The 50,625-nt window shown below is 71.4% G+C and carries 41 protein-coding genes and 1 pseudogene; 26 read left to right on the forward strand and 16 right to left on the reverse strand.

The features are described 5' to 3' along the window. Positions 1-350: 350 nt before the first annotated feature. Entirely contained in the window at positions 351-1,343 is a 993-nt protein-coding gene (locus tag KV557_RS33630) for a CAP domain-containing protein (protein WP_218205363.1), read from the reverse strand. Between the two features lie 190 nt (positions 1,344-1,533). Here KV557_RS33630 and KV557_RS33635 point away from each other — a divergent pair, with 190 nt between their 5' ends. Continuing rightward, positions 1,534-3,123 (forward strand): sigma-70 family RNA polymerase sigma factor, encoded by a 1,590-nt coding sequence (locus KV557_RS33635; RefSeq protein WP_218205364.1) that lies wholly within the window; start codon positions 1,534-1,536, stop codon positions 3,121-3,123. A gap of 118 nt (positions 3,124-3,241) precedes the next feature. Here the strand turns inward: KV557_RS33635 and KV557_RS33640 are convergent, their stop codons facing one another. From KV557_RS33640 to KV557_RS33650, 3 genes are all read right to left on the reverse strand, one after another. Further along, positions 3,242-3,625, reverse strand: coding sequence for a hypothetical protein (locus tag KV557_RS33640; protein ID WP_256178346.1), 384 nt, complete (start codon positions 3,623-3,625; stop codon positions 3,242-3,244). A 264-nt stretch (positions 3,626-3,889) separates the two neighbouring features. After that, a protein-coding gene (locus KV557_RS33645; RefSeq protein WP_256178347.1) for an IS3 family transposase occupies positions 3,890-5,130 on the reverse strand; the annotation gives its coding sequence in 2 pieces (ribosomal slippage) (positions 3,890-4,857 and positions 4,857-5,130; 1,242 coding nt in all). A 35-nt stretch (positions 5,131-5,165) separates the two neighbouring features. Continuing rightward, positions 5,166-6,188, reverse strand: coding sequence for a hypothetical protein (locus KV557_RS33650; protein WP_218205365.1), 1,023 nt, complete (start codon positions 6,186-6,188; stop codon positions 5,166-5,168). A 305-nt stretch (positions 6,189-6,493) separates the two neighbouring features. Here KV557_RS33650 and KV557_RS33655 point away from each other — a divergent pair, with 305 nt between their 5' ends. Next, positions 6,494-8,563, forward strand: coding sequence for a Shedu anti-phage system protein SduA domain-containing protein (locus KV557_RS33655; RefSeq protein WP_218205366.1), 2,070 nt, complete (start codon positions 6,494-6,496; stop codon positions 8,561-8,563). 377 nt (positions 8,564-8,940) lie between these two features. On the opposite strand, the gene KV557_RS33660 is transcribed toward KV557_RS33655, so the two are convergent. Next, entirely contained in the window at positions 8,941-9,750 is an 810-nt protein-coding gene (locus KV557_RS33660; protein WP_218205367.1) for an exodeoxyribonuclease III, read from the reverse strand. A 276-nt stretch (positions 9,751-10,026) separates the two neighbouring features. Between KV557_RS33660 and KV557_RS33665 the strand changes: the two genes are divergently transcribed. Continuing rightward, on the forward strand, positions 10,027-10,800 hold the full coding sequence (locus KV557_RS33665) for a GntR family transcriptional regulator (RefSeq protein ID WP_218205368.1): 774 nt from the start codon (positions 10,027-10,029) through the stop codon (positions 10,798-10,800). Positions 10,801-10,906: 106 nt separating this feature from the next. Here the strand turns inward: KV557_RS33665 and KV557_RS33670 are convergent, their stop codons facing one another. The 3 genes from KV557_RS33670 to KV557_RS33680 form a co-directional block, all read right to left on the reverse strand. Further along, a complete protein-coding gene (locus tag KV557_RS33670; RefSeq protein ID WP_218205369.1) occupies positions 10,907-12,070 on the reverse strand; it encodes an ROK family protein in 1,164 nt (387 codons plus the stop codon). 264 nt (positions 12,071-12,334) lie between these two features. Further along, a complete protein-coding gene (locus KV557_RS33675; RefSeq protein ID WP_308130199.1) occupies positions 12,335-12,661 on the reverse strand; it encodes a hypothetical protein in 327 nt (108 codons plus the stop codon). 21 nt (positions 12,662-12,682) lie between these two features. Next, a complete protein-coding gene (locus KV557_RS33680) occupies positions 12,683-14,236 on the reverse strand; it encodes a class I SAM-dependent methyltransferase (RefSeq protein ID WP_218205370.1) in 1,554 nt (517 codons plus the stop codon). A gap of 292 nt (positions 14,237-14,528) precedes the next feature. Between KV557_RS33680 and paaK the strand changes: the two genes are divergently transcribed. Beyond that, positions 14,529-15,878: a phenylacetate--CoA ligase PaaK gene (paaK, locus tag KV557_RS33685; protein ID WP_218205371.1), complete on the forward strand. Its 1,350-nt coding sequence runs from the start codon at positions 14,529-14,531 to the stop codon at positions 15,876-15,878. Positions 15,879-16,016: 138 nt separating this feature from the next. Here paaK and KV557_RS33690 read toward each other — a convergent pair whose 3' ends face one another. Continuing rightward, positions 16,017-16,805, reverse strand: a complete 789-nt coding sequence (locus KV557_RS33690) for a COG4705 family protein (protein ID WP_256178348.1) — start codon at positions 16,803-16,805, stop codon at positions 16,017-16,019. A gap of 1 nt (position 16,806) precedes the next feature. Next, positions 16,807-17,493, reverse strand: a complete 687-nt coding sequence (locus tag KV557_RS33695; protein WP_218205372.1) for a PepSY domain-containing protein — start codon at positions 17,491-17,493, stop codon at positions 16,807-16,809. A 136-nt stretch (positions 17,494-17,629) separates the two neighbouring features. Here KV557_RS33695 and KV557_RS33700 point away from each other — a divergent pair, with 136 nt between their 5' ends. The 7 genes from KV557_RS33700 (at position 17,630) to KV557_RS33730 (ending at position 25,500) form a co-directional block, all read left to right on the forward strand. Then, complete coding sequence (locus KV557_RS33700; protein ID WP_218205373.1) at positions 17,630-18,307, forward strand: response regulator transcription factor; 678 nt, start codon at positions 17,630-17,632, stop codon at positions 18,305-18,307. A gap of 1 nt (position 18,308) precedes the next feature. Further along, positions 18,309-19,724 carry a sensor histidine kinase gene (locus KV557_RS44235; protein WP_218205374.1) on the forward strand — a complete coding sequence of 472 codons (1,416 nt, stop codon included), beginning with the start codon at positions 18,309-18,311 and terminating at the stop codon, positions 19,722-19,724. A 108-nt stretch (positions 19,725-19,832) separates the two neighbouring features. Then, positions 19,833-20,945, forward strand: a complete 1,113-nt coding sequence (locus KV557_RS33710) for a sugar ABC transporter substrate-binding protein (RefSeq protein WP_218205375.1) — start codon at positions 19,833-19,835, stop codon at positions 20,943-20,945. 71 nt (positions 20,946-21,016) lie between these two features. Beyond that, positions 21,017-21,796, forward strand: coding sequence for an ATP-binding cassette domain-containing protein (locus KV557_RS33715; protein WP_374106707.1), 780 nt, complete (start codon positions 21,017-21,019; stop codon positions 21,794-21,796). Positions 21,797-21,867: 71 nt separating this feature from the next. Then, positions 21,868-23,136 carry a sugar ABC transporter permease gene (locus KV557_RS33720; RefSeq protein WP_218205396.1) on the forward strand — a complete coding sequence of 423 codons (1,269 nt, stop codon included), beginning with the start codon at positions 21,868-21,870 and terminating at the stop codon, positions 23,134-23,136. Positions 23,137-23,167: 31 nt separating this feature from the next. Beyond that, on the forward strand, positions 23,168-23,839 hold the full coding sequence (locus tag KV557_RS33725) for a class I SAM-dependent methyltransferase (RefSeq protein WP_218205377.1): 672 nt from the start codon (positions 23,168-23,170) through the stop codon (positions 23,837-23,839). Positions 23,840-24,087: 248 nt separating this feature from the next. After that, on the forward strand, positions 24,088-25,500 hold the full coding sequence (locus KV557_RS33730) for an aminotransferase class I/II-fold pyridoxal phosphate-dependent enzyme (RefSeq protein ID WP_218205378.1): 1,413 nt from the start codon (positions 24,088-24,090) through the stop codon (positions 25,498-25,500). Positions 25,501-25,629: 129 nt separating this feature from the next. On the opposite strand, the gene KV557_RS33735 is transcribed toward KV557_RS33730, so the two are convergent. Beyond that, complete coding sequence (locus tag KV557_RS33735; RefSeq protein ID WP_308130200.1) at positions 25,630-27,129, reverse strand: aminopeptidase P family protein; 1,500 nt, start codon at positions 27,127-27,129, stop codon at positions 25,630-25,632. Between the two features lie 106 nt (positions 27,130-27,235). On the opposite strand from KV557_RS33735, the gene KV557_RS33740 reads away from it, so the two are divergent. Further along, a complete protein-coding gene (locus KV557_RS33740) occupies positions 27,236-27,832 on the forward strand; it encodes a helix-turn-helix domain-containing protein (RefSeq protein ID WP_218205379.1) in 597 nt (198 codons plus the stop codon). Between the two features lie 101 nt (positions 27,833-27,933). Here the strand turns inward: KV557_RS33740 and KV557_RS33745 are convergent, their stop codons facing one another. Continuing rightward, positions 27,934-29,115 carry a YncE family protein gene (locus tag KV557_RS33745; RefSeq protein WP_218205380.1) on the reverse strand — a complete coding sequence of 394 codons (1,182 nt, stop codon included), beginning with the start codon at positions 29,113-29,115 and terminating at the stop codon, positions 27,934-27,936. Between the two features lie 297 nt (positions 29,116-29,412). Between KV557_RS33745 and KV557_RS44625 the strand changes: the two genes are divergently transcribed. The 6 genes from KV557_RS44625 to KV557_RS33775 all read left to right on the forward strand — a co-directional run bounded on the left by KV557_RS44625 (position 29,413) and on the right by KV557_RS33775 (position 34,859). Next, complete coding sequence (locus KV557_RS44625; RefSeq protein WP_218205381.1) at positions 29,413-30,411, forward strand: ArsR/SmtB family transcription factor; 999 nt, start codon at positions 29,413-29,415, stop codon at positions 30,409-30,411. Between the two features lie 42 nt (positions 30,412-30,453). Continuing rightward, positions 30,454-31,674 (forward strand): PD-(D/E)XK nuclease family protein, encoded by a 1,221-nt coding sequence (locus KV557_RS33755; protein WP_218205382.1) that lies wholly within the window; start codon positions 30,454-30,456, stop codon positions 31,672-31,674. After that, the gene (locus KV557_RS33760) at positions 31,671-32,111 is read left to right on the forward strand and encodes a contact-dependent growth inhibition system immunity protein (RefSeq protein ID WP_218205383.1); all 441 of its coding nucleotides are present in this window, start codon (positions 31,671-31,673) and stop codon (positions 32,109-32,111) included. The genes KV557_RS33755 and KV557_RS33760 overlap by 4 nt, the downstream gene beginning before the upstream one ends. A gap of 276 nt (positions 32,112-32,387) precedes the next feature. Continuing rightward, on the forward strand, positions 32,388-32,813 hold the full coding sequence (locus KV557_RS33765; protein ID WP_218205384.1) for a GntR family transcriptional regulator: 426 nt from the start codon (positions 32,388-32,390) through the stop codon (positions 32,811-32,813). Beyond that, positions 32,810-33,700: an ABC transporter ATP-binding protein gene (locus tag KV557_RS33770; RefSeq protein WP_218205385.1), complete on the forward strand. Its 891-nt coding sequence runs from the start codon at positions 32,810-32,812 to the stop codon at positions 33,698-33,700. Before KV557_RS33765 ends, KV557_RS33770 begins: the two co-directional genes overlap by 4 nt. A gap of 94 nt (positions 33,701-33,794) precedes the next feature. Next, positions 33,795-34,859 carry a hypothetical protein gene (locus KV557_RS33775; protein WP_218205386.1) on the forward strand — a complete coding sequence of 355 codons (1,065 nt, stop codon included), beginning with the start codon at positions 33,795-33,797 and terminating at the stop codon, positions 34,857-34,859. A gap of 85 nt (positions 34,860-34,944) precedes the next feature. On the opposite strand, the gene KV557_RS33780 is transcribed toward KV557_RS33775, so the two are convergent. Together KV557_RS33780 and KV557_RS33785 are read right to left on the reverse strand one after the other, a co-directional pair. Continuing rightward, on the reverse strand, positions 34,945-36,489 hold the full coding sequence (locus tag KV557_RS33780) for a glycosyltransferase family 39 protein (protein WP_308130201.1): 1,545 nt from the start codon (positions 36,487-36,489) through the stop codon (positions 34,945-34,947). Between the two features lie 454 nt (positions 36,490-36,943). Beyond that, positions 36,944-37,567 (reverse strand): LURP-one-related/scramblase family protein, encoded by a 624-nt coding sequence (locus KV557_RS33785; RefSeq protein WP_218205387.1) that lies wholly within the window; start codon positions 37,565-37,567, stop codon positions 36,944-36,946. Between the two features lie 419 nt (positions 37,568-37,986). On the opposite strand from KV557_RS33785, the gene KV557_RS33790 reads away from it, so the two are divergent. From KV557_RS33790 to KV557_RS33810, 5 genes and pseudogenes are all read left to right on the forward strand, one after another. Further along, positions 37,987-38,868 (forward strand): SIS domain-containing protein, encoded by an 882-nt coding sequence (locus tag KV557_RS33790; protein WP_218205388.1) that lies wholly within the window; start codon positions 37,987-37,989, stop codon positions 38,866-38,868. After that, positions 38,865-39,785 carry an ROK family protein gene (locus KV557_RS33795; protein WP_218205389.1) on the forward strand — a complete coding sequence of 307 codons (921 nt, stop codon included), beginning with the start codon at positions 38,865-38,867 and terminating at the stop codon, positions 39,783-39,785. Before KV557_RS33790 ends, KV557_RS33795 begins: the two co-directional genes overlap by 4 nt. Before the next feature lie 97 nt (positions 39,786-39,882). Further along, a pseudogene (locus KV557_RS33800) lies at positions 39,883-40,134 on the forward strand (PfkB family carbohydrate kinase); the annotation flags it as partial. 49 nt (positions 40,135-40,183) lie between these two features. Next, positions 40,184-41,026 (forward strand): class II fructose-bisphosphate aldolase, encoded by an 843-nt coding sequence (locus KV557_RS33805; RefSeq protein ID WP_218205390.1) that lies wholly within the window; start codon positions 40,184-40,186, stop codon positions 41,024-41,026. A 111-nt stretch (positions 41,027-41,137) separates the two neighbouring features. Beyond that, entirely contained in the window at positions 41,138-43,384 is a 2,247-nt protein-coding gene (locus KV557_RS33810; RefSeq protein ID WP_308130202.1) for an RICIN domain-containing protein, read from the forward strand. 162 nt (positions 43,385-43,546) lie between these two features. Here the strand turns inward: KV557_RS33810 and KV557_RS33815 are convergent, their stop codons facing one another. Then, complete coding sequence (locus KV557_RS33815; RefSeq protein ID WP_218205391.1) at positions 43,547-44,824, reverse strand: ROK family transcriptional regulator; 1,278 nt, start codon at positions 44,822-44,824, stop codon at positions 43,547-43,549. A gap of 120 nt (positions 44,825-44,944) precedes the next feature. Here KV557_RS33815 and KV557_RS33820 point away from each other — a divergent pair, with 120 nt between their 5' ends. The 3 genes from KV557_RS33820 (at position 44,945) to KV557_RS33830 (ending at position 48,200) form a co-directional block, all read left to right on the forward strand. Further along, complete coding sequence (locus KV557_RS33820; protein ID WP_308130203.1) at positions 44,945-46,264, forward strand: ABC transporter substrate-binding protein; 1,320 nt, start codon at positions 44,945-44,947, stop codon at positions 46,262-46,264. 95 nt (positions 46,265-46,359) lie between these two features. Next, complete coding sequence (locus tag KV557_RS33825; RefSeq protein ID WP_218205392.1) at positions 46,360-47,337, forward strand: carbohydrate ABC transporter permease; 978 nt, start codon at positions 46,360-46,362, stop codon at positions 47,335-47,337. After that, positions 47,334-48,200, forward strand: coding sequence for a carbohydrate ABC transporter permease (locus tag KV557_RS33830; protein ID WP_218205393.1), 867 nt, complete (start codon positions 47,334-47,336; stop codon positions 48,198-48,200). Before KV557_RS33825 ends, KV557_RS33830 begins: the two co-directional genes overlap by 4 nt. A gap of 2,009 nt (positions 48,201-50,209) precedes the next feature. On the opposite strand, the gene KV557_RS33835 is transcribed toward KV557_RS33830, so the two are convergent. Beyond that, on the reverse strand, positions 50,210-50,625 hold a 416-nt coding region (locus tag KV557_RS33835; RefSeq protein WP_218205394.1), incomplete at its 5' end, for an amidohydrolase family protein.

Genomic DNA, 50,625 nt, shown 5'->3' on the forward strand with positions numbered 1-50,625 from the left:
CGGCTCGATGAACTCCCACTCCGCATCAGTCAGTTGCGCTCGCGTCACGCGACATGGTCTACCCGATCAGGCCTCGCCATGAGGGCGAATCCCACAGATTGATCACGACCAAATACGCTCCCTAGTGATTAAAGCCATCGTGACCCTGAACCTGCAGCTCAGTGCAGGTGACAGGGTCGTCGGCACCCACAGGGGAGTAGCGAACTGCCGGGAGGTGCCGACGGGCAGGGGGAGGCCCGTCGGCACGGCGGAGAAGGAACGACGGTTGCCGATGACTCAGTGGCAGTCGCCGCCCTCCGGCGGCACGGGCCCCGTACGCTTCGTCGTCTGCCGCCCAGCGCGGGTGCTGGTCACGCGGGCGATGCGAAGACCTGCGTCCACCAGGGCCCGTTGGGGCCGAAGTTGACACCCACGCCGATGGCCGTGAAGTGGCAGTTGAGGATGTTCTCGCGGTGCGGCGGGCTGTGCATCCACTCGTCCACCACTGCGGCCGGGTCCGGCTGGCCGTAGGCGATGTTCTCGCCCCAGAGGCTCCACCGGTAGCCCGCGGCCTCCAGCCGGTAGTCGGCGTGGTGGCCCTCCGGGTCGGGGTGCTCGAAGTAGTGACGGGCGACCATGTCGTCGGAGTGCACCTGGGCGGCGCTCTGCGCTTGGGCGTTGACCGTGAGAGGACCGCAGCCGGCCTTGGCCCGCTCGATGTTGGTGAGGTCGGCGACCTGCTGGGCGAACTGCGCGCCGGTCCCGGTGGCCGGTGGCGTGCTGGTGACGGGTGCGGCGCCGCCGGACCGGCTGCCGGCGGGTGGCGTGGCGGCGGGTGGCGTGCTGGTGGCGGGTGCGGCGCCGCCGGACCGGCTGCCAGTGGTCGCCGTGGCAGCTGGTTTGGAGGCCCGGGCGGTTGAACTGTTCCGACCGGCGCTGACCGGGGCGGAAGGCGAGCCGCCGGCCGATCCCGTACTGCCGGCCGCAGCCGAGGCCGACGGGCCGGTGGACGCGGAGACGGAGGGGGAAGCGGGGGCGGAGGCAGCAGACGAGGTGTCGCCCGGGATGTTCGGAGTCAGTGGCAGATCACCGGTCACCGCCGCCGACCGGGCCGGGTCACCGCCGCCGGAGTGAGCGGAGGACATCATGCTGTGCCCGGCTATGCCGGCCACGACGAGCGCCGTGGCCGCCGAGATCACCGCAGCGCGGCGGCGGCTGGAGGTGGCTGCCCGCCGCCGGGTACGCCGGGTGCGCGTCCCGGCGGTGCCCGGTGCGGGAGCGAGTGTGTCCTCTTCGGGCGCAGGGCCGTGCCCCGGTCCCTCCCCCATGTACCGCGGGATGGGCTTCGTGAAGTCGTCGTTCATGGTGGTCTGCTTCCTGAGCGGATTCGCGCCGGTGGCTTTTCGTTCCGACACCGTGGGAGACCGCCCGGAAGAACCGGGACAACGAAAATAGTTCGGCCGATCTTCACGGCGGCATTTCTGTTGTCCGCCGCGCCGCGGCAGGTCTCCAGCGCATGGGGGTCCGTGCGATCGAGACGAGTGAGGACAACGGATGCACAGGGAAGGCGGCATAGACACGGAGGCGGTCGCGGCCGCGCGCGCCGGGGACGAACAGGCCCGGGAACGGCTAGTCGCCGGGTATCTGCCGCTGGTCTACAACGTCGTCGGCCGGGCGATGAACGGGCATCCGGACGTGGACGACGTGGTGCAGGAGACCATGATCCGCGTGGTGGGCGGCCTCGGCGGCCTGCGGAACCCGTCCTCGTTCCGGTCCTGGCTGGTGGCGGTCGCGATGAACGAAGTGCGCCGTTACTGGTCGACCCGCACCGCGCCCGCCTCGGCCCTCGATGCCATGGACCAGCTGGCAGACCCGGCCGGGGACTTCGTCGGGCTCACGGTCCTGCGCCTCGGCCTGTCCGGGCAGCGCCGCGAGGTCGCCGAGGCGACCCGCTGGTTGGACGAAGGAGACCGGGACCTGCTGTCGCTGTGGTGGCTGGAGGCGGCCGGCCGGCTCACCCGGGCGGAACTGACCGCCGCTCTGGAGCTGTCCTCGCGACACGCGGCGGTGCGGGTCCAGCGGATGAAGGAGCAGTTGGAGGTCGGCCGTACGGTGGTCCGGGCGCTCGCCGCCTCGCCGCGCTGCCCCGAACTGGCCGAGCTGACCACGGCCTGGGACGGGCGGCCGAGTGCGCTGTGGCGCAAACGGATCGCACGGCACATCCGGGCCTGCGACGGTTGCGCGGATCTCGGCCAGGACCTCGTTCCGGCCGAAGGACTGCTCGCCGGGCTCGCGCTGGTGGTCCCGCTGCACGACGCCACGGCCCACGGCCTCCTCACCGGCGGCCTGTCGCTGCACACCGGCCAGGCGGTGCCCGGCGCCACCGGAACCGTCCCCGCGACGGCTCAGCCGACAGCACCGGACACGCAGTCCCACGCGAACGTTGCGCACTCCTCGCACCGGACCGGAACCCACCCGCGCGGCACCCGACGCGGCGCGCGCCACCGCCTGCGGCACGGTGCCCAGTTGGCCGGTGCGCTCACCATCACCGTCGCCGCACTGGTCACCGTCCGAGCGCTTCCGGACCAGGACGACTCCCCGCGAGCCGCCCCCGCCTCCCTACCGACGCCCGAGATCACCACGGCCCCCGCCGCGGCCCCGACCACGGCCGGCGCCGCCGTACCGACCACCTCCGCCAGTTCAGCGTCCCCGGCCGCCTCAGCCGATCCGACGCCCACCCCGAGCGCGACCCCGCCGCCGCGCAGCCCCGAACAGCAACTCGTCGACCTGATCAACGCCGAGCGCGCCAAGAACGGCTGCCGTCCGCTGCACGTCGACCCCAGACTCCACACCGCAGCCCAACAGCACTCCCAGGACATGGCCGCCCACCACTACTTCGACCACCTCGATCCGGAAGGCAGCCGAGGGAACAGCCGGATCACCGCAGCCGGCTACCAGTGGAGCACGTGGGGCGAGAACCTCGACCGGAAGAGCAAGACACCCGCAGACGTGCTGACCGACTGGCTGGACGGAGCCATCCACCAACAGAACATCCTCGACTGCAAGTTCACCGACGCCGGCGTCGGCACCGCCCCCACCCCCGCTGGCCCACTCTGGACCCTCGACCTCGCCGCCCCCAACTGACTACCCCACCACCCAACCCACCCCTCGGCAGCCCCCGGCCGCCGGGACACCGCGCGGCCCCTGAAGGGTGTCAAAACTCCGATCAGGCTGCTGCCTCCGCCAGGAGGGCGGAGGACCATCACGTTGGAGCTGCCTCGGTCGGGGCCTTGCCCGACTCCACCAGAATCTGCGGCTTGCGGTCCGCGACGTAGCGCCGGACCTGCTGATAGGAGACCTCGGCGCCGTGCTCCTCCACCAAGCGGTGGAAGATCCGGGTGACCGTGTGCCGCTGCTTGCGCGGCGCATCCAGATCGGCCCGCAGGATCCCGTCGACCACCGCCTTGTACGGATCCAGCGCGGTCGCGCGCGGCGGGAGCTTCTTCCGCGGCTCCGGCCAAACCGAGTCCACGGCCTTCCTGATCGTCCGCCACGACGCGTTGTACTTGCGCGCGATCTCCAGCAGCTTCATGCCGTCCCGGTGGTCACGCCGGATCGACAGCTCGACCTTCGCCATCTGCGGCATGACCAGGGCCTTTCACCAGGAGCACTCCCGATGCTGACCTGGCAAGTACCCCGGTGACGTCGAAACTCGTGAACATCACCCATCCGTGGTTCGAGGTGACTCCCAAACTCGCGAACAACTGACGTCACGACTCGTGATTAAAGCCACTCCCGTGTCCTGGAGGGGGACGAGGTGGTTTCCGGGCTGGCTGAGCACGATGAGGACGCTGCCGGGTGGAAGGGGCAGCGAGCCGAGGACTGAACCGCTGCGGGTTCAGTAGAGACTCTAGGTTGTGGCTGTGACCTGCAGGTTTGGCTGCTGTTGGTTGTAGTACTTGGCTTCGTACTCGATGGGTGGGGTGTGGCCGAGTTCACTGTGGAGTCGGGTGGAGTTGAACCAGTCGACGTACTCGGCGGTGGCGATTTCGACGTCGGTGAGGGTCCGCCAGGGCCCTTGGCGCTTGATGAGTTCGGTCTTGTACAGGCCGATGGTCGATTCCATCAGGGCGTTGTCCAGGGCGTCTCCGACGGTGCCGATGGAGGCCGCGATCTGTTCGGCCGCCAGGTGGGTTGCCAGGCGGAACGACGTGTACTGCGATCCGGCATCGGAGTGGTGTATCAACTCCCTTGGTATGATGGGGAATCCGGAGCGGTCTCGCTGCCACAGGCCCATCTCCAGGGCGGACAGGATCAGCGGGGTCTGCTTGTTGGTGGCTGCCGACCAGCCGACGATCCGCCGGGAGAAGGTGTCGACGACGAAGGCGACGTAGACGGTGCCGGCCCAGGCCGCCACGTGCGTGAAGTCCGCGACCCAGACCCGATTGGGAGCGCTCCCGACGAAGTTGCGCTTCAGTAGGTCGGGTGCCCGGTCGACGCTCTTGTCCGAGACGGTGGTGACAACTTTCTTGCCGCGCACCGCTCCTGACAGTTCCTCTGCCTTCACGAGGCGTGAGACTGTGCACTGGGCGACGGTGTGTCCGCGCCGGTTGAGTTCTGCCCAGACCTTGCGGTAGCCGTAGACGCCGTAGTTGCTCTCGTGGATCTCCTTGATGAGTGGGATGAGCTCCGCGTCGCGGCGGGCGCGGGCGGAGGTGGTGCCGCTCTTGTGGGTGTAGTAGGTGCTGGGGTGGATACTGCAGGCGTTCGCGGTGAGCGTCCTGCAGATCGGCTCGACTCCGCCGAAGCGGTCCCGATGCTCGTCGATGAACGCTACGAGCGTGTGTGTGGCCGGTCGAGCTCGGCCGCGAAGAAAGACGCCGCGGCCTTGAGGATCTCGTTGGCCCGCTTCAGCTCGGCGTTCTCCCGCTTGAGCGCCTTCATCGCCGCGGATTCCTCGGTCGTCGTGCCCGGCCGGGTGCCGGCGTCGGTCTGGGCCTGGCGGACCCACTTGCGCAGGCTCTCCGGGCCCACGTCGAGCTTGGCGCCGATCGACCGGATGCACTGGTACTCGGTCTCGTACTGATCACGGGTCTCCAGCACCAGGCGCACCGCCCGCTCCCGGACCTCGCTGGGGTATGGCTTCCTCATAACGGGCTCGATCCTTCCAAGAGAAGAAGTCTCGGTCAAACCCGCAGCGGTTCAGTCTTCAGGTGATCTTCGAGATTCTCTCGGACTGCGAACACGTTCAGTGCGGAGTGGGGGAGCATGAGGCGCCCGCTTTCGGCTTGGACGAGCGGCCTGGTGCGCATCGGGTTCCTGCCGGTCATGAAGGCGTCGACGACCTCTGCTGGTGTGGCGCTGCCAAGATCAAGACGGAACCGCCCGACGACTGCTTCAACTCGTTCCCCGGAGATGCCAGTGTGCGCGGCGATGTCCTCGACTGTGACCGTCACCTCGTCGGCGCCGGGCTCGAACATCGACATGAGACTGGAGCCTGCGAGGTCGATCAGTTCACCGTTTGGCTGGCCAGCCTGTGTCGCGGCCATGGCGCTCAGCACTGCACTGCGCATGGCATCCATGCGGTTGTTCATGCCGTCCTCTTGCAGGCCGTGGCATGCCTGCAGAACGGTGATGGCGTCGGTCGCATCGAAGCCGAGTTCGGCATTCAATGCCGCGCGAACATTCGGATCTTCATCGAGGAGCTCACGGTTGGTTGCCTCGACCATCTCCGGATATGACGAGTTGCGCATCCACACCTCGGCGCCGAGAAGAAGCAAGGTCACCAGGGCGAGTTTGTCGCCCCGATCCGCAGTAGCAAAAGCCCGGATCTGTGCAAGATGAAGGAGCTCGTTGAGGTCCTCTCTCGCCTCCTCAGACACGAAACGGCTCATCTCCTGGTCCGCGACTGGACCGGGGAGCGGGATGCCAGCTGCCGCCGCTTCCTGACACGCAGCAAGGGAGACAAGCGCGAGCAGCTCTACTTGAGCAGCGCTGGCTTCTGCAACAACCGGCACTGTTCCCTCAGGTGCCATAGGAAGCAACGTCAGGCGAGCCACCTCGATGAGCCGGATCGCGTCGAATCGGCGAAGCTTCGCGACAAGATCGGCAAGGGCGCCGTCGAATGTCATACCGGCAGCCGCTTCAGGGTCGTCGGCATCGGCGAACCGGGCCATCAGGTCCATCAGCGACACCCAGGACTCGACCATCGCACGAGCATGCGGGTCAAATGCCGATGATGACGAGGAAGCCTGAGGCTTCCTCCTCTTCCGAGCTTCGCGGCGCTTCGATCGAGAACCCATCGACCAACTTCATCACACTTCGAGACTCTTGAGCCAACAGATTCACACGCCGGACGCGGCACAGCCCAGCGCCACGGGCCTGCAGGGCACGCGGTGACGCTGGGACAGCTCAAGTGCTCACAGAGCAGTCGACCAGACTGCTTGATGCCCGCGCGAGAACGGAATCTCCCGATAGCCCGCCTCGTGGCATACCGGCTGTCCATCATGGAGGTATGACGTCCAGCGACTCCACCCCGGTACACGCGCGACCCGAGATCACAGCGGTGACGCGGCAAGACATCTTCACGTACGTGCGCGGAATGTCGAGCCCCTGGTGGGGAAAGCTGGACGAGGTCACGTTCCTGGAAGGCCTCTACGACCTGGACCGACGCTCGTCAGAGGACGGCCGACTCCCGACTGTCCGGGCCGAGATCCAGCAGCACCGGCTCAACAACGACGACCTGGCCGACGACTGGATTTTCGAGGACCCCAGGTTGGAGCTTGCCCAGGGGCCGGATGAGGTGTTGCTCGCCTTTCTGGCACGGGTGGTCCATCCCGAGGTGGCAGCCGATGTCGAGGAGGCGATGGCGCATGTCGAGGAGCTGAACCGGCTTCTGGCACCGGACGGATGGGGCCTGCGCTCCTACGAGTTCGTTTCCGGCCGCCCGCTGTACACCCCGGTCCGTGTCGCGCAGACGGGCCCGCTGGTCCCGTTGCCGCTGGGCGATGAGGACACGGTCAAGCTCGACCTGGTCCTGGGCCAGACCTACAGCCTCCTGGACTGCGCCGGCGAGGAGAGCGCACGCGACCTGCTGCGCACCGCGGTACTGACCCTGCGTCGCGACGGCGGCTTCTTCCACCCCATGCCGGGGGACGGTTGGACGGAGGCCACGTACGAGGCGGTCCTGACGGTGGAGCGCGAGCTCCTGCACGCCTTCACCGAAGAGACGAAGGACTTGGTCTGGCGGACGCTGGTGAGCGTACTCAGCCAGCTCGGTCGCATCGACGTCCAGGGCCTCGTAGTCGAAGGCGATCCCTGGCCCATGCCCAACATCGCACCGGACTGGCGGACCCAGGGCATCGCACCTGCCACCCCCATCGTTCGCGGCTTCCGCCTCCCCTTCACCACCACCGAGTTCGACGTCACCCGAGGAGACTTCGCCAGCCTGGAGATCCGCGGGTCCCAAGACGGCGATGGGCTCCAGCACCTCTACGACGCCCGCGCACGCCGAATGATCACCGATTTCGTCCTCGACGATCGGCCCCAGGTAGCGACCCTGCTCAGCGTCACCATCATCAAGAAGGGCGACAGCTACACGCCGAGGATCAAGCTCTGGAAGAAGGACAAGAAGAAGGCGGGGGACACCTCCATCTCGCAGATGATGCCGGACACCGGCGCCACCCGGGCCGTCAAGGCGCTCGTCGACACCGGCGACGTTCACGAGAACTTCTGGAAGGTCATCAACTTCCTCCAGGGCTGCGCCGGCCTGAGCACTCCCGGCGACCTCCACCGGCTGGTGACCGGGGACGAAGCGCAGCTGGCCCAACTGCTGACCGGTCAGGACCGGACGATGGTTCTCGGCGCGGTCAGGACCGCGATCGGCGGTGGCCTCACGGAAGAGGACATCCGGCTGATCAGCAACCGCAAGGAACAGCTCCAGCGGTTCGAGCAGCTCCTCACCGATCCGGACTACTTCCAACAGGCGGAGAATCTGGCCACGACACGCGGGGCGGAGGCGGTCTGGCAGGCCTTCTTCGAGGAGAACCAGTGGATCTTCGGTTACGGCCTCAACCTCATCGCCTGTGAATCCATCGACGACGGCAAGCTGGAACGCATCACCACAGGCGCCAGTATTTTCGGCGGGGCCGGCAAGCGCATCGACGCTATCATGCGTTCCAAGGGCCTGATCAGCAGCATGCTCTTCTGCGAGATCAAGACCCACGAGACGGAACTACTCGGCAAGACCCCGTACCGATCGGGCGTCTATCAGGCATCGAAGGAGCTGGGCGGGGGTGTGGCCCAGGTGCAAAAGACCGCCAACAAGGCCCAACAGCTCATCGCCCGTGAGTTCCTCGATCGCATCTACGAGGACGACGGCACCCCGATCGATGTCGGGCTGTCCACCACCCGCCCCCGGCAGGTCGTGGTGATCGGGAGCCTGCAGGAGTTCATCCAGAACGGTGCTGTGAACCCGGAGAAGCTCAGTTCCTTCGAGCTGTACCGGACCTCCATCCAGGACGTCGAGATCATCACCTTCGACGAGCTCTACCAGCGGGCGTGCTTCATCGTCGCGGACCGCTGAGTCTGGTCGACGTCAGCGCATCGGGGCAAGCTCAGCCCCCAGGTGGCAGACCGTCAGCATCACGCTGGCCTGTCACCTGGAGGCGGGTCTGTCTGAAAGGCACTGACACACCCCACACTGGTGAGTGGCCGGCTGGGCCTCAACTAAGGCGTCAATCGACTTCCCCGAGTCATCACCTGTGCCGCGAGGCGACTCCCGCCAGACTGCCTTGGTTTTTACAAACCGAGGCGTTTCCAGAACATCAGCCGACTGTCAGTCAGGGAAGCGGGTCGCCGCATAGTGCAGTTGCAGTGCCAGTAGCAGCCCCAATCGTTGCTCCGGTAGGGCGTGCGACGAACCGCAGCAGTTCAAGCCAGCTTCCCGAATTCGGTTCAGTGCTAGAGGAGTTGGTCGATGTCGAAGACGGCTGTCACCGGTGCGTGGTCGCTCCAGCGTTCGGCATGGGAGGCGGGGCGTTCGACGTAGGCCTCGATGGCGGTGTCCGCGAGTTTCTGACTGACCATCAGATAGTCAATCCTCCAGCCCGAGTCGTTGTCGAAGGCGCGGCCGCGGTAGGACCACCAGGAGTAGGGGCCGGTGCGGTCGGGGTGGAGGGCGCGGACGACGTCGACGTAGCCGGCCTCGTCGTAGACGCGGGAGAGCCAGGCGCGTTCCTCGGGGAGGAAGCCGGCGGACTTCTGGTTGGACTTCCAGTTCTTGAGGTCCTCGGGGCGGTGGGCGATGTTCCAGTCGCCGCAGACGGCGACCTCGCGGCCGTCGGCGGCGGCGCGGGCGCGCAGGGCGGTGAGGTGGACGAGGAATTCCGCCATGAAGCGTTCCTTTTCGTCCTGGCGCTCGGTGCCGACCTCGCCGGAGGGGAGGTAGAGGCTGGCGACGGTCAGCCCCGGGAGGTCGATTTCGACATACCTGCCCGAATTGTCGAATTCCTCCGAGCCGAACCCGATCACGGTCCGCTGCGGCTTCTGCCGCGACAGCACGGCGACGCCGGCCCGGCCCTTGGCGACGGACGGCGCCCAGACCGCGTGCCAGCCGTCCAGGTCGCGCAGTTCGACGGGCAGTTGCTCGGGCTCGGAGCGCACCTCCTGCAGGCAGATCACGTCCGCCTCGGTGCCGGCCAGCCACTCGACGAAGCCCTTCTTGGCCGCCGCCCGGATTCCGTTCACGTTCACACTCGTCACCACGATCACCCGGGCAGCCTACCGAGTGCGCCGGTGCGGTCCCGGGCGTGACGCGCGCCCGCGCCGAATGACGTGAACGCGGTATGAAGCCGTGCGACGGTCGCACCAACCGTCGCCATTGGTCTTGACCATCTCCGGACGAAGCCCCTAGGGTCGCTTACTGCAAAGACCTTTAATAAAGAAGGACGGATAAAGGCCCGCTCTCCCACCTGCCGCAACAGCGGACAGCGGGCCGGGGTTCCGCCCTCCTTCTCGCAGGGCGGACACAACAGGGTGGAGGACACGGTGGGGACGACAGGGCAGCTCACGACGGTTCCGGAACCGAAGTACTGGCACCTGCGCACGGTGCTGCTCCGCGCCATCGACTCGGAGTTCTCCACCGGCCAGGTCCTGCCCAACGAGCGCGAGCTCTCCGCCCGCTTCGGCGTCGCCCGCGCGACCCTGCGCCAGGCGCTCGACCAGCTGGAGCTGGAGGGCCGTCTGGTCCGCCGCCGGGGCATCGGCACCCTGATCGCCGCCCCCCGGGTCGGCGTGCCGGTCAACCGGCAGGAGGAGGGCTGGCCCGGCGTCGGCCGCAGCCAGGCCTGGCGCACGATCGACTGCACCACCGCCCCGGCCTCCGCGCAGCTCGCCAAGAACCTCGGCATCGCCGAGGGCGCCACCGTGCACACCGTCCGCCGGGTCCGCCTCGTCGAGGGCCGGGCCGTGGCCACCGAGTCGCTGCACGTGCCCGCCGCCGCCCTCCCGCACCTGCCCGGCTTCCGCGCCGAGAGCGACCGCGCCCGCTCGGTGCTGCGCCAGCTGGAGCGGCTGGAGGTGGACGGCGAGTCCCGCTCGGTCGAGCTCGGCGTCGCCGAGGCCGACGAGGCCGTCCTCCTGGAGCGCCCGCCCGGCTCCCCGGTGCTGGTGATGACCACCCAGTACGCCGCGGCCGGCCGCCTGGTGGCGCTCGCGGTCTCCACCTACCGCGCCGACACCTGCAAGCTCACCTTCGGCGAGACCGGCCTCGTCGAGGTCACCCCGGTCGCCGCCACCCCCGAGGTGCGCAGCGCCTCCTGAACCATCCCGCACCCACCCTCAGACCGAGGCCCGGACGCCCAACAGGCGCCCGGGCCTCAGTCGTTGGCGTTGGGGGCGAGGTCCGAGGTATGCCGCCCCCTGACCGTCAGGCCCTCGGCGGGTCGACGGCGAAGAGCTGGTCCTCCACGTGGTCGAGGGCCACGCGCAGGGCGCCCATGGCGACGACCTCGGAGCCGAGGGCGGCCAGGGCCACCTCGGGGGCGCGGAGGGTGAACTGGGCCAGGCGTTCGCGGAGGGGTTCGAGGACGCCGTCGAGGCCGGCGGCCCAGCCGCCGACGACGACGAGCCGGGGGTCGATGGCGAGGACCAGGGCGGCGACGGACTGGACGAGGCGGGTGAGGAAGCGGTCCATGGCGACCTTGGCGACCTCGTCGCCCTCGCGGGCGAGGCGGAGGACGCGGGCTACGGCGGCCTCGTCGAGCGGGTTCAGGGGCTTGCCGGTGGTGGAGAGGAGGCGCTCGGGGGTGACCTCCTGGCCGAGCAGGTGGAGGGCGCCGATCTCGCCGGCGGCGCCGCCGTAGCCGCGGTGGAGCCTGCCGTTGATGAGGGAGCCGGCACCGGGGCTGAGGCCGGCCATGACGAAGACGACGTCGTCGGCGCCGACCGCTGCGCCCTGCCAGTGTTCGGCGATGGCGGCGAGGTTGGCGTCGTTCTCGATCAGGACGGGGCAGCGGAAGGAGCGGCGCAGGCGGGCGCCGAGGTCGAGGCCGGTCCAGCCGGGCATCGCGGTGCCGAGCTGGATCGTGCCCTCGCGGTCGACGATGCCGGGGGTGCCGATGCCGACGGCCCACAGGTTGTCGCGGGAGATGCCGGCCTTGCGCAGCACCTCGGCGACGGCGGTGCGGACGGCGGCGAGGCGGTCCTCGGCCTCCAGGGTCTCGTCGACGGGCCTGAAGTGACTGCCCACCACCTCGCCGGTGAGGTCGGCGAGGATGACGCGGATGTCGTGGACGCCGATCTCGATGCCGAGGATGTGCCCGGCCTCCGCCCGGAAGCGGAACCAGCGGGCGGGCCGGCCGCGGCGGCCGGTGCCCGGCTGGCCGTCCTCCCTGGGCTGGTCGACCTCGGCGACCAGCCCGGTCTCCACCAGGCCCTCGATGACGCCCTCGACGGTCGGACGGGAGAGCCCGGTCTCGCCGACGAGCTGAGTGAGGGTCACGGAGTGGCCGGTCCGCAAGGCACGGAGCGTGACCGCCGCGTTGATCCGCCGCAGCAGTGAGGAGTCTCCGCCGGTGAGCCGATCCGCCAAGACGATGCCCTTCGCCGTTCGCGCGACTGCCCTGGCGCGCGGTGTCGAGTGCGCGGTGACCACCGGATGGCCCGCGAGAGTCTGCCGCCCGGCTCGCGGCTCGGCGGCGGGAGGCCGCCTGCGCCAGGGCCGGGGGCGTGGGCCCGTCTCCGAGCCCAGCCGGATGCTACCCGGGTGCGGGCCCGGCGGGCGAGAATCCTCGCAGCTCACCCCGGCTTCGGTATCGAAATGGTACGCACCGGGTGGCGGTGCGTGACCCGGGCTTTACCGGCCGGGCACGTTTCGTCCGATCGGGGGTCGCCGGGAGGCTGCGGACCACCGCGCACGGGCCCCGCCGACGGAGCCCACGCTGCGCCAGGAGCCGATCGACAGGGCGGACAGCGCGGAGCCGATCGAGCCGATGGACGCGAACGAGCCGATCGAGCCGATGGACAGGAAAGAGCCCACCGAGCCGATCGAGAGGAACGATCCGACGGAGCCGATCGAGAGCATCGAGCCGAGCGACGAGATCGAGCCGATCGAGCCGAGCGACGCGATCGACGCCAATGAGTCCGGGGCCGGTGAGTCCGTGCAGCGCGAAGACCGGGGCATGGCCTTGATCGTAGCGGCGGATCAGGGCACCCGGGCGACGAACAGGTGCTGCCCCAGCAGCCCCATCGGGTGCCCGTCCTCGGGCAGTCCGAGGACGGTCGTGCAGCCCGCCGCCGTCAGCGCCGCGCGCCAGCGCTCCGCCGGGGCCGAACACGGGAACTCTCCGGGCTCGTCGGGCTCACCGGGCTCGCCGGTGAGCAGCAGGTCGAGCTGCTCCTCGACCGGCGCGACGAGCAGCAGCCGCCCGCCGGGGGCGAGCAGGCGGACGAGCTCGGTGACGGTGATGTCCGGATCGCCGCCGCCCGTGGCGATGACGACGTCGAACCGGTCGCCGTCGGGCAGCGGGTGGTGCTCGATGGTCTGGCGGGGGCGGGCGGAGAGGGCGCGGGCGATGGCGGTGTCGGTGCCGTCGCCGTCGCCGAGTTCGAGGACCCGCAGGGGTGCGGGGCCGTCGTGCGCCTCGGCCATGCCGCGGACGAGGGAGCCGAGCGCGGCGCCGAAGTAGCCGCGGGCCGCGGTCCAGCGGACCGGGGGGACGGCGGGGCGGGGCGGCTCCTGGCCGGTGATCCGGCGGGGGAGCCGGAGGGCGGCGCGCCGGACGCGGTCGAGGGCGGCGGCGGGGCCGAGGCCGTCGGTCCAGACGTCGGCGGCGGGGCGCCAGGTCTCGCGGACCTCGGCGGCGGCGAGTGCCGCCGCGCCGACGTAGGTGTCGCCGTGGCGGGTGATCAGGCCGCGCCGGGCGAGGGCGTCGAGCCAGCGGAGCACCTGGGGGCGGTACGCGGGGGTGACGAGCACGGTGTCGAGGATCTCGGCCTCGGTGTGGCCGACGGCGGGGTCGGTGAGGACGTCGTACTGCTGAAGGGTCAGCAGGAGCGAGGTGAGGACGGCGTGGTCGAGGCGCTCGCCGAAGGCGCGTATCTGCTCGGCGGTGATGCCGATGGCGTGCTTCCAGGCGGCGGTGGTGGCGGCGTCGACAGCGGCGCGCAGGCGGTGTTCGGCGACCTCGGCGTCGCTGTGCGGTTCGCGGAGGTGGGCGACGACGGCGCCGAGCGCGTCGACGGCGGCGTAGACGTCGTCCTGCCGGGGCTCCGGGCCGACGTGCAGGACGAGCCGCAGCGCGGACAGGTCGTACGCGGCGAGGCCGGGCACGCGGCCGATCCGCCAGAGCAGGTCGGACGGCAGGCTGACGTGGGTGGTGGCGGTGCCGGCGAGGGCGGCGAGCTGGTCGCCGGGGTCCTGGTCGGGGTCGCCGCAGTGGACGGTGCCGCCGGCGAGGAGGGTGGCGAGGGCGAGGTCGACGGCGAGGTCGGTGGCCGGGTGGAGCACGGTGTGCCGGATCGGCGGCGGGCCGAGGATGCCCGCCCAGTGCCGCAGCCGCTGTTCGGCGGCGCGGGCGCCGCTCGCGGACAGCGTGGCGTGCGCGGCGACCCGCTCGGCGACGGCTCCGGGCAGGCCGCCCGGCGTGGAGACGCCGAGCAACAGGCCGATGCCGCTGATCGAGCGTCCGCCGGCGATGACGGCGGGCCGGTCGCCGAGCTCGCGCAGGGCGCTGACCAGGGCGGGAGACGTGGGCAAGGTGATCACTCCGGGTGGGCGGGGGAAGCCGGACTACTGAACCACGCGGTCGGCCCGGTCGACCCCGAATCCCGGTAAAGATTCGTAATGATTTTCATATCAACCAGTCAAGTGCGGGGTGGCGATGCCGCCGCGAACATGCCGGAACTTCGCAATCCGGATAGCTTCCGGAAAGCCTCCCGATGCCTTGACACCCGCTTCGCGTCCTGAATTACTGAGCCTGGGGGTAGCCCTGACCGAACGATCGGTAGGGGTGCGTCCCGGGGCTCGGCCGACCTGCGAAGGAGCGACGATGACCAGCAGCGCACCCGACACACCGGGACGCCTCGGCGAGCCGATCCCGCCCGGACTGCTGGACGCCGGTGAGCGGATGAGCGTCGACGAGTTGCGCGCCCACCAGCTCGCCCGGCTGCAGGCCACCCTCCGGCACGCGTACGACAACGTCGAGCTGTACCGCCGCAAGTTCGACGCCGCCGGGGTCGGGCCCGAGGACTGCCGCAGCCTCGCCGACCTCGCCCGCTTCCCGTTCACCACCAAGGCAGACCTGCGCGAGGGCTATCCGTTCGGCCTGTTCGCCGTCCCGATGGAGCAGGTCCGCCGGATCCACGCCTCCAGCGGCACCACCGGGCGCCCGACCGTCGTCGGCTACACCGAGAACGACCTGGCGATGTGGGCCGACGTCGTCGCCCGCTCGATCCGCGCGGCCGGCGGCCGGCCCGGGCACAAGGTGCACATCGCGTACGGCTACGGGCTGTTCACCGGCGGGCTGGGCGCGCACTACGGCGCCGAGCGGGCCGGCTGCACGGTGATCCCGGCGTCCGGCGGCATGACCGCGCGCCAGGTGCAGATCATCCAGGACTTCCGGCCCGAGATCATCATGGTCACCCCGTCGTACATGCTGACCCTGCTCGACGAGTTCGAGAAGCAGGGTATCGACCCGCGCGGCACCTCGCTGCGCGTCGGGATCTTCGGCGCCGAGCCGTGGACGGAGGAGATGCGGCGCGAGATCGAGGAGCGGCTCGACCTCGACGCCGTCGACATATACGGCCTGTCGGAGGTGGTCGGCCCGGGCATCGCGCAGGAGTGTGTGGAGACCAAGGACGGCCTGCATATCTGGGAGGACCATTTCTACCCGGAAGTCGTGGACCCGCTGGCCGATCAGCCGGGGGCCGACGAGGTGCTGCCGGACGGGGAGAGCGGCGAACTGGTCTTCACCTCGCTCACCAAGGAGGCGCTGCCGGTGATCCGCTACCGGACCCGCGACCTCAGCCGGTTGCTGCCGGGCACCGCGCGGCCGGCGTTCCGGCGGATGGAGAAGGTCACCGGGCGCAGCGACGACATGATCATCCTGCGCGGGGTGAACGTCTTCCCGACCCAGATCGAGGAGATCCTGCTGCGCACCCCGGGCGTCGCGCCGCACTTCCAGCTGCGGCTGAGCCGGCAGGGGCGGATGGACGCGATGATGGTGCGCGTCGAGGCGCGGCCGGACGCGCCGGCCGAGCAGCGGGCGGCGGCGGGGGCGGCGATCGTCCGGGCGGTGAAGGACGGAGTGGGCGTCACGGTCGTGGCGGAGGTGGTCGAGCCGTACACGCTGGAGCGCTCGGTCGGGAAGATCAAGCGGGTGGTCGACGAGCGCGGGTGAGGCCCGCGCGGGCATCCGGATATCCCGCGCGGGCACCCGGATATGGCGTGACGGAGGCGGACGGCAGTCCGGGGGGTGTGCCGTACGCCTCCGTCGCGTCTACAGCAATGTAGACGGTTGCTGGCGGGAGAGTCCAGCTCAGCGGCGCCGACGCGCCCGCGCGGACAGCGCCAGGGCGACGGCCATGACCACCGCCAGCGCCAGGCTCACCGGGCCGGTGCCCAGGCCCAGGCCGCCGCGGGCCGGGCCCACGCCCGCCCAGTCGGCGAACGAGGCGCCCAGCGGACGCGTGAGCACGTACGCCCACCAGAACCCGGCCACCGGGCCCACCCAGCCGGCCCGCGCGGTGACCGCCGGGACGGCTATCAGCGCGGCGAAGACCAGGCCGGCGATCAGGTAGCCGAGGTGCAGCGTGGCCGCCGACAGGTCGCCCACGGCGGTGCCCAGGGCGAAGGTCAGCAGCACGGCGGCCCAGTAGAACAGCTCCCGGCGCAGCCCGGTCACCCGGTCGATCGCCAGCGAGCCCTCCACGCGGTGCCAGAGCACGAACAGCGCCGCCAGGGCCACCGCCAGCGTGCCCGCCGACACCGCGTACGGCACGTCGAGCGCGACGTGCGCCACGTCGGCCACCATCGTGCCGAACACGCTCACCAGCACCACCACGCCCCAGTACACCCCGGGCACGCAGCGGCGCAGCCGCAGCTGGACGATCAGGGCCACCGCCAGCAGCAGGCCGGCCGCGGCGACGGCGGGCACCGGGCCGACGGTGTGGGCGAGGAAGTCGGAGAGGGTCTCGCCCATGCCGGTGGTGAGGATCTTCACCAGCCAGAACCAGGCGTCCACCGACGGGACCTTGCTCGCCCCGGTCGTCCCCGCCGCGGTCCGGGCGTGGGTGTTCGGCCGGGGCATCGTCGAGTGCTGGGCCATGTCAGCGCCCGGAGCCGTCGACGGAGCCGTCGAGGGAGGCATCGACGGTGGAGCCGACGACGGTGTTGCCGGTCAGCTCGCCGCTCGCGCCGTCCACGGTCACCAGGTGGCGCACGCCGTCCGGGCCCACGACCACGACGGCCCAGGCGGCGGTGCCGCCCTGCGCGGTGACGCGCTTCAGCGACTCGGCCCGGCCACCGGGGACGGCGGCCTGCGCCTTCTCCAGCGCGGTCGAGGCGGCGAGGGAGGGGAGCGGGGCGGGGGCGGTGCCGTCGCCGTTCTCGCTCTGCCCGCCGTGGTGGCGGCCGCCCTTGCCGCCCTTGCCGTTCTCGTCGTGCGAGCCCTGCGAGTCGTGCGAACCGCGCGCACCGTGCGAGCCGTGCGAGCCGTACGAGCCCTGCTCGTCGCCGCCGTTCTCGCCCCGGCCGCGCTCGCCCCCGTCCTCGGCCCAGTTCATCGCCCCGTGGTGCCCGCGCCCGTGCTCCTCGTGGGCGACCGCCAGCGCCAGCCCGCCCGCGCCGACCAGCGCGACGGCGGCCACTCCGGCGACGATGCGGCGCTCCCGGCCGCCCGCCCAGGCGCGCAGCCGCGCCGCCCGGCGCCGCTTCGGCGCGAGCTCCGGAATCTCCTCCGGGCCGTGGTCCGGGCCCTCCGGGAGCGGGGTGGTGGACGACGTGGAGTCGGTCATCGGGCGTTCTCCTTGCCTCGGAAGCTCCGCGCGCCCGGAACCGCCCGGGCCGCGCCCGGCGATCATGACGGACCGTTCCTGAACCTCCGCTTAAGGTGCCGACGGGTCGCTCGGCGGCACCTGGCACCCTGAATGGATGCACATTCTCGTCGTCGAGGACGAACACCGGATGGCCACCGCACTGCGGCGCGGCCTGGAGGCGGACGGACACACCGTCGACACCGCCCACAACGGGCCCGAAGGCCTCGCCCTCGCCGACCGCCACCCCTACGACGTGATCGTCCTCGACATCATGCTCCCCGGCCTCAACGGCTACCGGGTCTGCGCCCGGCTGCGCGCCAAGGGATGCCGCGCCGGGATCCTGATGCTCACCGCCAAGGACGGCGAGTGGGACGAGGCCGAGGCCCTCGACACCGGTGCCGACGACTACCTGTCCAAGCCGTTCTCCTTCGTCGTCCTGCTCGCGCGCCTGCGCGCCCTGCACCGCCGCATCGACCAGCAGCGCCCCCGCCTGCACACCCTCGGCGACCTCGTGCTCGACGCCAACGCCCGCACCTGCACCCGGGCCGGCACCCCCACCCACCTCACCGCCCGCGAGTTCGCCATCCTGGAACACCTGGCCGCCCGCGCCGGCACGGTCGTCTCCAAGCGCGAGATCCTCGACCACGTCTGGGACGCCGACCACGACGCCGAACCCAGCATCGTCGAGGTCCACATCCACGCCCTGCGCCGGAAGATCGACGCCCCCTTCGGCCGCGCCGCCCTCCAGACCATGCGCGGCGCCGGCTACCGGCTCGCGCCGGACGGAGGCTGAGATGCGCGTCGGCATCCGACTCCCGGGCCTCCAACTCCCGGGTCGGCTGCCCCGGTTGCGCCGGTTCCTCCCACGGACGGTCCGCGCCCGGGCCACCGCCGCCGCCGGGACGGTGCTCGGCGCAGCCCTCGCCCTCGCGAGCGCCGGACTGCTCGCCGTCCTGCACGCCGACCTGGTCGCCTCCGCCGCCTCCGCCACCCGCCAGCAGGCCGAGAGCGTCGCCCAACTCGCCGCCCAGGGACGGCTCACCCCCGTCCTCCACGCCGGCCACGGCACCGACTTCCTCCAGGCCGTCGACGCGCACGGCACCGTCCTCGCCGCCAGTCCCAACCTGGCCGGCCGGCCCGCCCTCAGCGCCGACGGCCGCACCGGCTCGCACACCACCGACGACGTCGACCCGCTGTACGAACACCACCGCCAGCGGCTCACCGCCGTCACCGCCGACACCCCCGGCGGGCCGGTCACCGTCTACGCGGGCGCCTCGCTGCGCGCCGCCGACGAGGCGCTCGACATCACCCAGGCCGGGCTCGCCGTCGCCTGCCCGCTGCTGCTGCTCACCGGGATCGTCGTCACCTGGCGGGTCACCGGGCACGCGCTGCGCCCGGTCGAGGCGATCCGCGCCGAGGTGGACGCCATCACCGGGCAGGACCTGCACCGCCGGGTGCCCGAACCCGGCACCGCCGACGAGATCGCCCGCCTCGCCGCCACCATGAACGCGATGCTCGACCGGCTGGAGGCCTCCGGACGGCGCCAGCGCCAGTTCATCGCCGACGCCTCGCACGAACTCCGCAGCCCGCTCGCGGTGCTGCGCACCCAGCTGGAGGTCGCCGACACCCACCCGGACCCGGCCGTGCGGGCCGAGCTGGTGCACGGGGCGCTCCAGGACACCGACCGGCTGCAGAGCCTCGCCACCGACCTGCTGCTGCTCGCCCGCCTCGACGCGGGCGGCACCGACGACCGGCCGCGGCAGCGGGTCGACCTGACGGCGCTGGTCGCCGACACCGTGCTCGGCCGGCCCGCAGGCCCGCACCGGCGCACCACCGACCTCGCCCCGGGCGTCGCGGTCGACGGCATCCCGCTCTGGCTCGGACGGCTGCTCACCAACCTGCTCGACAACGCCGGCCGGCACGCGGCGAGCACCGTCTACGTCCGGCTGGCCGCCGACCGGGCACGCGGCGTGGCCGTCCTGGACGTCGAGGACGACGGACCCGGCATCCCGCCCGCCGACCACGGGCGGGTCTTCGAGCGCTTCACCCGCCTCGACGACGCCCGCAGCCGCGACGAGGGCGGCAGCGGCCTCGGCCTCCCGATCGCCCGCGACATCGCCCGCCACCACGGCGGCACCCTGGCCGTCACCCCGACCCCGTCCGGTGCCCGCCTGACGGCGACGCTCCCGCTGGCGGCGGAGGAGCTCTAGCGGGACACGGGCTTCATCTACCCGTTCGGCGCACCCGGGGTCGTGGGGGCGGCCTCGGCTTCCCAGACTCGGAGGAAAGGGGGTGGACTCAACAGGAGAGGCATCCTCATGAGCATCGGGCTTCGCCGCGTCGTCGCGGTCACCGCAGTGGTTTCGATCGGCCTCGGCGTGGCGTCGTGCGGCAGCGCCAAGCAGTCCACCGGCGGTGCGAGCGCGAGCGGAGGCAGTGCGGCTGCGGTCGGTGCCGTGAAGATCGGCCTGCTGCTGCCGGAGACCAAGACCACCCGGTACGAGCAGTTCGACCGCCCGTTGATCGAGAAGAAGATCAAGGAGCTCGCGCCGGACGCGCAGATCGACTACTACAACGCCAACCAGGACGCCACGGTCCAGCAGACCCAGGTGGACACCGCCCTCACCAAGGGCGACAAGGTGCTGATCCTGGACGCCGTGGACTCCAAGTCGATCCAGTCTTCCGTCCAGAAGGCCCACGCCGCCGGCGTCAAGGTGCTCGCCTACGACCGCCTCGCCCAGGGGCCCGCCGACGCGTACGTGTCGTTCGACAACCACAAGGTCGGCGAACTCCAGGGCCAGGCCCTGGTGGCGGCGGTGGGCGGCAAGGCGAGCGCCGGCGAGATCTTCATGATCAACGGCTCGCCCACCGACCCCAACGCGGCCGACTTCAAGGCCGGCGCGCACAGCGCGATCGACGGCAAGCTGAAGATCGGCAAGGAGTTCGACACGCCCCAGTGGGACCCGAACACCGCCAACCAGGAGGCGGCCGCGGCGATCACCGCGATCGGCGCGAACAACGTGGTCGGCGCCTACTCGGCCAACGACGGCATGGCCGCCGGTGTCGCGACCGCGCTGAAGGCGGCCGGCATCAGCGTCCCGCTCACCGGCCAGGACGCCCAACTCGACGCCATCCAGCGGATCCTGGCGGGCACGCAGACCATGACGATCTACAAGCCGTTCAAGCCGGAGACCGACACCGCCGGGGAGATGGCCGTCGCCCTCGCCTCGGGCAAGGCGCTGGACTCCACCCTCGCGCCGACCACGGTGACCAACGGCAGCGGCAACAAGGTGCCCGCCAACCTGATCACTCCGGTCGTCGTCAGCAAGGACAACGTCAAGACCACCGTGGTCGCCGACGGCCTCTACACCGTCGCCCAGATCTGCACGCCGGACTACGCCGCCGCCTGCAAGGCCGCCGGCCTCCAGTAAACGCGGATCGGTCCCCCACACGAAATACGCCCCGCCCCCACCTCGGGGGCGGGGCAAGGGAGTTGGTCACTGTGGCAGGTGAGACCGTACTGGCCCTGCGCGGGGTCTCCAAACGGTTCGGCGCCGTCCAGGCGCTCACCGACATCGAACTGGAGGTGCACACCGGCGAGGTGGTGGCGCTGGTCGGCGACAACGGCGCCGGCAAGTCCACCCTGGTCAAGGCCATCGCCGGGGTGCACCAGCCGGACGAGGGCACGATCGAGTGGCAGGGCCGGCCGGTCACCATCCACCGCCCGCAGGACGCCCAGCACCTGGGCATCGCCACCGTCTACCAGGACCTCGCGCTCTGCGACAACCTCGACGTGGTCGGGAACCTCTTCCTCGGCCGCGAGATCCGGCGCTTCACCATCCTCGACGAGGTCGCGATGGAGAAGCGCTCCCGGGCGCTGCTCGACACCCTCTCGATCCGCATCCCGAGCGTCCGGATCCCGGTCGCCTCGCTCTCCGGCGGCCAGCGCCAGGTGGTCGCGATCGCCCGTGCGCTGATCGGCTCGCCCAAGGTCGTCATGCTGGACGAGCCGACCGCCGCCCTCGGCGTCGAGCAGACCGCCCAGGTCCTCGACCTGGTCGAGCGGCTGCGCGAGCAGAACCACGGGGTGATCCTCATCAGCCACAACATGGCGGACGTGATGGCCGTCGCGGACACCGTCGCGGTGCTGCGCCTCGGCCGCAACAACGGCGTCTTCGACAAGCGCTACACCAACCAGGAAGAGATCATCTCGGCCATCACCGGCGCCACGGACAACGCCGTGACCCGCCGGCAGGCCCGTGGCCAGGAGGGTTCCGAGTGAGCGAGAACATTCCCGGGAGCCCGCAGGGCGGCGAGCCCGAACGCCACCGCGCCCCGCTGCCCGAGGACAGCATGCCCAAGGGCGGCGTCAACGCGCCCGTCCCGGTGGCGCCCGACGCCATCCCGGCGGTCGACCCGCGGCTGATCGTCCGCCAGGAGGGCATCAAGGGCTATCTGGGTGAGTTCCGTCGCCGGATGAGCAGCGGCGAACTCGGCTCGCTGCCGGTCGTGCTGGCGCTGATCGTGATCTGGTCCGTGTTCGGCAGCCTCAACAGCAGCTTCCTCTCCGCCCAGAACCTGTCCAACCTGTCCCAGCAGATCGTCGGCACCGGCATGATCGCGATCGGGATCGTCTTCGTGCTGCTGCTCGGCGAGATCGACCTGTCGGTCGGCTCGGTCAGCGGCCTGTGCGCGGCGCTGTTCGCCGTCCTGAACGTCACCCACGGGGTCAACGAGTGGGTGGCGCTGCTGGTGGCCCTCGCGGGCGGCGCCGCCGTCGGCCTCATCCAGGGCGTGTTCTTCGCCAAGGTCGGCGTCCCGGCGTTCGTCGTCACCCTCGCCGGTAACCTCGGCTGGAACGGCCTGATGCTCCAGGTGCTCGGCGCGACCGGCACCGTCAACCTGTCCGGCAAGGACATCGTCTCCAGGCTCTACAGCACCATCTACGGGCAGCAGATCGCCGCGTACGGCACGGCCGCCGTCGGCGTCGCGCTGTTCGCCGGAGCCTCGCTGGTCGACGCCCGCCGGCGCCGGGCCGCCGGGGTGCCGTTCCGGCCGGTCGCGGACATCGTGCTGCGGACCGTGCTGCTGGCGATCATCGCCTTCCTCGCCGCCTACACGCTCAACCAGTACAAGGGGCTGCCGCTGGCGCTGCTGATCTTCCTGATCTTCATCGTGGTGCTGGACTTCGTGCTGCGCCGCACCGGCTACGGCCGGCAGGTGTTCGCGCTCGGCGGCAACATCGAGGGCGCCCGGCGCGCCGGTATCAACGTGGCGTGGATCCGGATGAGCGTGTTCACCATCTGCTCGACCATGGCCGCGGTCGGCGGCCTGTTCCTGGCCGCGCAGATCCAGTCGGCCAGCCAGACCTCCGGTGGCGGCAACCTGCTGATGAACGCCATCGCGGCGGCCGTCATCGGCGGCACCAGCCTGTTCGGCGGGCGCGGCAAGACCTGGTCGGCGCTGCTGGGCGCGCTGGTGATCGGCTCGATCCAGTCCGGGATGAACATCCAGGGGGTGAGCAACGCCATCCAGTTCATGATCACGGGCGCGGTGCTGCTCGCCGCGGTGGTCGTCGACTCGCTGGCGCGGCGTACCCAGAAGGCCGCCGGGCGAGCCTGACCACCCGCAGTTGGGCCCTATGCTGCGGGGCATGCCGAGTGAGCTGCGCCTTCATCAACCGGACACCGACCTCGCGTTCATCCTTCGCGAGACCGAGCTGAAGCCCGTCCCGTTCCTCCCCGAGATCAGCCTGCACATGGCCGAGGACGCGATCACTCTCTGGGAGACCACCGAGCGGGCCCGCGGGCGGGCCGGACTGCCGCCGCCGTTCTGGGCGTTCGCCTGGGCGGGCGGGGTGGCCGTCACCCGCTACGTGCTGGACCACCCCGAGGTGGTGGCCGGGCGGACCGTGCTCGACGTCGCGGCCGGGTCCGGCGTGGTGGGCGTCGCCGCCGCGCTGCGCGGGGCCTCGTCCGTCCGCGCCGCCGAGATCGACGCGTACGCCGTCGCCGCGATCGGGCTCAACGCCGAGGCGAACGGCGTCCGGGTGGCGGGCGCGCTGGTGGACCTCGTCGACGGCGACGGCGCCCCGGCCGACGTCGTGCTCGCCGGGGACGTCTTCTACGAACGGGCCATGGCCGCCCGCTTCCTGCCCTTCCTGGAACGGGCCGCCGCCCGCGGCGCCACCGTCATCGTCGGCGACCCCGGCCGGGCCTACCTGCCGCGCGAGCGGTTCACCGCGCTGGCCGCGTACGAGGTGCCGGTCGTGGCCGACCTGGAGGACACGGCGGTCAAGACCACGACGGTGTGGCGGCTGGGCTGACGGGCCGGCTGGGGTCAAGCCGCTGACCGCCTGACGGCGTTTGAACCACTCCCGTTCGAACCTTTCCATTCGAACCACTCCCGTTCGAACGTTTCCCGTCCGGGCGGGAAACCCTTCCCGTCCGGACGGCCGTCGAGGGCTGGCGGCCGTCCCCGGTGCGTGGTCGGCTGGTGACGATGCGTGCGCGAACTCCTCCGTTCCGTCACGTCGTTCCAGTCGTATATCCGCAAACCGGACAAGGACCCGCCATGACCAACCACGACGCCATGCTCGCCTCGCCCGAGGCCGCCGCCGACCTGCTCGGCCGCCTGCCCGACCTGGAGCAGGCCCTCGCCTTCTACCACCGCCACCTGGCGTCCCGCACCGCGATCGACCTGTCCGTCGCGGAGAACATCCTCGTCTTCGAGCACTCGATGCAGAAGAAGGTCTTCGAGGACATCAAACTGATCCCCGAGACGTCCATCAAGTACTCGGCCTCGGCCGGCACCCCGAAGCTGCGTGAACAGGTCGCCGACCTGCTCACCCTGGCGCTCGGCGCCACCGTCGAGGGGGACGACGTCTTCGGCGTGGCCGGGGTCTCCTCCGCCCTGGAGTGCGTGGCCTTCGCCCTCAAGGGCCGCGACCCGGTCGGCCCGCCGCTCAAGGACGGCGACCTGGTGCTGCTCCCGGCGCCGTACTGGCAGGGCTTCAACTGGTCCTTCGAGGAGCGGCCCAAGCTGAAGTGCGTCCCGGTGAACCTGCCCACCACCGGGCCCGACCGGTACCGGCTCACCCTCGCCCAGATCAAGCAGGCCTACCGGGACCAGACCACGCCCGACCGCGCGCCCCGCCTGCTCGTCCTCACCAACCCGCACAACCCGCTGGGCGTCAACTACTCCCGGGCCCTGCTGGAGGAGATCTACACCTGGGTGCTCAACGAAACCGACATGCACATCATCTCCGACGAGATCTACTGCCACTCCCAACTCGACAGCAGCACCACGAAGTTCACCAGTGCCCTGGCGCTGGACGCGTACCGCGAGCAGCCCGACCGGGTCCACGTGGTGTGGGGCTTCGCCAAGGACTTCGGGCTCTCCGGCTTCCGCACCGGCTTCGTGGTCTCCCAGAACACCGCCGTCCGCCGCGCCATGCTCGGCAGCGACGACCCCTCCGAGGCCACCCACCCGCTGCCCTGGTTCACCCCCTTCGACTCGCTGAAGACCTACGTCATCGGGGAACTGCTGAGCGCCCCCGCCGACGGGCCCACCTCCGAGCTCTACACGACCTACGCGATGCGCGAGTACTCCAAGCTGCTCAGCGCGAGCTTCCGTACGGTCCGGGCCGCCCTGGACGCCGCGGGGATCGAGTACGTCCACCACGAGGGCGACAACGCCGCCCAGTTCTTCTGGCTCGACCTCACCAAGTACCTCGGCAAGCGCCCCGACCACTCCCACGAGGAGGACGCCGGTCCGATGTCGCTCGGCGCGCACGGCCTCGACCCGGACGAGGAGCGGCTGTTCGACTACCTCCGCGCCAAGCCCACCGAGGTCTCCCTGCTGCCCGGCGGCGTCATGCACAACTCGGTGCCCGGCTACTTCCGCCTCTGCTACACCGCCCGCCAGCCCGAGGAGGTCCGCGCTGCCGTACAGCGGGTGGGCAAGGCGCTGGGGCAGCTGAAGTAGCCGCTCGGGCCGGCGGCCGACCGCAGCTGCTCCGACCTGCCCGTGCTCCGACCTGCCCGAGGCACTCCGCCGGGGTGTCTCGGGCAGGCCGGCCGGGCTCAGGCGCGCCCGGCTCAGGTTCTGCCGGGGTCAGGCGCGCAGGTCGGCGAGCCAGGCCTCGACGTCGTCGGCGCGGCGGGGGAGGGCGGCGGAGAGGTTCTCGTTGCCGTCCTCGGTGACCAGGATGTCGTCCTCGATCCGGACGCCGATGCCGCGGTACTCGGCCGGGACCGTCAGGTCGTCCTCCTGGAAGTAGATGCCCGGCTCGACGGTGAGCACCATGCCCGGCTTGAGCGGGCCGTCGACGTGCTCCTCGGTGCGCGAGTGGGCGCAGTCGTGGACGTCGATGCCGAGCATGTGGCCGGTGCCGGCCAGGGTGAAGCGGCGGTGCAGGCCCAGCTCGTAGACCTTGTCGGCGGCGAGGTCGCCGAACAGGCCCCAGGAGGTGAGGTGTTCGGCGAGCACGCGCTGTGCGGCGTGGTGGAAGTCGCGGAACATGCCGCCCGGCCGGACGGCGGCGATACCGGCCTCCTGCGCCGCGTACACCGCGTCGTAGATCTTGCGCTGGAGTGCGTCGAACCGGCCGTTGATGGGGAGGGTGCGGGTGACGTCGGCGGTGTAGAGCCGGTTGGTCTCCACGCCCGCGTCGAGCAGCAGCAGTTCGCCGGGCTTGGCGCGGCCGTCGTTGCGCACCCAGTGCATGGTGGTGGCGTGCGGGCCGGCCGCGGCGATCGTGCCGTAGCCGACGTCGTTGCCCTCGACCCTGGCGCGGACGAAGAACGTGCCCTCGATCAGGCGCTCGGCGGTCTCGGTGTCCGTGCCGAGCACGCGCACGACGTCCTCGAAACCGCGGGCGGTGGCGTCGCAGGCGAAGCGCAGCTCGGCGATCTCGAACTCGTCCTTGACCAGGCGCAGTCCGGACAGGAAGACGCGGAACTCCTCGTCGCGTTCGGCGTCCTGTTCGGCGGTGGTCTTGTCGGTCTTGTCGCGCAGGACCTCCTCCACCCCGGCGTCGTGGCCGCGCAGGACGCGGATCGGGCCGGTGGCGGCGCGCAACTCGTCGAGGACCGTGCGGACGTCGCGGCAGGGCAGGCCGAGCAGGCGCTCGTTCTCGGTGAGGCTGTTGCGGCGGCCGTCCCACAGCTCGCCGTGGTTGTCGAGCCAGAACTCGCCGTTCCCGCGGTCGGAGCGGTTGCGCAGGTAGACGGTGGCGTGGTGGCCGGTGGCGTCGTGGCCGGTCTCGGCGGCGGGCGCCAGGACCAGCACGCCGTCCTGGGACTGGTCGCCGGTGAGGTAGACGTAGTCGGAGGAGGGACGGAACGGGTAGTCCGTGTCGTTGGCGCGGACCTTGGGGTTGCCGGCCGGGATCACCAGGGTCTCGCCCGGGTACGCGGCGGACAGCTCGGCGCGGCGGCGGGCGGTGTGCGCGGCCTGCGGTATCGGCGCGAGGTCGGCGCGCTCGGTGTCGGCCCAGCCCTGCTTCATGTTCTCGGCGAGCTCGTCGGTCACGCCGCGGGTCAGGCCGTTCTTCCGGTACTTGATGGTGTCGGCCGGCTTGGCCCCGGACGTGGGCCGGGTGGGCTCGGTCACTGCCGCCTCCTGGATCGGGTCGGTGCTGATGGGTGCGGTGTGCGTGCTCTTGGTGGGCGCGTCCCGTACGGTATACCGAACGATCAGTGGAGAGAAGAGGGGAAGCGTGAGCGACTCCGAGGGAACCGTCCGGGGCGTGCTCGCCGCCAACCTGAAGCGGGTCCGGGCCGAGCGCGGCCTGTCGCTGTCCGAGCTGTCGCGGCGGGCCGGGATCGGCAAGGCGACGCTGTCCCAGCTGGAGTCCGGCACCGGGAACCCGACCCTGGAGACGGTGTTCGGGCTGGCGCGGGTGCTCGGCGTGCCGATCTCCGACCTGGTGGACGGGACGCCGACCGGCGGGGTGACGGTGGTCCGCGCGGCCGACGTCGAGCCGCTCAGCGGGGCCGGCGTCGACCTGCGCCCGCTGCGCCGGATCGAGTCCGGGGACTCGGTGTTCGAGGTCTACGACCAGCAGGTGCGTCCGGGCGGCACGCAGGACTCGGCCGGGCACGCCGGCACCGAGCACACCGTCGTCCAGGCGGGCCGGCTCGGCGTGCGGGTGAACGGGTGCGAGGTGGAGCTCGGGCCGGGCGACTACGTCGGCTTCGACGCCTCGCTGCCGCACGCGTACACCGCGCTGGACGGCGAGGTGGTGCGCTCGGTGCTGCTCCTGCACTTCCGGGCGGAGCAGCGGCTGCACGTGGCGGACCCGCACGAGGGCTGAGGCGGGCCAGAGCTGGGACGGGCGGCTGGGCTGGGCCGAGTCCCGAAGCGTTCGGTATCTCGAACGAGCGGACCGGTGGAGCAGCCCAGCCGCCCGGCCGGTCAGTAGCTGACGATCTGCAGGTAGGTGCCGGGGCTCTCGGTGATGCTGACGCCGGTCACGTAGAAGGTGTGGCCGTCCGGACCGACCGTCAGGCCCGCCCCGTGCTCCAGGCCGAACTGGGCGACGTTCTCGGCGGGGACGGGTTGGTTGGTCGCGGTGTCGTACGCGACCACCGTCGGGCCGGGCAGCTGGGTGTCCTCCAGCACGTACAGCCGGGTGCCGTCCGGGCTGAGCGCGAAGTCCGGGATCTGGCGGATGCCGGTGTTCAGGTCGATCGTGGCCGTCAGGGTGTCGGTGGCGAGGTCGACCACCTGGACCCGGCCGTCCGGCCTGGTCAGCGCGTACACCCGGGTGCCGTCCGGGGTGAGCAGCAGCTCGTCGACGAACCCGGGGGCCGTGAGGGTGCGGACGACGGACGGGTGCGCGGCCACGTTCAGGTGGATCAGGCCCTCCGCGCTGCTGACGTACGCGTCCGTGCCGTTCGGCCGGACGACGATCCCCTTCGGCGCGACCGTCGGCAGGTCCGCGGTGTCGGTGAACGCGTTCTGCGCGGTGGAGAAGGTCAGCAGGCGGCCGGGCAGGAAGGACGGGTTGGGGATGACGTTGCTGTTCGGCCCGGTCTCGCCGAGGTAGACCTTCGACCCGTCCGGGCTCACCGCCAGGCCGGTGGGCGAGCCGGCCTGCCAGCCGTCGGGCCGGGGCTGGTCCGGGAGCGGGATGCTCGCGCTGAGGGTGTTGGCGGTGGTGTCGAAGACGTTCAGGGTGTCCTTGGTGATCAGGTAGATGCGCGTGCCGTCCGGACTGAACGCCTTCGCGCCGCTCCAGAAGTCGGTGCTCGTCGGCACCTGGGCGAGGAGCGCGCCGCTCTGGGTGTCGATGACGTCCAGCTTGCTGCCCGTGCCCGTCTCCTCGCCGACGTACGTGCGGGTACCGTCGGCGCTGACGAGCGCGCGCTGCGCCCAGTTGGCGCCGGGGAGGTTGATGAGGCGGTCGACGCCGGTGACGGGGGTGTTGGGGGTGTCGGCGGTCGCGGTGGATGGGGCGGATGGGGCGCTGCGGGCGGGGAACGGGCCGGGGCCGTCGGTCGGGGCTGCCTCGGCGACCCCTGCGGCGGTGCCCAGCAGCACGGTGGCGGTGAGTAACGCAGCAGACCAACGGGCCTTTGGTATCAGCGAGTTCACTTCGCTTGCCCCTCCTGTGACCGAATCGTGGCGGTAGGGTGAGGCTACGTCATGGGGGCGGCGGAACAAGGCGTGTTCCCCGACTGTTCTCCCGAGCGGCCCCTGGCTGCGGTGTTGCGCTCCGGCCCCCCACTCCCCTGTGGTGGGGGGCCGGAGCGAGCCTGCGCCGCAGGCCGACCCGGGAAGGATGCCAACGGCGGCGGCCCCGCCGCCATGCATTAGCCTCTGGGCCTAAAGGTCAAGAAACCACCAGGTGAGAGCCGGTGCGGTGGGGGTTCCGAGAAGGTCGGAGGAACGGTGCTCACGCTCAGATTCGGTGTCGCGGACGTCGCGAACACCCGGTTCGCCATCTCGCCCCTCGACCACCTGCTCACCGGCGCCGCCCGGCAGGAGGTGCACGACTGCCTCGGCCTGCGCCGCGACCGCTGGTGGCGCGACATCCGGCGCCACGTCCCGCACCGGGCCGCCCCGCTCCTCGACCTGGTCAACGCCTCCGCCGCCGGCCTCCCCAACTTCATGGGCGCCGACGTCGACGCCACCCGCCGCCGCCTCGCCGACGAACTCGACGCCGTCCTCGGTGTCCCGCAGCACACCTTCGAGCAGGACCTCGCCATGTTCGGCAGCGAGGCCGAACTGCCCACCGCCCTCGCCCGCCTGCTCGACGGCGGCACCCGCAGCCTGCGCCAGATCACCGACGGCGCCTGGGCGCTGTTCCAGTCCTGCCTCGCCCCCGACTGGCCCGACATCCGCCGCCTGCTCGAAGCCGACATCGCCCAGCGTTCGCGCACCGTCGCCCGCGCCGGCCTCGGCGCGATGCTCGGCGAACTCCACCCCCGGGCCGCCTGGCGCGACGAAGGCGTCCTCGAATGCACCATCGCCGACTGGAACGGCAGCTTCGACCTCGGCGGCCGCGGCCTCGAACTGCGCCCCAACTACTTCGTCCAGAACGGCATCGGCCTCCTCCTCGCCGAGAACCGCCCCACCCTCCTCGTCCACCCCGTCGGCACCCGCCCCGCCGAGCCCCCCGCCCGCCCAGCCACCGTCGACGGCCTCGCCGGCGTGATCGGCCCCGCCCGCGCCCGCGTCCTGCGCGTCATCGGCAGCGGCCCCTGTTCCACCACCGAACTCGCCCACCACATGGGCGTCACCCCACCCTCCGCCTCCGCCCACGCCGCCGCCCTCCGCAGCGCCGGCCTCATCACCACCCAACGCCAGGGCCGCCAGGTCCGCCACACCCTCACGGACGTCGGCCTCGACCTGCTCCACGACAACCCGGAGCTGCCGGTGCCCGTCTGACCATCTGCCGGAGCCGGTGGAGCCGCACGCGATGATGTGTTCGTGTCGAACAACTTCGTGTCGAACAGCGAGGAGCTCATGAGCGTGAACCCGGATTGGCTGGTCATCGAGGCGGAGTTGGCGCGGCTGCGGACGGCCGGGCTCTGGATGCCGGGCCCCGCCGGCGTGTTGGACGTGGTGCAGGCGGCCGGGAAGGAGCGGGCCCACCAACTGCTGATCGGCTGGCTGCTCGACCCACGCCGCCCCCACGACCTCGGGACCGCCGTCCTCGCCGGGCTGCTCGCCGCCGTTGGCCGGGCGGACCTCGCGGCGGGCGGCGGGCCGGCCCGGGCCCGGGTGGAGCTGGAGGTCGTCAAGGCGCAGTCGCGCGCGGACATCGTCGTCACCGCACCGGAGTTCACGCTCGTCATCGAGCTGAAGGTGCATGCCGACGAGGGCCACGAGCAGACGACGCGCCTCGCCGACGACCACGCCGCCGGTCGCAGGGCGGTCGTCCTGCTGTTCCTGACCCTCGGTGGCGACGCCCCGGCCGACGGCCGCTTCGCCCCGATGTCCCTGCGTACCTTCGCGGACCTGCTGCGCACCGCTGTCGAGCACGCCCCCGCCCCGCGTATCGCGCAGACCCGTCGCGGCCGGGAGACGGCCGTGGACTACCTGGAAACCCTCGAAAGGATGACCGGCATGGCCCCGGACGACCAGGCGGCAGCCCGCATCTGGCTCAGCTACGGCGAACACCTGCCCGCCGCCAGGGAAGCGGCGCGCGCGGTGCTCCGCCGGCTGCCTGCGGCGGTGGCGGCAGCGTTGGGCGGGCTGGAGGTGGGAGAGCCGGTGAAGGTCGTCGGGCCGTTCGACTACGTGGCGGACGGGCACCCGAACCGCAACGGTGCCTTCCGGACGTACGACGAGGTCGGCGTGCTGCTGGCCAAGCCCTCGTGGTTCGCGGCGGACGGTTCCCTGGCGGCGGGCATCGGGTTTGGGGCCCGGGCCGAGCCGGACCCGTTCGAGGAGGGCGGGGAGCTGCGCCCGTTCCTGGGGATCCGCGCGAGGGACCCAGAGGTCAACGCCCGCCTCAAGGAGGTCTGCGCACCGCAGGACCACGTCCACTGGGACCGGTGGCCGCGCTGGGAGTACCTCGACCTGGCCCTCCCGGAGGACGGCGAGGAACTGGTCACCGCCTACGCGGCCCGGGCGGCCGAGCGCATCGCCGCGCTGTGGGAGCGCAACCATGCCCTGATCGACCAGGCCATGGCGGGCCCGCGATGAATCGACGTGCGGACCGTGGCCGTTCGCTCGAAGAGCTGGAGCGCGACAGTTGGCCAACCCCGGCGGCGGACGCGAGCCGTCTCGTCGTGACGGCGCACGCGCTGCGCCGCAAGCCGATCGGCGAGCTGACCGTCGAGGACCTCCGCCTGCTGATCCGGCAGAACGTGGGACTGCCTCAACTCCTGCCACTGGCAGTGGAGGTACTGCGGCACAACCCGCTCGCGGAGGGCGACCTGTACGAGGGCGACCTGCTCGCTGCCGTCCTCACCAGGAACCCGGCCGTCTGGCACGAGCGGCCGGACCTCGGACGCGAACTCGCCGCGATCGTCACGGGATTGGACGAGCTGCCGCCCGGGCCGGCGCAGGAAGTCGGACGTGCCGACTTCCTGCTCCGGCCGGCCAGGCCCGGGGCTGCCGACCGGCTCAGCGCGCCATGAAGCCGGCCATCTCCCGGACCCGCTCGCGCAGTTGCTCCGCGGAGGAGTCCGGGACCGCGCCGACCTGGACGTCCCGGAGGCCGTCGGCCGGGGCTGGCCGTTCGTCGTGTACGGCGTGCCTGCCGTTGGGCTGGGGCGGTCGTGGCGGACAGTGCGAATATATCGGTTGACTAGTGTTCTACTTTAGTAGCACACTTCAGGGGAACGCTTCGGAGGGTCGCTTCGGAGACTTCGGGGAGCGCCTCGTGCGTTCCACGGACCACAGGGGGTCGCCCAGTGATCGAATTCCACGTGGACCGGACGGGCAGCGTCCCGGCCTACGCGCAGATCGTGCAGCAGGTACGAGAGGCGCTGCGGCTGGGACTGCTCCAGACCGGCGATCGCCTCCCGGCCGTGCGCGACGTCGTCGTCTCCTGCCGGATCAACGCGAACACCGTGCTCAAGGCCTACCGCGAGCTGGAGCACTTCGGGCTCGTCGAGGCGCGCCAGGGCTCGGGGACGTTCGTCTCCGGCTCGCTCGGCGCCGTCGAACCGCACGACATGGCGCGGCTGCGCACCGGCCTCTTGCGCTGGGTCGCGGAGGCGCGCCAGGCCGGGCTGGAGGACGAGGACGTGCAGGCTCTGGTCACGTCCGTCCTTGCGGAGGAGCCGGCGGCGGCCGAGCGCGCCGCCACTGGGCAGCACAGGGAGGTCGGCGCATGACCCTCGCCGAGGACCTCGGCGCCCGCGCCGGGATCGCGCTGGAGGCCCGCGGCCTCAGCAAGCACTACCGCGGCCTCAAGGCCCTGGACGACTGCACGTTCACCCTCCCGGCGGGCGGCGTCGTCGCCCTCGTCGGGGCGAACGGTGCCGGCAAGTCGACGCTGATGAGCATCATCAGCGGCATGCTCAAACCGACGTCCGGCGAGTTCCGCGTCGGCGGCGACGGCCCGGCCGGCAGCCGCGTCGTCCTCCTCTCGCAGGACAAGCCGCTGTACCGCAACTTCAGCGTCACCGACATGCTCAACTTCGGGCGTCACACCAACCACGTGTGGGACCAGCACCGCGCCCTGTCCTGGCTGGAGCGCTTCCACATTCCGGTCGACCGCCGCTGCGACAAGCTCTCCGGCGGCCAGCAGGCGCAGGTCGCGCTCGCCGTCGCCCTCGGCGCCTGCCCGTCGCTGCTCCTGCTCGACGAACCGCTCGCCAACCTCGACCCGGTCGCCCGCAACGCGGTCACCGGCGAACTCCTCGGCGAGGTCGCCGAGACCGGGATGACGGTCGTCCTGTCCACCCACGTTGTCGCCGAACTCGCGGGCGTGGGCGACTACTTGCTCCTCCTCTCGCACGGGCGCAACATCGTCGACAGCGACGTCGAGGAACTCCTGGCGCGGCATGCCCGCGTCACCGGGCCGCGCGCCGACCGGCCGCCGCTCGACGGCACCGTCGTCCACGAGCACCACACGGACCGCCAGTCCACCTTCGTCGTCAGGACGCTGCTGGGGCCCGCGACGCACATCGACGTTCCCGGCTGGACCAGCCACTCCGTCTCCCTGGAGGACATCGTGCTCGCCTACCTGAAGACCTCGATCGGGGAGGTCGGCCTGTGAACGAGCGGAGCGGGTTCACCATCAAGGGGCGCGCGCTGCACGAAGCGCCTGCCGAGCGAACCGTACGAAGCGACGCGCGAAGCGGGGTGGGCGCATGAGCAGCGAGACGATCTCCGCCCCGGCCGCCCGGCCTGCGCCCGTCGTGCGGCGCGACTTCTGGCGCGGGATGCTCTGGCTGACCTGGCGTCAGCACCGCTGGCAGATCCTCATCGCCACCGTCGTCTCGGCGGCGATGCTGATCTGGATGGTCGTCAACGCCTCGGAGATCCAGAGTGCGCTCGACCTGTGCACCGGACCGGACTGCTCGAAGGCGATCACCGACGAGCGGGCGTCGCGGCTGAGCCATGCCGCGGTGTACGCGGGCTACCAGCTGAACACGGTGGTCTTCCTGCCGGTGCTGCTCGGCCTGTTCCTGGGCGTGCCGGTGCTCGCCAGGGAGTACGAGCAGCGGACGTTGATGCTCGCCTGGTCCCAGGACATCAGCCCGCTGCGCTGGCTGCTCGGCAAGCTCACCATCCTCGGCGTCATCGTCGCGGCCCTCGCCACGGCGCTGGCCGGTGAGGCCGAACACGTCGCCGGGCTCGCCCATCTCGCCGACCGCACCAGCCTGTTCGACGGGGCGCTCTTCCAGGCGGGCGGCTGGCTGCCGCTCACGCTGGCACTGGCATGGATGATGTTCGGCGTGGCGGCGGGTGCGGTGCTGCGGCGTACGCTGCCCGCGCTGGCGGTCGTCCTCGGCGCGTTCATCGGGCGGACGGTGCTGATGGTGCAGCTGCGGCCGCACTTCATGACGCCACTGACGTCGACCCGCTCGCTGGAGGCCGGCCGGCATGTGGTGACGGCGGGCGACCCACTGCAGCCCGTCCCGAACGACCTGCTGCTGGACGGCGGCAACGGCCCTTTCCTCGATACGGCCGGGCACACCCACGCCTACAAGGAGGTGATGAGCCAGTGGTGCGGCAGCATTCCCGACGGCAAGGACAACGCGTTCGTGGCCTGCCTCAAGCAGCATGACCTGGTCGGCATCCAGCAGAGCTACCAGCCTGCGAGCCGCCTCGGCACCTTCCACCTGATCGAGAACGGCTTCAACCTCACCATGCTCGTCGCCTCGCTGGTGGTGACGTGGTGGATCGTCCGCAAGGGCCGTACGACGATGTGAGAAGCGCTTGACGGGGAGCCCCGGACGCCGAAGCCCGGGGCCCTCGCGCAGACCTGGTCGTACGTGGACCCAGTCGTACGTGGCTTTAGTAGTAATGGCGCAGCTGCGGCCAGAGGACGGACCAGGGGGCGGTGGTGCCGGTGCAGAGGAGGATCGGGGCGTGCTGCTCCTGGTTGGGGAGGGCGTGGCCGTTGTCGACCTGGGCGACTTGGTGGCAGGCGGTGAAGTATCGCTCCACGGCCGGGTACTTGGCCGGGTGGAGGAGCACCACCGGACCGTCGGCGGTGTCCGGGGGTGGACCCCAGTCGGCGAAGGACATGTGGCCGGAGTAGGGGACGGGCAGGCCGTAGTGGGCGCCGTACCGGGCGAGGGCGCCGGCCTCGCCGTAGTTGGAGGCGAACACCACTGCCCGGGACCGGAGTTCGGGCGGGACGGCGGCCCAGCCCGTGCCCGCGGCGGCAGCCAGTTCGGGCCACCCGACCTGCTCGCCCTGCTCGGGGTAGATCCAGGTCACCGCCGGCAGCAGGCGGGCCGGCAGCACCGGCAGGGTGATGACCACGTTCGCCAGCGCGCCCACCGCCAGCCAGGCCGCGAACCTGGCCCACCGGCGGGACGAGTCCGGTGCGGGGGCCTGGAGGCGCTGAACCGTCGGTTCGCAACCGGCGGCCGTCAGCACCAGCAGGAGCGGGAGCGCGTAGTACGGCTTGCCGCCGCTGGCCAGCACCACGAGGCAGATCACGGGGTAGGCGACCGCGAAGGCTCTGGCCCAGCGCAGTTCGGGGGCGCGGCGCAGTCGGCGGAATCCGGTGACCCAGATCGGAATGAGCACGGGGGAGAGGTAGAGCAGCTGCATCGGCACGAAGGTGAGGCGGTTGGCGATGCCGTCCTTGTCGCTGATGCCGGCGGCCACGGTCAGCTGCGGCCAGCCGTGGGCGGCCTCCCACCACAGGTTGGGCAGCACGACGGCCACTGCGACGAGCGCCCCCGCCACCGGCCACCACCCGCGCAGCACCCGGCGCGGGCCGGCCACCCAGATGGCAGGCACCAGGACGACGACGAGCAGCAGCACCAGGTCCTTGTTGAGCAGCGCGACCCCGGTCGCCGCACCCACGGCGAGCCACCACCGTCCGTCCCCGGTGCGCAGCAGCCGCAGCGTCAGCAGGCTGACGACCAGCCAGGCGAGCAGGTCGAAGGTGACGGTGGAGAGCATATGTCCGACCGCCAGCACCATCGCCGAGCAGGCCGCACAGGCGGCAGCAAGGGCCTGGCCGCCCCGAGCGGCGCCGAACTCCCGGGCGAGCAGCGCGACCAGGACGACGGTGACGGCGCAGAGCAGGGCCGACACCAGGCGCAGACCGGTCGGACTGTCGCCGAAAAGGGCCACCGAACCGCGGCCGAGCAGCGGGGTGAGCGGCGGCTGGTCGATGTACCCCCAGGCCGGATGGCGGCCGGCGACGAGGAAGTACAGCTCGTCGCGGTGGAACCCGTACCGGCCGGAGAGCAGGACCTCGAACCCGGCGACCGCGGCCGCCACGGCGAGGACCGGCCCGGCGGCGAAGCCGGGCAGTCCCGGCGCGTGCGCGTTGTCGGGCTCGGCCTCGCGGCCTGGCCCATCCCCCCGAATGTCCACGGCGCGAGTGTGACAGGAGCGGACGCGGCGCGGGAAGGGGCGCGGGGAAAGTCGGGCGGGCCGACTTCCTGTGTGGCGGGATGGAGTTGTCGCCGAGTCTTCGAGGGGGGGAGGTGGTCGGTCGACGGGTCCGGGCCGTGCGGTTGCCCGCGCGGCCCGGACCCGGCGGTGGGGCTTCGCGATCCGGGGCTGCGCGGTCAGTTCGCGGGCAGCTCGAACCCGAGGGCCTCTGCACGTCGAGTACGCCCTCACCTCGCTCGGCGAGAGCGCCGCCATCCCGCTCAACAGCCTGCGCAGCTGGGTCGAGGAGAACATCGACCACGCCTTCACGCGCGAGCCGGCCACGCGCTGACGAGGCGCGCTGAGCCCAACACGCCGACGCCGGGACGGCCTTGGCACCATGGTCAAGGCAGTCCCGGCGAAGGGCGGAGCAGCGTCCGGATCAGCGGACGGATCAGTCGTCGAGCACCATGGCCTCGGCGCAGGCGGCGATGGTGAGGAGCAGCGCGTCGTCCTGGCCGGGGACGATCTTGACCGAGTAGTGCTCGCTCAGCAGCGACCACTCGCGGGAGATGTGCGCGATCTCCTGCTCGCCGTACGTGATGGCGTACTGGTGGTCGGTGATGTTGCCGGTGACGTGGATCTCGGCACCGTTCTCGAAGGTCACGGTGAACTTGTAGACCAGCGGCGAGAAGAGCGCCTTCTTCACGGTGGCGATGGTCTGTTCGCCCCGCTTGATGTAGCGGATGTCGCGGAGCGTCATGATCTTCTCGGAGATCCGGTACAGCTCGTTGCCCTCGACGTCCTGGAGGGCGATCGCACCGCTGAAGCTGAACATCTTCTCGTCGACCTGGAAGACGCGCTCACCGTTGCGCTTGATCCAGAAGTCGTGGGTGGGGGAGAAGAACTTCTCGTCGATGTCGTAGACGACGCCCGCCGGCACGGGCTGGTGGCCGTTCATCAGCTTCTGGCCCAGGTCCATCAGGAAGTTGTCGTGCTGCTCGCCGTGGCCCTGCTGCGGCGTGTCGCTGAACAGTTGCTGCGCGATGCCGAGCAGGCCGCCGAACTCGTTGCTCATGTGTTCTCTCGTCCCCTGTGAGGTGCGTTGCGGGGATGATCTTAGGGACGGGATCCGAGCGGCCGACAGGTCCGTCAAGGGTCTGTTGCACAATCTGCACAGAGGGAAGAGCAGGCCTTTGCCCACGGACTTGTCGCAGGTCAGCCAAGGTGTGGCAGCTGCGCGGTGCGGTGGCCGGGGTGGACCCTGACCGCCACCGACCCCGACGGCACCTCGCACCCCGAGGACGTGACCGAGCGGAGCCCCTGGCCCTGGGCCGAAGGCGGCATGATCTTCAGCGCCCCCGACCTGGACCGCTTCATGACCGCGGCGGACCCACGCGGTCGGCTCGCGGGAACCCCTGGTGTTCAAGAGTGCGTGAATGCTCTATCTTTTGCTCATATTCAATCACGCCCACGCAACTTTGTGCAGGAGGCTCGATGTCCCACGTCGCCGCGGAGATCGCCACCCAGCCCGAATGCTGGTCCCAGGCACTGGAGTTGAAGCCCGAAGGCCTCCCCGAACCGGGTGAGCGCGTCGCCGTAGTGGGCTGCGGCACCTCCCTGTACATCGCGCAGGCCTACGCCGCCCTGCGCGAGGACGCGGGCCTCGGCGAGACCGATGCCTTCGCCGCCTCCGCCTTCCCTGCGGCCCGCCGGTACGACCGGGTGCTCGCGATCACCCGCTCCGGCACCACGACCGAGGTGCTCGACGCCCTCCGGCGAACCCGGCAAACCTCGGGCACCGCCACGACGGCGATCACCGGCGACCTCGACACGCCCGTCGCCACCGCGGCCGGCACCGTCGTGGACCTCTCCTTCGCCGACGAGAAGTCCGTCGTGCAGACCCGCTTCGCCACCACCACCCTGACCCTGCTGCGCGGCCACCTCGCCCTCGCCGCCGCCGACCTGCCCGACCAGGCCCGCCGGGCCGTCGAGGAGGAACTGCCCGAAGGCGCAGTCGCCGCCGAGCAGTTCACCTTCCTGGGCACCGGATGGACGGTCGGCCTCGCCCACGAGGCGGCCCTCAAGCTCCGTGAGGCCTCGGGCAGTTGGACCGAGTCCTACCCGGCCATGGAGTACCGGCACGGCCCGGTCAGCATCAGCGCCCCCGGCCGCGTCGTCTGGTTCTTCGGCGAGCCGCCGGCCGGCCTGGTCGACCAGGTCCGCGCCACCGGAGCCACCGTCGTGCGCTCCGGTCTGGACCCGCTGGCCGAGCTGATCCGCGCCCAGCGGCTCGCCGTCGCCCTGGCCGGGGCCCGCGGCCTGGACCCCGACCGGCCGCGCAACCTGACCCGCTCGATCATCCTCGCCCAGCCGTGACCGTCATCGCCCTCGACGTCGGCGGCACCGAACTCAAGGGTGCCGTCGTCGCCGACGACGGTACGGTCCTGCAGACCGCACGCCGGCTCACCCGGCCCGAGCGGGGCCCCGAAGCCGTCCTCGACACCGTCCTCGGCTGCGCCACCGAACTCGCCGGTCTCGCCCGGGACGCCGGAAGTCCGCCCCGGGCGGCCGGGATCGTCGTCCCCGGCCTGGTCGACGAGGCCACCGGGACCGCCGTCCGCGCCGTCAACCTCGGCTGGCACGACGTCCCGATCCGTGACCGGCTGGCCGAACACCTCGCCCTCCCGGTCGCCTTCGGCCACGACGTCCGCGCCGGCGGCCTCGCCGAGGCCCGCCTCGGTGCGGGACGCGGCAGCGACTCCCTCCTCTTCGTCCCGGTCGGCACCGGCATCGCGGCCGCCGTACTGACCGACGGCCAGCTCCTGACCGGTGCCCTCGGGGCCGCCGGCGAACTCGGCCACCTCACCGTGCGGCCCGGCGGCGACCGCTGCGCCTGCGGCGGCCGGGGCTGCCTGGAGACCGTCGCCTCCGCCGGCGCCGTCGCCCGCCGCTACGGGCAGGCCACCGGCCGCCGGGGCGTCACCGCCGAGGAGGTGCACCGGCGCGCGGCCGAGGGTGAGGACGAGGCCGCACGCATCTGGGCCGAGGCCGTGCACGCGCTCGCCGACGGCCTGGCCGCCGCCACCGTGCTGCTCGACCCCGAGCGGATCGTGATCGGCGGCGGCCTGGCCGAGGCCGGCGAGGACCTGCTCGGCCCACTGCGCCGGGAACTCGTCGACCGCCTGGCGTTCCGCCCGCCGCCCCGGCTGCTCCGGGCCGAACTCGGCGACCAGGCGGGCTGTTTGGGTGCGGCGCTGCTGGCGTTCGGCTTGGTGTCCGGAGGTGCGTGGTGATCGTGACCGTCTCTCTCAACGCGGCGGTGGACGTCGCGCACTCCGCGGCCCACCGGGCCGCCTGTCCCGGCGCCGGCCCCGCGTCCGGAGGTGCGCGGTGATCCTCACCGTCACCCTCAACGCAGCAGTCGACGTCACCTACCGTCTCGACCGCGTAACCCACCGCGGCAGCAACCGAGTCGCCTCCGTGGCCCAACGGGCCGGCGGCAAGGGGATCAACGTCGCCCGCGTGCTCGCCGCGCTCGGCCATGACGCGGTCGTCACCGGCCTGGCCGGCGGTGCCACCGGGGACGCCCTGCGGGCCGACCTCGCGGCTGCCGGGCTGCGCGACGAGCTCGTCCCGATCGCGGGGACGACCCGGCGCACCCCGCACCACCCTCCGGCCCTCAAGGAGAACCATGCCCCTCGTAGCCACCGGCTCGATCGTCGAGCCCGCCGCCCGGAGCCGACGCGGGGTCGGCGCCTTCAACGTCATCCAGCTGGAGCACGCCGAGGCGATCGTCGCCGGAGCGGAGCGGGCCGGGGCGCCGGTGGTCCTGCAGATCAGCGAGAACGCCGTGCGCTACCACGGCGCGCTCGCCCCGATCGGCCGGGCGGCGCTCGCGGTGGCCCGGGCCGCCGATGTCCCGGTGGCGCTCCATCTCGACCACGCGACCTCCGCCGAGCTGGTCCGCGAAGCCGTCCAGCTCGGCTTCACCTCCGTCATGTTCGACGCCTCCGCGCTCGCCTACGACGCCAACGTCCGGGCGACCGCCGAGGTCGTGTCCCGCTGCCACGCGGACGGCGTCTGGGTCGAGGCCGAACTGGGCGAGGTCGGCGGCAAGGACGGCGTCCACGCCGCCGGTGCCCGTACCGACCCGGGCGAAGCCGCGGCCTTCGTGGCGAGCACGGGGGTGGACGCCCTGGCCGTCGCGGTCGGCAGCTCGCACGCCATGCTGACCCGCGACGCCGTCCTCGACCTGGACCTCATCGCCGTGCTCGACGGGGCGGTCCCGGTGCCTCTGGTCCTGCACGGCTCCTCCGGAGTCGCCGACGGCCATCTGACCGCCGCCGTCGAGCACGGCATGACGAAGGTGAATATCGCGACCCACCTCAACAAGGTCTTCACCGCGGCCGTGCGCGCGTGCCTCGCCGGTGAGCACGACCTGGTGGACACCCGCCGCTACCTGGGCGCCGGCCGGGCCTCGGTCACCGACGAGGTCGCCCGCCTGCTCGGGGTGCTGCGCGCCGTGAACCCTTGACTTCAGTGATGCTCGCTGCCACTGTTCTGCCCACCCATCCTGTTCAAAGTTGCGCGATTCAGCCTCCAAGTGGGCGATTTGAAACATCGCACGCGTCGAAGAGGAGTACCCGTGCCCCTGCCCCCACCCCGCATACTCGCCGCCGCGCTGACGGCCGCCACCGTGCTGCTCGCCACGGCGACGAGCTCCAACGCCGCAGCCGCCGGGCCGCGCGCCGCCACCCCGGCCTCCACCGCCACCCCGACCTACACGGTCACCGTCGGCGCCCCCGCCCCCTACACACACCCGACCGACACCCCGGCCGTCCCGTACGTCGACAAGGACGGAACCTTCTACTTCCAGCAGTCGGCCGCCCTCTACGGCGCGAACGACCCGCGCTACTGGGACTTCTTCACCGGTCCCGACTTCGACACCGCCACCCGGTCGAGCGCCGTCAGCGACGCCGTCAACCCGGCCAACCCCGCCGACCGGAACAACGACACGACCTGGCGCTGCAACAACAGCCCCACCGGCCGCGGGGCGACGTCCGCGGGCGGCGGCAGCGGCTACGCGCAGAAGAACTACTGTGATCTGTCCGGGATTTGGGTCGATCCCGACACCGGCGACTGGTACGGGCTCGTGCACAACGAGTTCACCCCGCAGCCCTTCGGTGACGGGCTCCACTACGACGCGATCGACTACGCGGTCTCCACGGACCAGGGACGCACCTGGGCGATCAAGGACCACGCCATCACCTCGCCGTACAGCACCGACCGCGGCGACACCGCCCAGTTCCCCAACGAGACGTACTACTACGGCGACGGCGACCAGCGGCTGCTGGTGGACACCGCGTCCGGGTACTTCTACGTCTTCTACGGCTCGCGGATCGTCGACAAGAGCGGCGGCTGGAAGGCCTTCCACGAGCACGTGGCCCGCGCGCCGATCGCGTCGAAGATGGCGCCCGGCTCGTGGCAGAAGTGGTACGACGGCGCGTGGTCCGAGCCCGGGCAGGGCGGCCGGGAGAGCAACATGGTGCCGGCCGACGCCACCAACCCCACCGGCTACACCCCGACCGCGGCCGAGTACGACCCGGCCAACCCCGGGACGGCGGCGCAGCAGATCGCGGCCGGCACGATGCCCCCGACCTCGCCGCTGTTCGTCATGGACGTGACGTACAACGCCTACCTCGGGCTGTACATCGGCGAACCGCAGGCCGTCGACCAGAGCGGCAACGCGCCCCAGCGCTACTACGCCACCGCGGACCTCGCCACCCAGAAGTGGGTGCCGATCGGCGACAGCGGGAGCTACCACACGGCCTCCTGGTACCGGTGGTTCCTGGACGGCGCCAACCGGACCAACTCCGCGATCGTCGGCAGGACTTTCCGCACCTACTGCGCGTTCGGCTGCTCCGGCGGCGCGTCCGGCGAGTACGTGAACGTCACGATCGACTCCTCCGCTCCCGCCCAGGCCCCCGTGGACGTGAGCAGGACCTACCGGATCGCCAACGGCGACGGCCGGGTCCTCGCCCAGGTCCCCGGCGGCTCGGCCACCACCTCCGTGGCGGCGGCGACCGGCTCCCCGGCGGAGTCCTGGGCCTTCGCGGCCAACGGCGACGGGTCCTACCGGATCGCCAACGCCGCCTCCGGGCAGCTACTCGGGGTCGACTCGGGTGCCACGGTGGGCCGTTCGTGGGGAGCCCGGCCCACCGTCGGGGCTGTCCCTGCGGGTGGAGCGACCGTCGGCCAGCAGTGGTTCCTCGTCCCCGTGACGGCGCCCGGCGGTGGCGGTGCGCTGCGGATCGTGAACCGCTACAGCGGGCTCGTCCTCGGTCTCTCCGCGACGGCGGGGCGGCTCACCGAGACTACGCCCGCCCGGAGTTGGACCGACACGACCGGGACTCCCGTGGGCGGTGCGCGGACCGCCGCCGAGCAGGTCCTGACGCTGACGGCCACCGGGACGGCGGGCTCAGGGCTCGACGGCACCCACACCGTGCAGGCCGCGGGCAAGGCGCTGGACGATCCAGGGCACTCCACCAGCCAGGGCACCCAGCTCATCACCTGGACCCCCAACAGGGGTGCGAACCAGACCTGGGTCTTCACCCGCCAGTCGGACGGGAGTTACCAGATCGCCAACGGTGAGTCGAAGCTCTGCATGGACGTCAGCGGAGGCTCGTCCTCGGCCGGTGCCGAGGTGATCCAGTGGGCCTGCACCGGCGCCGCCAACCAGCGGTGGACGGTCACCCCGGGGACGGGCGGCGGCTACACGTTCGCCTCGCAGAAGAGCGGTCTGCTCCTGACCACCGCCTCGACGGGCGACGGCGCCCTCGTCACCCAGCAGCCCGACACCGGTTCGGCGCTCCAGCGCTGGGCGATCGGCTGACGTCCCGTCCAGCCACGACGGGAAGGGCCCGCGGGAGACCTCGGCGGTTTCCAGGGGCCCTTCCCGTCGCCTGTCAGCGTCGATTAATTCGGTCGGGATTCAAACGATTCAACCGAATCAAATGATTCATCGGGATTCAAACGAATCAAACGTACGGGGGCCTCAGTCGCGGCTCATGGCACGCACCGGATCCTGGTAGACGGCGTCGAGGGCGAGCAGTGCGCCCCCGCGCGCGGTGCCGGTGAGGCCGATGTCCGACAGGACGATCTCGCAGCCGCCGGCGTTCGGCGCCATCACCCGCTCGCGCACCTGCGCGGTCACGCTGTCGATCAGGTACTCGCCGAAGAAGGCGAAGTGCCCGCCGAGGACGATCAGTCGCGGATTGAGGATGTCGGCCAGCAGGGCGAGCCCGGGGGCCAGGTTGTCGGCGATGCGCCGGAGCGCGTCCAGGGTGCGGGGATCCCCGGCGCCCGCGCGAGTGCGCAGTTCGGTGAGCCGGCGTTCGAGGTCGACCAAGGGGTCCCACACCATGTCGCCGGGGTCCGCGGCGTAGCGCAGCAGGGCCCCGCGACCGATCGTGGTCTCCCAGCAGCCGCGGCGTCCGCAGGGGCACAGCTGCTTGGACGGCACCAGCTGGAGGTGGCCGACCTCGCCCGCGTAGCCGCCGACGCCGCGCAGCAGCTGCCCGCCGGCGATGATGCCGACGCCGACGCCGGTCTGGCCCGTGACGTAGACCAGGTCGCGGACGTTCGCGGCCGAGGCCTGGACGTACTCGGCCAGGGCGCCGAGCTTCGCGTCGTTCTCCAGGTGCAGTTCGGGGGCGGCGGGCCCGAGTCGCTCGCGCAGGCCGTCGAGCGCCGGGACGTCGCTCCAGCCGATGTTGGGGGCGTAGCTCACGGTGCCGGTGTTCAGGTCGATCGTGCCCGGTGTGGCCAGGGTGACGCCGACGACGCGTCCCCCGGTGCGGTGGAGCCGGTCGATGCTGCGGGTGATCAGCCGGGCGGTGGTGTCGAGGACGGCGTCGGGGCGGCCGGCGGCCCGCACGTCGAAGGGGATCCGTTCCTCGGCGGTGACCTCGCCCGTGAGGTTGAGCGCGAGGACGCTGACGTAGTCGACGTTGATCTCGGCGCCGATGCCGTGGACGCCGGTGCCGTCGATCTCGACCGCCTGGCCGGGCCGGCCGACCGTGCCGCGGTCCCGCTCGGCCTCGCCCTCGCGGATCAGGCCGCCGTCGAGGAGTTCCGCGGTCAGGTTGGAGACGGTCGCCTTGGGCAGGCCGGTGTCGTCGGCGATCCGGGCCCGGCTGCGCGGGCCTTCGTCGCGCAGGAGCCGCAGAACCATGCCCAGGTTCGCCCGGCGGGACGAGGAGCGGTCCCGGGCGACGGCCGGTCCCGCCATCGCGAGTCTCCGCACGCCGGTCCCGTCCAGTGCTGACCCCACCGATCGCTCCTCTCGCGTGCCACTGCTCTTGACTTTAGCAGAGTTAGTTCAAACAATAACCGAACGAATTCGCCATGGCGCCCGTTCCCCCGCCCGTTCCCCCCAACGGAGGAGACGCACGTGAAGGCCAGATCCACCAGCCCCCTCGCCGCAGCGATAGCGATCGCCACCGCATCGACCCTCCTGGCCGGCTGCTCGTCCGCCGGCGACTCCACTGGCAGCAAGGGTTCCGCCTCGGGCCCCGTCGCCCTCGACTTCTGGGGCTGGGCCCCCGGATACGACCAGGTGGTGGACCGGTTCAACCGAAGCCACCCGAACATCCGGGTCACCTTCGCCAAGACCGCGTCCGGCACCAAGGGCGGCTACACCAAGATGCTCACCGCCGCCAAGGCCGGCAACGCCCCGTGCCTGGCCCAGGTCGGCTACGAGACCCTGCCGAGCTTCGCAGCCGCCGGCGCCCTCACCGACATCACGAAGTACACCGCCGACGCCAAGCCGCAGTTCGCCGACTGGACCTGGCGGCAGGTCACCATCGCCGACCACACCTACGGCATCCCGGTCGACACCGCGCCGATGGCGCTCTACTACCGCAAGGACCTCTTCGCCAAGTACGGCATCACCACGCCACCGGCCACCTGGGAGGAGTACGCCGCCGACGCCGCCAAGGTGCACGCCGCCGACCCGAGCGCCTACCTCGGCAACTTCGGCAACGACGCCTACAACTACGCCGGGCTCGCCTGGCAGGCGGGCGCCAAGTGGTTCGGCACGAGCGGCGACACATGGCAGGTGAGCCTCGACAGCGCCGCCAACCGGAAGGTGGCCGGCTACTGGCAGGACCTGCTGGACAAGAAGCTGCTCAAGGCCGACCCGAGCTACGACCCTTCGCTCTACAGCGACATGGCGGACGGCAAGATCCTCTCGGACGTCAACGCCGTCTGGGCCGCCCCGATCATCGCGAGCAGCGTCAAGAGCGGCGCCGGGCAGTGGGCGGTCGCCCCGATGCCGGTGTGGGACGCGGGCAACCCCGTGTACGGCAACGACGGCGGCTCGGCCACCGCGGTCCTCAAGGGCTGCACCCACGCCAAGGAGGCCGCCGAGTTCGCCACCTGGATGAGCACGGACGCCGACAGCGTCGCCGACCTGATCAAGGTCACCGGCATCTACCCGGCCGCCACCTCGGCCCTGGCCAACCCCGCGCTCGCCCAGCCCGACCCGTTCTACGGCGGCCAGGTCGTCTTCGATGTCTTCAAGGCGGAGAGCGCCCACATCACCACCGACTGGCAGTGGGGCCCCACCATGACCCAGACCTCCACCGACCTCGGCGACGGGCTCGGCAAGGCCGGCACCGGCGGCTCCATCCTGCCGAACGTGCTCGCCGACGTACAGGGCAAGACCGTGGCCGGCCTGAAGCAGCAGGGCCTGAGCGTCTCGGCGGGCTGACGGAACCTGACGAACCGCTTACCTGACGAACCGTCAAACCGTCAAACCGCCTGGCCCCGCGGATCCGACGGCCCATCGACGAGAGGCAGAACCCCATGACCACCGCTCCCACCGGGCGGGCGGTACCGGAGGCCGAGCCCGCCCGGCGACGTCCGCCGCTCCGGCACCCGCGCCCCCGTCCCCGTCCCCGACCCCGCGGCCGGGGCCGCACCGCCGGACTCTTCCTGGCCCCGTTCCTGCTGCTGTTCACGGCCCTGTACCTGGCGCCGATCGGGTACACCGTCCACCAGAGCCTGTTCCGGATGCACCGCTCCGGCCTCGGCCTGACGGCGCCCACGCAGGCGTTCGCCGGCCTCGCCAACTACGCCGCCGTGCTGGGCGATCCGGAGTTCCGCGGCTCCCTGCTGCGGGTGCTGCTGATCGGCGTGGTCCAGGTGCCGCTGATGCTGCTGCTCGCCCTGGTCCTGGCGCTGCTGCTGGACGCCAGGTCGACGATGTTCAAGCGGTTCTTCCGGCTGGCGTTCTTCCTGCCCTACGCCCTGCCCGGGGTGGTGGGCGCGATCATGTGGTCCTATCTGGTCGCCCCGGGTCTCAGTCCGATCACCGCCGCGGCGGAACACCTGGGCCTGCACCTGAACCTGACCTCCGACGGCATGCTCGGGCCGACCATCGGCAACATGCTGACCTGGGGCTGGACCGGCTACAACATGCTGATTCTCTACTCCGCCCTGCAGTCCATCCCGCCGGAGCTCAGCGAGGCCGCCGTCATGGACGGCTGCTCGGCCTTCGGCATCGCGTGGCGGATCAAGGTGCCGATGATCCGCCCGGCCCTCGTGCTGACCACGGTGTTCTCCATCATCGGCACTGCCCAGCTCTACAACGAGCCGGCGATCCTGCACAACGTGGCCCCGAACCTCAGCAGCACCTACACCCCCATCTACGCCGCCTACAACGCCGTGGACGCCAACAACTTCAACGGCGCCGCCACCGAGTCGGTCGTGCTCGCGCTGTTGGCGTTCGTGCTCTCCTTCGGCTTCCTCAAGCTCGTCCAGCGCCGCGGAGCCGCCCTGTGAGCACCGTCACCACTCAAGACCGGCACCGCCCGGCCTCCCGCTGGCTCGTCCTGGGCGTCCTGCTGGTCGCCTCCGTCTACTTCCTCGCGCCGGTGTGGTGGCTGCTGGTCGCGTCGACGAAGACCAGCTCGGGCCTCTTCTCCGGCAACGGCTTCTGGTTCGGCGACTTCGCCCTCTTCGACAACCTGAAGCAGGTGTTCACCCGCCAGGACGGCATCTACGGGGAGTGGCTGGCCAACAGCGCCCTCTACGCGGTGGGCGGCGCAGGCGTCAGCACCCTGATCTCCGCGCTGGCGGGCTATGCGCTGGCCAAGTACCGTTTCCGCGGACGGGAGTTGACCTTCAACGGCGTCCTCGCGGCCGTGCTCGTCCCGCAGCCGCTGCTGGCCGTCCCGCTCTACCTGATGTTCTCCCAGCTCCACCTGGTCAACACCGTCTGGGCGGTCCTGCTGCCGGGCATGGTCAGCCCTTTCGGGGTCTACCTGGCCCGCATCTACGCCGCCGCCTCCGTCCCCGACGAGATCATCGAGGCCGGACGGATCGACGGCGCCGGAGAGTTGCGGATCTTCGCCACCATCGCGCTGCGGGTGATGGCCCCGGCGCTGGTCACCATCTTCCTGTTCCAGTTCGTCTCCATCTGGACCAACTACCTGCTGCCCGTCCTGATGCTCGCCGACGATCACCTGCAGCCGGTGACCGTCGGGGTCGTCGGCTGGCAGGCCCAGCGGGCGCTCGGGTCCGGCGCGGTGCCGCTCAACATCGTGGTCGCCGCGGCCATGGTCTCCGCCGTCCCCCTGGTGATCCTCTTCCTGTCCCTGCAGCGCTTCTGGCGCGCCGGCCTCACCGCCGGCAGCACCAAATGAGGAGGCTCCGCGTGCCCGCCCGGTACCACCTGAGGTTCCAGCTCCACCCCACGCCGGATGCCGCCGAGCGGGCCGCCGAACTGGCAAAGTTCTGCCAGGAAGCGGGAGTTGACGAGGTCGTGCTCCTCCTCGGCGCCGAAGAGCTCTACGCCGGGCACCCCTTCGGCGCGGCCGAGGACCGCCTCTACGACACCGCCGCCACCGCGGCGCCGATCCTGCGCGAGGCGGGCCTCGACGTCAGCCTCAACCCCTGGGTCACCGCCGGCCACGCCGACCGCGGCCGGGCCGACCGCCTCGGCTTCGCCCCCATGGTCGGCCCGGACGGCACGGTCGCCACTGCCCAGGCGTCCTTCGCGTGCCCCCGCTGGCGGTCCTGGATCACCGCCCACTACGCCCGCTTCGCCGGCCTTGGTTTCCGGGTGGTCTGGCTGGAGGACGACTTCCGCTACCACAACCACGCACCACTGGAGTGGGGCGGCGGCTTCGAACCGCTGATGCTCGACCGGCTCGCCGAGCTGGTGGGGGAGAGGGTGAACCGCGAGCAGGTCGTCGCCGCCGTGACCGCCCCCGGCGCCCCCCATCCCTGGCGCGCACTGCTGCAACACGTCTGGCGTACAGTGCAGTTGGAGGTCGCCACAGACGTGGCGCAGGCCGTCGCCGAGCACTCCGGGGGCCGCTCCCGGCTCGGCCTGATGAGCTCCGAGCCCGGCGTCCACTCGGTGGAGGGACGGGACTGGCCGGCCCTGTTCGAGGCACTCGCCATTGACGGCGAGGTCTCCCACCGGCCGCACTTCGCCCGTTACGACGACGCACCCGGGCGTGAACTCGGCTTTTCCGTCTGGATGCTGGAGATACAGCGCGCGCTGCGCCCCCGGTACGTGCGCAGCGAACCGGAGATCGAGAACTGGCCGCACACCGCCTGGTCCAAGTCCGACACGCAGACCTGGTCGGAGCTGGTCACCGCCCAACTCGCCGGATCGGACGCGCTGTTCCTCAACCTCCATCCGATGCAGTCCGGCCGGGCAGGGCGCTTCCCCCGCGTCGCCGACCTGCTGCGCCGCTCGCGCCCTGCGCTCGACTGGATCGCCGAGCGCGTGCCGCGCGACGCATCCACCCACGGTGTGGCGTTGCCGGTGCGCGAGGACGCCGCCGCGTCGGTTCGTACGAGAGGTGGCGGCGACCTCGCCGAGCTGGCCGTCGACCCGGGACCCGCGGCGGACTACCTGCTGCGCTACGGCGTCCCGGTCACCGCCGAGGACGCTCCGGTGCGGGTCCTCTTCGGACGGCTCGCCTGGTCGTACGACGACGCCGAGTTGCGGCGGATGCTCGCCGACGGCCTGCTGCTGGACGGCACGGCCGCGCACATCCTCTGCGAGCGCGGCTTCGGGCACCTGCTCGGCGTCAGCGTCGTCGAGCTCGCCGAGCGCGAGAGCCCGTCGGAGCCCGGTCCCTACGCGTTGGAACGCGTGCTCTCCGTCCCGGGGGCGGGCGAGAGCGACGGCGCCTGGCTGAGCGTCAACGTCCAGCCGGCGCTGGCGCGGCTGCGGCCGGCCGCCGGGGCCGAGGTCTGGACCGAGATCCGTACGCCGGACCGGGAGGTGTGGGGAACGGGCCGGTGCGTCTTCACCAACGAACTCGGCGGCCGGGTAGGGGTGTTGGCCGCTACGGCCGTCGAACTCCTGCCCTGCGACGACGACGGCCGGCGACTGCTGCACGCGATGGTCCGCTACCTGGAGGGCGACCACCCGACCCTGCCGCTGGTCAGCGGCGGCCCTCACTTGATCCCGCACCTCACCCGCACGGAGGACGGCTGGCGGCTCGCCGTCGCCAACGGCAGCGCCGACCCCGCCCGCGTACGGGTGCACCTTCCCGGCGACCCCGCTCACGCCGAGGCCACGCTGCTCGCCCCGCTCGCGTTGCCCGAGGCGATCGGTGTCGCCGTGACCGGCGGCGTCGTGGAGCCAGACCGTGAACTCCCGTACCGGGGTTGGCTGGTGGCCGACTGGCGATCAGCCGGGTTTTACGGTCGGGAAGTTCTCGCCGCCGAGGATCCATTGGCCATGGCGCATGACGGCGGCGAGGTCGTAGGTGTCGGAGTCGACGACGACGAGGTCGGCGAGCTTGCCGGTCTCCAGTGAGCCGATCGTGTCGCCGAGGCCGAGGAGGCGGGCCGGGGTGGCGGAGAGTGATTCGACGGTCTGGTTGAGGGTGAGGCCGTTGACGGTGATCGAGCGTTTGAACGCGACGTCCAGGGTGAGGGTGGAGCCGGCGATGGAGCTGCCGTCGGGCAGCATGGCGACGCCGTCCTTGACCTGGACCTGGAGGGGGCCGAGGGGGTAGAGGCCGTCGCCCATGCCGGCGGCGCCCATGGCGTCGGTGATCAGGGCGACGCGGTCGGCGCCGGCGGTGTTGTAGGCGAGGTCGA

This window comes from Kitasatospora aureofaciens (assembly GCF_019192735.1).
In the GTDB taxonomy this organism is placed as follows: Bacteria; Actinomycetota; Actinomycetes; order Streptomycetales; family Streptomycetaceae; genus Kitasatospora; species Kitasatospora aureofaciens_A.

Bases quoted from the DNA above. Each gene is read 5' to 3' on its own strand.
- KV557_RS33725 (WP_218205377.1), top strand. From the start codon at position 23,168: ATGCCGAGTGAGCTGCGCCTTCATCAACCGGACACCGACCTCGCGTTC.
- KV557_RS33710 (WP_218205375.1), top strand. From the start codon at position 19,833: ATGAGCATCGGGCTTCGCCGCGTCGTCGCGGTCACCGCAGTGGTTTCG.
- KV557_RS33825 (WP_218205392.1), top strand. From the start codon at position 46,360: ATGACCACCGCTCCCACCGGGCGGGCGGTACCGGAGGCCGAGCCCGCC.
- KV557_RS33635 (WP_218205364.1), top strand. From the start codon at position 1,534: ATGCACAGGGAAGGCGGCATAGACACGGAGGCGGTCGCGGCCGCGCGC.
- KV557_RS33630 (WP_218205363.1), bottom strand. From the start codon at position 1,343: ATGAACGACGACTTCACGAAGCCCATCCCGCGGTACATGGGGGAGGGA.
- KV557_RS33785 (WP_218205387.1), bottom strand. From the start codon at position 37,567: ATGAGCAACGAGTTCGGCGGCCTGCTCGGCATCGCGCAGCAACTGTTC.
- KV557_RS33655 (WP_218205366.1), top strand. From the start codon at position 6,494: ATGACGTCCAGCGACTCCACCCCGGTACACGCGCGACCCGAGATCACA.
- KV557_RS33700 (WP_218205373.1), top strand. From the start codon at position 17,630: ATGCACATTCTCGTCGTCGAGGACGAACACCGGATGGCCACCGCACTG.
- KV557_RS33720 (WP_218205396.1), top strand. From the start codon at position 21,868: ATGCCCAAGGGCGGCGTCAACGCGCCCGTCCCGGTGGCGCCCGACGCC.
- KV557_RS33690 (WP_256178348.1), bottom strand. From the start codon at position 16,805: ATGGCCCAGCACTCGACGATGCCCCGGCCGAACACCCACGCCCGGACC.
- KV557_RS33640 (WP_256178346.1), bottom strand. From the start codon at position 3,625: ATGCCGCAGATGGCGAAGGTCGAGCTGTCGATCCGGCGTGACCACCGG.
- KV557_RS33675 (WP_308130199.1), bottom strand. From the start codon at position 12,661: ATGCCCCGGTCTTCGCGCTGCACGGACTCACCGGCCCCGGACTCATTG.
- KV557_RS33695 (WP_218205372.1), bottom strand. From the start codon at position 17,493: ATGACCGACTCCACGTCGTCCACCACCCCGCTCCCGGAGGGCCCGGAC.
- KV557_RS33760 (WP_218205383.1), top strand. From the start codon at position 31,671: ATGAATCGACGTGCGGACCGTGGCCGTTCGCTCGAAGAGCTGGAGCGC.
- KV557_RS33805 (WP_218205390.1), top strand. From the start codon at position 40,184: ATGCCCCTCGTAGCCACCGGCTCGATCGTCGAGCCCGCCGCCCGGAGC.
- KV557_RS33770 (WP_218205385.1), top strand. From the start codon at position 32,810: ATGACCCTCGCCGAGGACCTCGGCGCCCGCGCCGGGATCGCGCTGGAG.
- KV557_RS33730 (WP_218205378.1), top strand. From the start codon at position 24,088: ATGACCAACCACGACGCCATGCTCGCCTCGCCCGAGGCCGCCGCCGAC.
- KV557_RS44235 (WP_218205374.1), top strand. From the start codon at position 18,309: ATGCGCGTCGGCATCCGACTCCCGGGCCTCCAACTCCCGGGTCGGCTG.
- KV557_RS33650 (WP_218205365.1), bottom strand. From the start codon at position 6,188: ATGGTCGAGTCCTGGGTGTCGCTGATGGACCTGATGGCCCGGTTCGCC.
- KV557_RS33790 (WP_218205388.1), top strand. From the start codon at position 37,987: ATGTCCCACGTCGCCGCGGAGATCGCCACCCAGCCCGAATGCTGGTCC.
- paaK (WP_218205371.1), top strand. From the start codon at position 14,529: ATGACCAGCAGCGCACCCGACACACCGGGACGCCTCGGCGAGCCGATC.
- KV557_RS33775 (WP_218205386.1), top strand. From the start codon at position 33,795: ATGAGCAGCGAGACGATCTCCGCCCCGGCCGCCCGGCCTGCGCCCGTC.